Raw genomic sequence first — 42,644 nt, 5'->3', positions numbered from 1 at the left:
GGCCCCGCGCACACCGCGCGGGGCCCCTACGGGCGCTCTGCGCCCTCGCCTAGGGTGCTCGGCATGACGACGAACGCACACAGCGCGCACGGGGCCGGGGCGCCCGCGGACCGGGACGCCGAGATCGGCGTGATCGGCGGGTCGGGCTTCTACTCGTTCCTGGAGGACGTCACCGAGCTCCAGGTCGACACCCCCTACGGGCCGCCCAGCGACTCCCTGTTCCTCGGCTCGGTCGCCGGACGCCGGGTCGCCTTCCTGCCCCGGCACGGCCGCGGCCACCACCTCCCGCCGCACCGCATCAACTACCGCGCGAACCTGTGGGCGCTGCGCTCGGTCGGCGTCCGCCAAGTCCTCGGCCCGTGCGCGGTCGGCGGACTGCGCGTCGAGCACGGCCCCGGCACGCTGCTCGTACCCGACCAGCTCGTCGACCGCACCAAGGACCGCGCCCAGACTTTCTACGACGGCCTCCCGCTGCCGGACGGCTCGGTGCCGAACGTCGTGCACACCACGTTCGCCGACCCGTACTGCCCGGTGGGGCGGTCCGCGGCGGTGGCGGCGGCGCGGGGCCGGGACTGGGAGCCGGTCGACGGCGGCACCCTGGTCGTGGTGGAGGGCCCGCGCTTCTCGACCCGCGCGGAGTCGCGGATGCACGCTGCGCTCGGCTTCGCGGTGGTGGGGATGACCGGCCACCCCGAGGCGGTCCTCGCCCGCGAACTGGAGTTGTGCTACACGTCGTTGACCCTGGTCACCGACCTGGACGCCGGAGTGGAGACCGGCGAGGGGGTCTCGCACGAGGAGGTGCTCCAGGTCTTCGCGGGCAACGTCGACCGGTTGCGCGGGGTGCTCTTCGACGCGGTGGCGGCTCTGCCGGCGACCGCGGACCGGAAGTGCCTGTGCACGCGGGCGCTGGGCGGGGTCGACCCCGGCATCCGGCTGCCGTAGCCCTTCGGGGCGGGGCGGGAGGCTCGGGCGCGGGAGGCGGGTGCGGAAGGCGGCTCGGGCGCGGGAAGCGGGACGCGGCGGGCGCGGGACGCGGCGGGGCGGCGGGCACGATGGGCCGCGACGCGCTTGGCCGCAGGCGGGCGGTCACCCCGGCGGGTGAGCGAGTTGTCCACAGGCTGTGGGCCGTGCACAGCCTTCGGCGGGATCTTGCCGGGTCGGGAATCGTGTGGAGCGCGCCGGACGCACCGGCGCTCTCCCGACACCCGGAGGCAGCCGTGTCCGTGCCCGCACCCACCCTCTCGCTCCCGCACTCCTCCTTCTCCGCCCTCCCCGCCCCCTCCTTCCCCGCCCCGCGCCCGGTCCCGCCGTTCCCACCGGTGCGGGTGCGCGGCGGGCGCTTCCGGCTCGGGCGCGCCGGCCCCGTCCGGCGGTGGGTCCTCACCGCGTGCTGCGTACCCGCGGTGGCCGTCCTGCTCGGGACGGCCACCGGCGGCGGAGGGCCGGAGCCTGGCCAGGGGCACGGCTCCCCCGCGGGTGCCGCGACCGTCGCCGCCGAACGGCCGACCCGGCCCGTGGAGTTGCGGCGCACCCCGGTGCGGATCGCCGACCCGGCGGCGGTGCGGCTGCTGCGGCCCGGCGACCGGGTGGACGTGGTTGCCGCGGGAGGGTCCGGCAGCCGGCTGATCGCGGCCGGCGCCCGGGTGGCCCGGGTGCCGGAGCCCCGGGCCGGTGAGGCCGCCGAGCGCGAGGGGGCACTGGTCGTCCTCAGCGTCCCGCGGGCGACCGCGGTGCGGCTCGCGGGGGCGGGCGAGACGGCGCGGCTGGCGGTGGCGCTGTGCTGACCGTCCTGATCTCCCTCGTCCGTACCGGCGTTCGGGCCCTTCACCGCATCGGGGCAACGGATTGGACACCCGCTCCGGGGCCTGCCGTACGTTGCGGCCATGAGCGAGAAGAACACCCCGTCCCAGGACAGACCGAGCGTGCTGGACGGCTTCAAGACGTTCCTGATGCGCGGGAACGTGATCGACCTGGCCGTGGCCGTCGTGATCGGCGCCGCCTTCACCAACGTCGTCAACTCCGTGGTCAACGGCGTCATCAACCCGCTGGTGGGCGCCTTCGGCACCCAGGACCTCGACGGCTACTCGTCCTGCCTCAAGGGCCCCTGCGTCGCGGCGACGGACAGCGCACCGGCCACCGGCATCATGATCATGTGGGGCTCGGTCCTCAGCGCCGCGCTCAGCTTCCTGATCACGGCGGCGGTCGTGTACTTCCTGATGGTCCTGCCGATGGCCAGGTACCTGGCCGCGCGGGCGGCGCGCACCGCGCAGAAGGAGGCCGTCACGGAGACGCTGGAGGTCACCGAGCTGGAGGTGCTGAAGGAGATCCGCGACGTGATGGTCTCCCAGCGCGGACCGAGCGGTGCGGCCGGCTCCGCCGCGAGCGGCGGCCGCAACGGGTCCGGTGGGACGGGGTACGCCGCGCCGTAGCCCGGGCTCAGATGTGGTGGGGCGGCTTCTCGTCGAGGAAGCGGGCGAGGTCGGCCGCGCTGCCGGAGGCGGCGGGCCGCTCCCCCCAGCCCCGGTCGGTGTCGTCCGAGGACCGCCGGTCCAGCGGGTCGTCGAAGACCAGCGCGGGCCGCGGCCTGCGGGCCGCGGCGTCTGCCGGGCCGGCGGGTCCTCCGGCGGCGGATCCCGGGGCCGTCGCGCCGGGGCGGGGGTCGGGACCGGCCCCGGAGGCAGGGGCGGGCACGGGGGTGTCGCTCATGTCTCCAGGGTACGGCCGCCGCCGCGTCCACCCGCCGGCCGCCGCCGGGTGGTACGCAGGGGCCCATGACTTCTTCATCGACAACGACGAGCGGGCCGGGTCCGAGCGGCGCGCTGACGGACGTGCCGGGCCTGCGGGTCGGGCACGCCACCCGCACCGGGGACGGCTGGCTGACGGGGACGACGGTGGTCCTCGCACCGGAGGGCGGCGCGGTGGCGGCGGTGGACGTGCGCGGAGGCGGCCCGGGGACACGGGAGACCGACGCCCTGGACCCGCGGAACCTGGTCGAGCGGATCGACGCGGTCGTGCTGACGGGCGGGAGCGCGTTCGGGCTGGACGCGGCGGGCGGGGTGGTGGCCTGGCTGGAGGAGCAGGGGCGCGGCTTCCGGATCGGCCCCGGTCCCGCGCAGGTGGTGCCGGTGGTGCCGGCGGCCTGTCTCTTCGACCTGGGACGTGGCGGCGACTGGCGCGCCCGCCCGGGGGCGGCGGAGGGCCGGGCGGCGGCCGAGGACGCGGCGACGGCGGTCGGGGTGGCGCAGGGCGCGGTGGGTGCGGGCACGGGTGCGGTGGCCGGCGGGCTGAAGGGCGGGGTGGGGACGGCGAGCGTGCGGACGCCCTCCGGCGCGGTGGTGGGGGCGCTGGCGGTGGTCAACGCGGTGGGCTCGCCGGTCGATCCGGGGACGGGGGTGCTCTACGGGCGGTACGGGCGGGGCAGGCCGGAGTACCCGGCCGGGGATGTCCTGGAGGCGGCGCTGCGGGCCTGGCAGGAGGCGCGCGCGGAGACCGGCCGGCGGTCGGAGGCGGCGGCGCGGCCGCCGCTCAACACCACCCTCGTCGTGGTCGCGACCGACGCGGCCCTGACCCGGCCGCAGGCGCTGAAGCTCGCCGGGACCTCCCACGACGGGCTGGCCCGGGCGGTCCGCCCGGTGCACCTGATGCACGACGGGGACACCGTGTTCGCGCTGGCCACCGGCGAGGGGGCGACGGCGGCGGCGGAGCTCAACGAGGTGCTTGCGGCGGGTGCGGACGCGGTGCAGGACGCGGTCGTCGCGGCGATGCTCGCGGCGGAGCCGGTGGACGGCCCCGGCGGGCTCTTCCCCTCCTACCGGGAGCTGTTCGGACGGAGGTGAGCGGACCGGTTCCGACCGGAGTGGATGTGGCAGCACCGGATGTGAGGAAAGCGCACGGGAACGATGCGGGATCACGGTTCGTTTCACCGATCCCTGGACCTGTCACCGGAGCGAGGGGCTACGGTGTGCGTCCGCGGTGTGGCAGACAGCGAGGCTCGGGGAGGGCCCGTGAGCGATCCGTACGACACCCCGGTACCGGGCACGACCGGTGCGGGGGACACGCCCGAGGAGCACCTGAACCGGCTGCTCGGCCGCGCGCTGAACTCCTTCGACCTGCCCGACGAGACGGTCGCCCGGCTGGACACCGCCCTGACCTACGACGTCTCCCTGCACTCGTCGCGGCACGGCTCGGGCCTGCACCGGGAGACCTACCGGCACTCGCTGCTGCTCGGGGACGGCTCGGTGGTGACCCTGTGGGAGTTGGTGCACAACGCCTCGGCGGACGGCCGCCCGCAGTGCGAGGTGTACACCGAGGAGGAGGAGGTCCGGGTGGCGGCCTCCCGGCTGCCGCTGCCGGCCGGCGGGCTGGACGAGGTGGCGGGCGGCCTGGAGTTCGACCTGCTGGCGGTGGTCCCGCTCGGGACGGCGATGGAGGACCGGCCGCGGGAGTACCGGTCGGACGACTCCGCGGACCACGCCCGGCGGCTGCTGCGCCGGGCGGAGAACCCCGACCGTCCCGGCGAGGACGCGGCCCTGGCGCTCCGCGAGGCGGTGGCGCACGAGATCGTGCAGGCCTTCGGCCGCCCCGCCTCCTACGCCCTGTACGAGCACGCGTTCCTGCTGCGGGACGGCCGCGAGGTCAGCCTGTGGGAGGTCGAGCACACGGCGACGCCGGACGGCCGGCACATGTGCGAGGTGTACGGCAGCGAGGCCGCCGCCCATGCGGCGATGGAGCGGCGGGCCCGCGTCATGTGACGCGCGCCCCGCTCGGCAGGAGCCGTACGGGGCGCGGGGCGGCCGACCGCGGGCCGGTGCGGCGGAGGTCAGACGAGGGCGCGCTCGCCCGCCGGCCCGGGCACGACGGCCTCCTCGGCCGCCATCTCCGCACCGAGCCGGGGCTTCGCCGGCAGGGCGAACATCACCAGGAAGATCACCACGAGCACCCCGGCGACCCACCACATCGCGTGCACGAAGGCGTCGGCGTAGGCCAGGTTCATGGCCGGCGGCCGCAGGCCGTCCGCGACCTGCCCGAAGAAGACCACCGAGACGAGGCCGAGACCGAGCGCGTTGCCCATCTGCATCACGGAGTTGATGAGCCCGGACGCCGACCCGGCGTGCTCGCGCGGCACCTCGGAGAGGACCGCGTCGGTGAGCGGGGCGACGATGAGCCCCATGCCGAGGCCCATCACGGCCAGCGGGAGGGCCATCTGCCAGCTGTGGATGCCGAGCCCGTAGTGGTCGGCCTCCCAGAGGTAGACGACCACGCCGGTGGCCATGACCAGGGCGCCCGCCTGGAGCACCTTGCGACCGAAGCGCGGCACGAGGAACTGCACGGACAGGCCCGCCGCGACGGACACGGCGACGGAGAACGGGACACCGGTGAGACCGGCGCGCAGGGCGCTCCAGCCGAGCCCGATCTGCATGTAGAGCGTCCAGACCAGGAAGAAGATGCCCATCACGACGCCGAAGGTGAGCTGGACGGCGATGCCGGCCGCGAAGCTCTTCACCCGGAACAGGGACAGCTCGACCAGCGGGGAACCGTCGCGCCGGGTCTTGGCCTTCTCGTAGCGGACGAAGACCGCGAAGACGACGAGGCTGCCGGCCATCACGAGGAAGCCCCACAGCGGCCAGTCCAGCTCGCGGCCGCGGGTCAGCGGGTAGATCAGCATCAGCATCGCGGTGACCGCGAGGACCACGCCGACGAGGTCGAGCCGGAGGGCGCGGGGGGCCTTGGACTCGGAGATGAACCGCCGCCCGAGGACGACCGCGGCGACGCCGATCGGCAGGTTGATGAGGAAGATCGGCCGCCAGCCGAGGCCGAAGAGGTCCCACTCGGTGAGCAGTGCGCCGAGCAGCGGCCCGGAGACGGCCCCGAGGCCGACGATCGCGCCGAAGAGGCCGAACACCTTGCCGCGCTCCTCCGCGGGGAACGTGGCGTGCACGATGGAGAGCACCTGCGGCACCATCAGCGCGGCCATCGCGCCCTGCAGCAGCCGGGCCGCGACCAGCATCTCCGGGTTCGCGGCGAAGCCGCAGAGCGCCGAGGCGACGGTGAAGCCGGTGACACCGATGAGGAAGATCCGCTTGCGGCCGTGGATGTCTCCCAGCCGGCCACCGGTGATGAGTCCGGCGGCGAAGGCGAGCGCGTACCCGGCGGTGATCCACTGGATGGAGCTGAACGACGCGTCCAGGTCGCGGGTGATGCTGGGGATGGCGACGTTGACGATGGTCACGTCGACGAGATCCATGAACGCGGCGGTCATCACGATGGCGAGCGCGAACCACCGGCGGCCGTCGGGCGCGGACGCCCCTGCGGGGGTTTTGCTCGGAAGAGAGGTCATACGAAGAAACTAACGGGGCTCGCGGTCAGCTTCCGTCCGCATGGGGACAGGAGGCCACGGGTGTGACCCGTGTCGCACTCCGACGCGCGCGAGCCCCGCAATGCGGCGTTGCGGGGAAGGGGGCAGGCCCGCCCGTTCACGCCGCCGCGTCGAACCCCGTGTCGCGGGCGAGCTTCTTCAGTTCCAGGAGCGCGTGCTTCTCGATCTGGCGGATGCGCTCGCGGGTCAGGCCGTGCTCCTTGCCGACCTCGGTGAGGGTGCGCTCCCGGCCGTCCTCGATGCCGTAGCGCATCTTGATGATGGAGGCCGTGCGGTTGTCCAGCCGGCCGATCAGGTCGTCCAGCTCCTCGCTGCGGAGCAGGGTGAGGACGGACTGCTCGGGGGAGACCGCGGAGGAGTCCTCCAGGAGGTCACCGAACTGGGTCTCACCGGCGTCGTCCACCGGCATGTTGAGCGAGACCGGGTCGCGGGCCCAGTCCAGGACGTCGGTGACGCGCTCGGGCTTGGTGTCGAGCTCGGCGGCGATCTCCACGGGCTCCGGCTCGCGGCCGTGCTCGCGGTTGAACTCGCGCTGGACGCGGCGGATCCGGCCGAGCTCCTCCACCAGGTGGACGGGGAGCCGGATCGTGCGCGACTGGTCGGCTATGGAGCGGGTGATGGCCTGGCGGATCCACCAGGTCGCGTAGGTGGAGAACTTGAAGCCCTTGGCGTAGTCGAACTTCTCGACCGCGCGGACCAGGCCCGCGTTGCCCTCCTGGATCAGGTCGAGCAGGGGGAGGCCGCTGCGCGGGTAGCGGCGGGCGACCGCGACGACCAGGCGCAGGTTGGAGCGGATGAAGACGTCCTTGGCCCGCTCGCCGTCGGCCACCAGGGCCTCCAGCTCCTCGCGGGAGGCGCCGCCGGCGTCGCTCTCGACCGCACCGTCCAGGATCTCCTGGGCGTACACACCCGCCTCGAGGATCTGGGAGAGCTCCACTTCCTTGGCGGCGTCGAGCAGGGGAGTCCGCGCGATCTCGTCGAGGTACATGCCCACCAGGTCACGGTCGGCGATCTCCCCGCTGACGGCGCGAACACGGCTTGCCCGGTCGGTCCCGCCGGAGGCGGACGTACGACGGGCGACGGCACGGGTTGCCATGCGAGTGCTCCCTAGGTGTGAGTCGGAACGCGGTCGGCAGCGGCCGGGGACGGCTTGCCGTGGTGGACGGCACACCTACCGGGTACCGCCCGTTCGATGGATACAACGACTGGAATCCGGACAGAATTCCCCTGTTCCGGCCGTATTTTCGCGATCATGCAGTACCCTGTCCGGCCGAGCGTCGGCAAGTGAAGGAGTCCAGTGGTGTCGGAGTCATCGGAAGTGCAGGTCAGGCCGGGTATCGAGGCCGACCTCACCGCTCTCACCCACCTCTACAACCACTACATCCGTGAGACGGCGATCACCTTCGACACGACCGTCCTGACTCCCGAGCAGCGTCTCCCCTGGCTGCGCCACTACCGGGAAGACGGCCCTCACCGTCTTCTGGTTGCCCAGGATCGGGCGTCGAAACAGCTGCTCGGATATGCCACCAGCAGCCCGTTCCGGCCGAAGGCCGCGTACGCCACCTCGGTGGAGGCCACCGTCTACTGCGCACCCGACGCCGGAGGGCGCGGGATCGGCACGCTCCTGTACAAGGCGCTCTTCGAGGCGCTGGCCGACGAGGACGTGCACCGCGCGTACGCCGGGATCACCCTGCCGAACGAGGCCTCCGTCCGCCTCCACGAGCGGTTCGACTTCGTGCGGGTGGGGACGTTCCGCGAGGTCGGCCGGAAGTTCGGCGTCTACCACGACGTGGGCTGGTACGAGAAGGCGCTCGGCGCCGGGCGGGGCTGAGGCCCCCCGCACCCCCCGCACCCACCCGGCGCCCCGCAGAGCCGACCCCGCGAAGCGCCGGGCGCCCCGTAGAGCCGACCCCTGCGAAGCACCGGGCGCCCCGCCCGTCAGCCGAACTGCACCGACCGCTTGGCGAGCCCCATCCAGAACCCGTCGATCACGCTCCGCCCCGTCCCCAGCTCTCCCTCCGCCGCGCCGAGGGTGACGAACAGCGGCGCGAAGTGCTCGGTCCGGGGGTGGGCCAGCCGCCCGGCCGGGGAGACGGCCTCGAAATCGAGCAGCGCGTCGACGTCCTGGGCCGCGAGCGCCTCGCTCCCCCAGGCGTCGAACTCGGCCGACCACGCAGGCACCCCGCCCTGCCGCAGCGCGGCCAGGTTGTGGGTGAAGAACCCGCTGCCGACGATCAGCACCCCCTCGTCCCGCAGCGGGGCGAGCCTGCGGCCGATCTCCATCAGGCGCACGGGGTCGAGAGTCGGCATCGAGACCTGCAGGACGGGGATGCCGGCGTCCGGGTACATCTCCACCAGCGGTACGTACGCCCCGTGGTCGAGCCCGCGGGCGGGGACGTCCTGGACGGGGGTGCCGGGCGCGCGGAGCAGCTTGCGGACGGACTCGGCGAGCGCGGGCGCGCCGGGGGCCGGGTAGGTGACCTCGTAGTAGTGCCGGGGGAAGCCCCAGAAGTCGTACTCCAGCGGGACGCCGTCCGCCGTGGCGCCGAGTGCCAGCGGGGCCTCCTCCCAGTGGGCGGAGACGACCAGGATCGCCTTCGGCCGCGGCAGGTCCGCCGACCACGCGGCGAGCTGGCCGGTCCACAGGGCGTCGTCCGCGAGGGGCGGCGCGCCGTGCGAGAGGTAGAGGGCGGGCATGCGGTCCGACACGGCGGGCTCCCAGGACTCCGGCAACGTTATTGAACGTTGAACCTTCTGTTGCTCGCCGTCTATTCCCGCCCCGGCACGGCCGACGGCCCCCCGCGCGACCACGAGGGTCGTCGCGAGGGGCCGTCGGCCGGGAGCAGCGGCGGGTCGGGCCTCAGTGCGCCATGACCGGCACCAGCACCTCGTCCCCGTCCGCACCCGGCGCGCCCACGGCCGGGTCCATGTCGGGCTTGCCCGCGTTGATGAAGGTGAACGCGATCGCCGAGGCGACGACCAGGATGCCGACCGCCCACCAGATCGCGCTGGTGTAGCCCTCGACCATGGCCTGCGCCTGGAGCAGCTTCGGGTTCGTGGCCCCCGCGGCGTGGTCCGTCAGGTACGCGGTCGTGGCCGAGGCCGCGATCGTGTTGAGCAGCGCGGTGCCGATCGCGCCGCCGACCTGCTGCGAGGTGTTGACCATCGCGGAGGCGACACCGGCGTCACGCGGCTCGATGCCGTAGGTGGCCAGCGACATCGCCGGCATGAACGCCGTGCCCATGCCGAGGCCGAGCAGGAGCTGGGCGGGGAGGATCAGCCCGGCGTAGGAGGTGTCGGTCTCCAGCTGGGTCAGGAGCAGCATGCCGGCGGCGGCGACCAGGAAGCCGGGGCCCATGAGCGCCCGCGCGGGGACGCGGGTCATCAGGCGGGCGCCGATCTGCGTGGAGCCGGTGATCATGCCCGCGATCATCGGGAGGAAGGCGAAGCCGGTGGTGACCGGCGTGTAGCCCTTCACGACCTGGAGGTAGTAGGTCAGGAAGAGGAAGAGGCCGAACATGGAGATGATCGCGAGGCCGAGCGAGAGGTAGACGCCGCCGCGGTTGCGCTCCAGGAGCACGCGGAGCGGCAGCAGCGGGTTCTTCACCTTGGACTCGACGAACACGAACGCGGCGAGCAGCACCACCGAGGCGACGAACATGCCGATGGTGACGCCGTCGGACCAGCCGTCGGACTCGGCGCGGGTGAAGCCGTAGACCAGCGCGACCAGGCCGAGGGTGGAGAGGAAGACGCCGGGGATGTCGAGCGCGGCGCGGTTGCGCTGGCCGGCCGGCTCGTGGATGACGGAGAGCGCGCCGATGACGGCGATCACCGCGAACGGGATGTTGACGAAGAACGTCCAGCGCCAGTCGAGGTACTCGGTGAGCACGCCGCCCAGGATGAGGCCGACCGCGCCGCCACCGCCGGCGATGGCGCCGTAGATGCCGAACGCCTTGGCGCGCTCCTTGGCGTCGGTGAACATCACCGCGAGCAGCGAGAGCGCGGCGGGCGCGAGCAGGGCGCCGAAGAGGCCCTGGAGGGCGCGGGCGCCGAGCATCATGGCCTCGCCGTTGGCCGCGCCGCCGAGGGCGGAGGCGGCGGCGAAGCCGATCAGGCCGGTGACGAAGGTGCGCTTGCGGCCCCAGATGTCGGCGACGCGGCCGCCGAACAGGAGCAGGCCGCCGAAGGCGAGCGCGTAGGCCGTGATGACCCACTGGCGGTTGCCGTCGGAGATGCCGAGGTCCTGCTGGGCGGAGGGCAGGGCGATGTTCACGATGGTCGCGTCGAGGACGACCATCAGCTGGGCGAGGGCGATGAAGGCCAGGGCCTTCCAGCGCTTGGGATCGGGCAGGGCTGTCTGTGGCATGGGAGTGGCTACCTCGTGGCTCGGAAGATGCGAAAAGTCGAAGAATCGGACGAAAAATCGGGTCGGCGGGGCCGCACGGCGGCGGCCGGTGCGCACCGAGCCCGCGCGCGGGCTCAGTCGTGGCGTCGGAGGTCCTCCAGGGTGGCCGCGGAGCCCGGGAGTGCGGATCGCGCCGGGGCCTCGAGACCGTCCAGGAACAGCTGGAGGTGCCGGTGCACGAAGCGGTCGAAGTCGATGCAGCCGCTGCCGGGCAGCGGCCGGGTGAGCTGGGAGAGCGCGACCATGAGGTCGCCCACGGCCACGTCGCCGCGGAGCCGTCCGGCCGCGCGGGCGCGGGCCATCAGCTCCTCGACGGCCCGCTCCAGCTGCTCGCGCGCGGCGTGCAGCTCGGCGTGGTCGCGGTCGAAGCTGGCGGAGAGCAGCGGGCAGAGCGCGCCGATGCGCTCGTCGGCCGCCGCGTGGGTGAAGCGCCGGAGCGCCTGGAAGGGGTCCGGCTCCTCGGCCAGGGCGGCGCGCGCCGCCTCCGCGGTCCGGTCCATGACGAACAGGACGACGTGCTCGACGAGTTCATGACGGTCGGGGAAGTTGCGGTAGAGGGTGGCGTTGCCGACCCCGGCCCGGCGCGCGACCTCGTCGAGGGGCACGTCGGGGCCGAACTCGACGAACATCTCGCGGGCGGCGGCGACGATCCGCTCGCGGTTGCGCAGGGCGTCGGCGCGGGGGGCGCGCGGGGCACGGCCGCGGGGCGCGCCGGCGGGCCCCGTCGCGGTCGACGGCACCTCCGCGGTGCCGTCCGCCGGACCGCCGGTGACCTTCGTCGCCGTGTGCGCGCTCATCGCGGCTTTCCCTTCGGTGGGTCGGTGGGTCGATGCGTACGGACGGCCCGCGTCGTCGCGAACCGGTTCCTTCGATCGTTCCGCCGCCGCATCCGGGGACCCCTTCCCCGTTTCACGGCGACACGGGGTAAACGGGGAGACGGTCCCCGGATATTTCCCGCCCTTCCTGTGACCCCGGTCACACCTTCCGTCCGCGGAAATCCCACGATCGGCTCAGCCCACCGCGCGCGCCCCGGCGTGTCGTTCGAGTGTGAGCAGCATGGAGCACCCCCACTCCCCGGTCCGCAGACCGCGCCGCAGGACGGCGCTGGCGACCCTGACCGCGCTCGCCATAGGGGCCGGCGCCACCGCCTCGGCGGGCGGCCTGCACCGCCCCGGGCCGCCGGCGGGCGCCTCCGCGCGGACGGGGACGGGCCCCGACGGCTCCCTCTCGGCGGCCGAGGCCCGGCTCGCGCCCTGCCGTATCGCCGGCGCCAAAGGCGTGCAGCTGTCGGCCGGGCTGGCCACCGGCGACGAGTACGCGCGCAGCACCGGCCGGATCCGCGCCCTCACCCTGATGATCGACTTCTCCGACGCCCAGGGCGAGGACCCCGCCTCCCACCGCTACGCCGAGTTCTTCCCGCAGACCACCCAGTGGTTCACCACCAGCTCCTACGGCCGCCTCGACTACCGCCCGGAGCGTCCGATACCCGGCTGGCTGCGCATGCCCAGGCCGTTCGAGGCGTACGGCATCGAGCGCGGCTCCCCCTTCGAGCCCGGCTATCGCAAGCTGCTCAAGGACATCGCCGCGGCCGCCGACGACCGGGTCGACTTCGACCGCTACGACCTGGTCAACGTCCTGGTGACCCCCAACGCCGGCCCCTCGGCCCTGGAGACCGTCCTGTCGGTGACCTTCTCCGGCAACGGCGACGCCCCGCGCGCGGACGGCGTCCGGCTCGGGAACGTGTCGTTCGTCTACAGCCGCCAGGACGACGGCTCGGGCTCGTACCGGCAGACCGGGTTCCGGGTGCTGCCGCACGAGAACAACCACGCCTTCGGCCTGCCCGACCTCTACACCCCCGACGGCGGCGGGGCGGCCGGGCACTGGGACATCATGTCCGAGGACTGGGGGGCGAACAACGACCTGCTGGGCTGGCACAAGTGGAAGCTGGGCTGGCTCGACGACTCCCAGATCGCCTGCGCGCCCGCCCCCGGCCGCACCGAGTACCGGCTCCAGCCGCTGCACCGCCCGAAGGCGCAGCCCGGTCCGCCCACCCGGCTCGTCTTCGTCCCCCTGGACGACAGCACGGGGTACGCGGTCGAGGTCCGCACCCAGGGCGGCAACGACGAGGGCGTCTGCCGGCCGGGCGTGCTGGTCTACCGGGTCGACGCGAACGTCGACACCGGGCGCGGGCCGGTCACCGTCTCCGACGCCACGCCCGACAGCGGGGGCTGCACGCGGCTGCCGAACGTCCATCCGGAGCTGTCGGACGCGACGTACGTGGAGGGCGGGACGTTCACCGACGACGACAACGGGCTGCGGATCGAGGTGCTCGACGCGGACGGCGACGGGCAGCACACCGTGCGGGTCACCCGCCGCTGACCTGCGCGGACCCGCTCAGCCCCGGGCGAGCAGCTCCTCGCGGATGCGGCGCTTGAGGATCTTGCCGGTGGGGTTGCGCGGCAGTTCGTCGTCCCGCAGCACGACCACCGACGGGATCTTGAACGCGGCCAGGGACGCGCCCACGTGCGCGCGGAGCCCGTCCTCCCCGACCGCGGCCCCGTCCCGCAGCTGCACGACGGCCGCGACCTCCTCGCCGAGCACCGGATGGGGGACGCCGACGACCGCCGCGTCGAGCACGTCGGGGTGGTCGTGGAGCACCGACTCGACCTCGACGCAGTACACGTTCTCGCCGCCGCGCAGGACCATGTCCTTCAGCCGGTCGATCACGGAGACCCGCCCGTCGCGGACGACCGCGAGGTCGCCGGTGCGGAACCAGCCGTCGTCGGTGAAGGCGGCCTCGGTGGCCTTGTCGTCGCCCCAGTAGCCGCGGATCAACGACTGGCCGCGCAGCAGGAGTTCGCCCACCTCCTCGCCGTCCCGCGAGCCGTGCGCGTCGAGGCGGACCTCGACGGCGGGCGCGGGGCGGCCGACCGCGTCGGGGTGGGCGCGGTACTCGGCGCCGTAGACCGCGAGGACGCCGCCGCAGGTCTCGGTGAGGCCGTAGCCGTTGCGCGGCTCGATGCGCTCCCCGTGGGCGGCGGTGAGCCGGGTGACGAGGCCGGGCGGGGCGGCCGCACCGCCGATCCCGATGCCGACCAGCCCGCCGAGGTCGTCGCCCGACTCCCTTGCGGCGGACAGGAGTTGGAGCGCCGTGCTGGGAACGCCGCCGAAGTGCGTGACGCCGTGCTCGCGGATCGCGGCGAGCGCCTTGGCCGGGTCCCACTTGTGCAGCATGACGAGCACGCCGCCGCGGGACATGCAGGCGAACACCCCGGTGAAAGCGGCGACATGGAAGAACGGGAAGGTGATCAGCTGCACCGGGACCGGGCCGCCGCCGGGCGTCTCGCCCTTGTCGATCGCCTGCGCGGCGGCCACGTAGAGGGAGTTGGCGACCGCTCCGCACTGCGCGAGGTGGGTGGCGACGGCTCCCTTGGGCCGGCCGGTGGTGCCGGAGGTGTAGAGGATCGTCGCGTCGTCCTCGGGGCGGACCTCGACGGCCGGCGGGGCGGTGAGCGGGTCGGCGGGCGGGAAGTCCTCGTACCGCTCGATGTCGTCCTCGCGGTGGTGGTGGAACGTCACCACGCGCGCCGCCGTCACGTGCGCGTCCGGGCCGCCGCCCTGACTCCCCTTCTCCGCCTGCGCGTTGCGGCGCTCGACCCAGCCCCGGACCCGCGGCAGCCGCTCGCCGTCGACGAGCAGCAGGCGCGGCGTGCAGTCGTCGAGCGCGTAGGCGAACTCCGCCTCGGTCCACCAGCCGTTCAGCGGGACGGCGACCAGACCGGCCAACTGCGTGGCCCAGAAGGCGATCTGCCACTCCGGGTGGTTGCGCATGGCGATCACCGCGCGGTCGCCGGGGCGCAGCCCGTAGCCGTCGGTGAACCGGACGGCGAGCGCGGAGGCCGCGGCGAGGAACTCGCCGTAGGTGTACGTGCCGGTCTCCGCGACCAGGAAGGGGCGGTCGCGGTACGCCCACACCGTCTCGGCGAACTCGCGCAGGGTGCGGGGGCCCGAGACGTAGGTCAGCGCGCCGGTCGCCTCGTCGCGCGCGACCTCGAAGGGGGCGCCGGGGGCACTGAGGAGGGCGGTGCGGTCGCGGTCGGCGCCCGGCTGCCCGGAGCGGTCTCGATCGGGGTGGGACACGTGCGACCACGGCCTCTCTAAGCGCTTGCTCAGTCGACTCTGACCTTCCGGACGCTATGCCCGCGTTCGTACCCCCGTCAAGATCGATGCACTCACCACAGAGGCAACGAATGCGCCACCCCTTCATCCGATTCTCACCCGGTCGGGCTACGGTCGTGGCGTGACGCAGCAGACCCCGCCCGGCTGGCACCGCGACCCCGGGCACACAGGCGACGGCCCGGCCCTCGAGCGCTGGTGGGACGGCGAGCGGTGGACGGGATACACCCGCGACGCGTCCGGCGCGGCGGCGTCCGGCCCCGACGCGGCGACGACTCCCCCGGGCGCGCCGCCGGTGCCCGACGGCCCGCCGCAGGGCTTCGGCCCGGCCCCGTCGTACGCGCCGGACCCGTCCTACGGCGCCCCGTCGTACGCCCCCGGCCCCGCGTACGGCCAGGGCCCGGCTTACGGCCAAGGCGCCGCGTACGGCCAGGGCCCCGCCTACGGCTTCCCGTACCCGCCGCACGACGACGAGGCGTCGCGCCGGCGCCGGCGGCGGCAGACCGTCGCCGGCGTGGCCGTCGCGGTCGTGCTGACCGCGGCGTCCGTCGGCGGCGTGCTGCTGCTCAACAGCGGCGACGGCGGTGGCGGCGCGCGGGCCCAGGACGCCGGGCCGGGCGTCAGCCGGGGCCCGTCGGACGGGCCGCGCGCATCCGAGCCGCCCGGCGCGCCGGACTCCGCCGCGCCCACCGTGCCCGAGTCCGAGCCCGGCTTCGCCACCGACCTCGCGGCCGGTGTCAGCATCCCCGTGCTCGACGGCTGGGAGGGCAGCTCCGCGCCCGTCGGCGCGGGCGTCACCACCGGCGCGTACGACTGCCCCGGCGGCGGCGAGGGCTCCTGCGTCCGCGGCGGGGTCTTCTCCGCGCCGGCCGCGGCCTGGGACCGCAACGAGAAGACCGCCAAGGAGACCGCGCTCGCCGACATCGAGGGCAACGCCAAGGAGTCCTACGGCGCGGCCAGTTACGGCGAGATCACCTCGCACACCGAACTGTCCTCCGAGCCCGTCACCGTCGCCGGCCTGAAGGGCTACCAGGTGCGCTGGAAGGTCGTCACCGAGAAGGGCGACGACGGCTACGTCCAGTCCCTCGCCTTCCCCTCCCCCCACGACCCCGCCACCATCGTCCTCGTCCGCTCCGGCTTCGACATCGACAGCAAGGCGCCGACGCTCGCGGACATGGACCGGATCACGGCCGGCATCAAGAAGTCGAAGGAGTACGGCGGGCGCGGCTCGGGGGCCGGCAAGGACGTGTGAGCGCGGGGAGGGCGAGCACGGAGGGGTGAGCGCGGGGGCGCGCCGGCACGGGCGGGTGAGCGCCGGGGCGGGCGCGTCGAGGTGCGTCGCTGACGCGGCGGCCCCGCGTCACCACCCTCCGGCCACCGCCGTCGCCACGGCAGCGCGGTGGGTGTCCGGGACCGCCACGTCGGTGATCCGCCACCCCGACGGGCTGTGCGGGACCGGGCCCGAGCCGACGTAGTCGCGGTCGAGGCCGCGGGCGAGGCCGATGCCGAGCCCCTTGACGTAGGCCTCCTTGCGCGCCCAGACGCGGGCGAAACCGCCGGGGCGGGCGGAGTCGTCGAGCGCGGAGAGCTCCGCCGCCTCGCGGGGGTGGAGGTGCGGCGCGACGTCGCCGACCACCCGCTCCTCCGGCAGCCGCTCGACGTCGGCGCCCACCGGCAGGGAGGCGAAGGCCAGGACGGCGGTCCCGTCGCTGTGCGAGAGCGAGAAGTGCAGCGGGACGCCCTCGACCGCGGGCCGCCCGTGCGGCTCGCCGCAGCCGGGGCAGGCGAGCCGCGTCAGCGCCAACTCGGCCGGATCCGCCGCCAGATAGCGGCCGAGAAGCATCCGCAGCGCCACGTGCGCGACCGTGTACAGCTCCCGGTCCGCGTCCCGCACGAACGTGGCCGCGCGTCTGCGCTCGCCTTCGTCCAGGACGTCCACCCGGCTCGCGGCCGGGTACTCCCGCGCGCCCGCCATCCACACCTCGGGCGCCGCCCCCGGCAACGCGAGCGGCCCGTCCGGGAGTTCGACGGTGAACCGCGTCGGTGTGATCGTCATCCGGGCAGAGTACGGCGCGCGGGGTTACGGACGGCAGGGTCCGGTGTATGCGACCGGGAGCGCTTCCAGTCCCGAGACGCGGAGGAGGGAGTCGCTCGGGCGCCTCTGAGCTGGTGTGCAGCGAACCCTTCGACGAACTCATGTCACCTCTCTTGTCCTGAAGTTGAACGCGGTGTTAACTCGATTGGGAGCGATCCCAACCCCCACAGCCGCTCGTCGAGCACTGCTGCGGCTCGTTCCCCCGGAGGCCGATATGCGATTCCGCACGTCCCCGTCACCCCACCGTTCCCGCGTCCGGCACTGGCTTCTCGCCGTGTCCGCCGCGTTCGCGCTGGTGTTCACCCCGATGTTCAGCCCGGCGGCCCACGCGGCCATCGGCGGCAGCTTCACGGACAACTTCACGAGCTTCGACACAGCCCGCTGGCACAAGGCCGACGGCTGGAGCAACGGCGGCATGTTCAACGCCGGTTGGCGCGCCGACCACACCTGGTACAGCGGCGGCGTGATGGGACAGAACATCAGCAACACCGGCTGCCCGTCGGCCTGTTCGGGCAAGCCGTACGCGGCCGGCGAGCTGCGCTCCAACGACCTGTTCACCTACGGCCGCTTCGAGGCGAGACTGCAGGCGGTCAAGCGCTCCGGCGTCGTCACCGGCTTCTTCACCTACACCGGCCCGTCCGACGGCCAGGTCTGGGACGAGATCGACGTCGAGATCCTCGGCAAGAACACCACCCAGATGCAGACCAACTACTTCACCAACGGCGTCGGCGGCCACGAGACGGTCATCAACCTCGGCTTCGACGCGGCCGCCGGGTACCACGACTACGCGATCGAGTGGTGGAACGGCGGCACCATCAACTGGTTCGTCGACGGCCGCCTCGTCCACCAGGAGAACGGCTCGCGCGGGCCCCTGCCCACCCGCCCGATGCGCATCATGACCAACGTCTGGCCGGCCACCGGCGTCGACGGCTGGACCGGCCCGTTCACCTACCCCGGCACCCCGCTGACCGCGCGCTACGAGTGGGTCAAGTACACCAAGTACTGATCTCCCTCCCGCGCCGGGCCGGTGCCGATCTCCCACCCGCACCGGCCCGGCCCCGCGGCACCCCGCCGCCCCCGGGCCCCTCCACCGCCCGCTCCCCCGACCCGATCGGCTAACCTGTCACCACCGCCCACCACGGGCGGCCCGCCTCCGTAGCTCAGGGGATAGAGCACAGCTCTCCTAAAGCTGGTGTCGCAGGTTCGAATCCTGCCGGGGGCACGTCATGAGAAGGGCCGGTCCCGGAGCGCAGCTTCGGGACCGGCCCTTCGGCGCAGGGGGCTGCCGGAGGGACGGAGTGGTACGTTATCAAGTACCACTGCGGCGTTAGGGGCGAGTCATGTCGATAACCGCGAGCGAGGCGCGCAAGGGTCTGTTTCCGCTGATCAAGAAGGTGAACGACGATCACGAGGCGATCGAGATCGTCTCGAAGCACGGCAACGCGGTGCTCATGTCGGCGGAGGACTACGCCGCGCTGCGCGAGGGGTCCTACCTGCTGCGATCGCCTGCGAACGCCCGGCGCCTGCTCAAGGCGTACGAGAACGCGCTGGCGCATATCGACGTTTCGGAGCGGGAGCTGATCGACCCTGACGCACCGGACCGGGCGGCGGGTGGCGAGTGAGGCTCGCCTTCGAGGACCAGGGGTGGGACGACTACACGTCGTGGCTGAGGAACGACCGCAAGATGCTGGTTCGGATCAACCGGCTGATCGAGGACGTGAAGCGTGACCCGTTCACCGGGATCGGCAAACCCGAACCCTTGAAGTACCACCTGCCCGGGGCGTGGTCGCGGCGCATCGACGACGAGCACCGGCTCGTCTACCTGGTCACGGACCAGGAGATCGTCGTTCTCGCGGCGCGGTACCACTACTGACCCCGTCGGGCCCCGCCCGGGGTGCGGGAGGGGCCGACGGGATCAGAGGGCCGAAGGGTCAGAGGGTGCCCATGTCGGCGGAGAGCCAGTGGTCGGGGTGGATGGTGATCTTGACCTGCGGGCCGTAGGCCTCGGCGGCCTTGAGGTAGCCCTCGACCTTGTCCGCGGGGAGGTAGCGGACGACCATCGCGCGGTGCTCCTCGTCGGTCGCGTCGGTGACGGAGAGGACGGGGCCCTCGGCGGAGACGTACTTGACGGAGGGCTGGACCTCCTCGGCGACGAGGGTGAAGCGGCCGGCCGCCTGGATGGCGCGGGCCTTCGCGCTGTCCGCGCCGGTCAGCACCCAGAGGTCGCCGCCGGGCTCGTAGTCGTACCAGATCGGGACGGACAGGGGGCCGCGGTCCGGGTCGGCGCGGGTGACGGACAGGACTCCGATGTGCGGCTCGGCCAAGAACGCCTCGCGGTCCTGCGGTGACAACGCCATCTTTCCGACTCCTCGCTTCGTTGCGGTGCGGTTGAGGTGGTGCGCGTGACCTGACGGCTGTTCAACGTGCGTGCCCCGCAACGCTGTTCCCGGCCGCCCCCCGAATAGCCCGAACGGGCGGGACATCCGTCCCATGCGGCCGGGACGCCGGGCGCGCGAGGGTGGGTGCCGCGCGGGGGCTCGACGGCCCGGGGGGCCAGGTCCTCGGGGGACAGGGCCAGGGGGAGGGCCCCCGCGCGCCTCATCGGGAACGCACAAGGAGAGCAGGGGGAGCCATGTCAGCACAGGTGACGGGGGCGGCGGACGGGACCGGACGGTCGGGATCCGCGTGGGCGACGGGGGCGACGGGGGCGACGGAGTCGCCGGGCACGACGGGGACGCCCGCGGCGGGCTCCGCACACGCCCCGCACGGCGCCGGGCCCGGCGAGGCCCGGGCCGCGGTCGCGGAGGGCCGCGGCTGGGCCTGGGGAGCGATCGCCGCGGGGATCGGCGGCGTGCTGGTGTTCGCCGCAGCCGGCCCGCTGTGGCCGTACGCGGAGAGCGACCTGCGCGACAACGCGCTGATGGTCGGCAAGCTGGAGGACTCCCACATGTGGTGGGTCTACGCCGTCCAGTTCGCGTTCACGCTCGCCGCGTTCGGGGCCGTGCTGTTCGCGGCCGGACTGCGGCGGCGGCTGGAGCGGCAGTGCCCGGCGGGCAGTCTGGTGCCGGTCACCGCCTACCTCGGGCTGCTGCTCACGGGGGTGATGTCCCTGGTGGGCACGGGGATGGGGACGGAGTCGTTCTTCGCGGTGCAGCAGCGCGACAAGGCGGACCCGGACACGGTCATCACCCAGCTCGCCCAGCTCGGCACGTACGGATGGCTGTGGACGGGGCTGCTGCTCACGGCGGCGGCGCTGGTCGTGGCGGCGTTCCGGCAGGGGGCGGTGAGCCGGTGGATCGGCGTCGTCAGTGCGTTGTTCGCGGTCGTGGCGTTGATCGTGGCGCTGGCGCCGTTCCAGTACATGGCGTTGTTCGTCGGGGCGCCGTACCTGCTGGTGCTCGGGGCGGGGTTCGCGTTCGGGCGACGCGAGGCCTAGAGCGGCGGCGGCGTGGGCTTCGCGGCGGGGGCCTTGGGCGGCGGGCGACCAGGGCGCGGCGGCCTTGGGCGGCGGGCGACCATGGCTTCGCGGCTTCGCCGCGGGTACCGGCCTCCGGCCGGTGGCCTCAAACGCCGGCCGGGCTGAATGTGTTGGGCCACCGCTCGCCAGCCGAGCCGAGTACTTGGGCCACCGCTCGCCAGCCGAGCCGAGTACTTGGGCCACCGCTCGCCGGCCGAGCCGAGCGTTTCGGACCTCCCTCGCCGGCCAGGCCGAAGGTTCCGGGCCTCCGTTCGTTCCGCTCCTGACAAGACCGGCGCCCGCTGGGACCATCCCTCCGTGGGGGAAGAAGTGAAAGCCGTGAGATCGGCGCCGGTGGCGCACCGCGTCGCCGCCTGTGCCGTGCTCGCCGTGTCGTGGGGGCTCGCCGCCGCCGCGCTCGTCGCGCGGGTGCGGGTGGAGGTGCCGTGGGCGAACGCGCAGTGGTACGTCGTCGTGGACGCCGCCGACGCGGTGGTCTACGGCCTGGTGGCCGCGGTGGTGCTGCGGCGGCGGCTGCACCCGGTCGGGTGGCTGGTCGCGCTGACGGCCGTCGGGGGCGGGGCCGCGGGGCTGGCCGGGGCGCTGGCGCTGCGGTATCCGGTGGACGCCGTGCCGCCGGCGTGGACGCTGCTGCAGTCGGTGGCGTGGGTGCCGGGGACGCTCGCGCTGATGCTGGTCATCCCGTACCTGGTGACGGACGGCCACCGGCCGCGCCCGCTCGGGCGGGCCCTCGCGCTGACCGGCGGCGGGCTGGTGATCGCGGGGACGCTGGTGACCCGGCTCACCGACCCGTGGCCGTGGCCCGGCGCGCCGGAGACGTTCTCCCCGTTCGCGATCCGGGACGAGGGCTGGGCGCGGATCGTCATGCCGCTGAACACGTGGATCATGGGGGCCGCGGTGGTCCTCGGGCTCGTGGCCGCCGCGTACGCCGCGCACCGCAGGCGGCGCGACCCGCGGGCGCGCGGGCTCGGGTGGCTGGCGATCGGGACCGCGCTGCTCACGCTGACGTTCGTGCCGCTGGTGCTGTGGCCGGAGGACGGCGGCGGGCCGCACCTGGAGCTGTTCACGCCGCTGACGCACCTCGCGTCGCAGGCGTTCTTCCCCGCGGCCGTGCTGGTCGCGGTGCTGGGGCAGCGGCTGTGGGGCATCGACCTGGCGGTCAGCCGCACGCTGGTGTGGTCGCTGCTCACGGGGATGCTCGTGTCCGGGTACTTCCTGATCGTCGCCGCGCTCGGTCTCGTGCTGCCGGGCGAGGGCACGCTGTCGCGGGTGGTCGCGACGGCGGCGCCGGCCGCGCTCGTGCAGCCGCTGCGGGGCTGGCTGCAGCGGCGGGTCGACCGGCTGGTGTACGGCGAGGGCGCGACGCCCGCGCTCAGCCGGGTGGGCCGCCGGCTCAGCGCCGGCGCGGACACCCCGCGCGAGACGCTCGCGGGGATGGCGGAGAGCGTCGCCGCGTCGTTCAACCTCGGCGCGGTACGGGTCCTCGACGCGGCGGGCGGGGCCGTGGTGACGGTGGGCGCGCCCGGCCCGCGCGGGGAGCTGACCGACGTCCCGCTGGTCGTCGGCGGGGAGCCGGCCGGCGCGCTGCACGTCTGGCCGCGCCCCGGGGAGCGCCTCGACCGGCGGGCCCGCGCCGCGCTCGCGGAGGTCGCCCCGGTGGTCGCGAGCGCCGTCCACCTGGCCGCCGTCACGGAGGCGCTGCGCGAGTCGCGCGGCCGGCTCGCCGCCGCACGGGACGACGAACGGCGGCTTCTGCGACGGGAGTTGCACGATCAGATCGGCCCCGCGCTCGCCGGCATCGGCCTGGGCCTCGCCGCCGTCCGCAACCTCCCGCCGGAGGCGGCCGACCCGCTGCTCGTCCGGCTGCGGGCGGAGGTCGACGCCCGGGTGGAGGAGGTACGGGTCCTGGCGCGCGGCCTGGTGCCGCCCGTCCTCGCCGAGCTCGGACTCCTACCCGCGCTGCGGGAGTTGGTGATGCGCTACGAGGCCGACGGGCTCGCCGTCGTCGTCCGCGCGGACGGCGACCCGCCCGAGCCCGCGCCGGAGGTCGCCGGCGCGGTCTACGCGGTCGTCGCCGAGGCCGCGCGCAACGTGGCCCGGCACTCCGGCGCCCGCACCTGCGTCGTGGAGCTGCGCCGTACGGCGGACGCCGGCCTCGTCGTCACCGTCGAGGACGACGGCCGCGGCATCGACGACGCCACCGTCCGGCCCGGTGTCGGCACCACGTCCGTCCGCGAGCGCGCGGAGGGCGTCGGCGGCACGGTCGCCTGGGGGCCGGGCCGGGACGGCCGCGGCACCCGCCTGACGCTGCGCGTCCCCGACGCGGGGGCGGCGGCCGACGTCCCGGGCGGGCAGGCGGGGGCGGTCGCGCCACCGCGGACCGGCGCGCACGACGGCGCGGTGGCCGACGTCAGGGCCGGGGCGGTGGACCGTGGCGAGTGACCGCGGCCCCGACGGCGCCCGCGTCGGCCCGGACGGTGACGGCGTCACGCGGGTGCTCGTCGTCGACGACCACCCCGTCTTCCGGATGGGGATGTCCGCGCTGCTCGGCTCGCTGCCCGGGCTCGACGTCGTCGGGGAGGCGGAGACGGCCGAGGGGGCGGTGGCCGCGGCGCGCGAGCACCGGCCGGACGTGGTGCTGATGGACCTGCACCTGGGCGACCACGCCCCGTCGGGGATCGAGGCGACGCGGGAGGTGCTGCGGCACCGGCCCGGTACGGCGGTGCTGGTCGTGACGATGCTGGACGACGACGACTCGGTGTTCGCCGCGATGCGGGCGGGGGCGCGGGGCTATCTGCTGAAGGGGGCCGCGCCGGCCGAGATCGACCGGGCGGTGCGGACGGTGGCGGAGGGCGGGGTGGTCCTCGGGCCCGCCGTCGCGTCGCGCGCGATGGCGTACCTCACCGGGCTGCGCAGTCCCGGTGCGGCGCCGACGCCCCTGCCCGAGCTGACGTCACGCGAGCGGGAGCTGCTGGACCTCGTGGCGCGCGGGCTCGACAACCTGGCGATCTCCCGGCGGCTCGCCCTGAGCCCGAAGACCGTCCGCAACCACCTCTCCAACATCCTCGCGAAGCTTCAGGCGGCGAGCAGGGCGGAGGTCATCGTCCGGGCGCGGCAGGCAGGGCTCGGGGGGGCGTGACGGACGCCGCCGTCCGCCGCCGGGCCCGGCGGGCGCGCTCGCGGACCCGCAGGGCGCGGGGCGGGGACCACGCCGCGCCGATCAGGAGGAAGCCGACGCCGGCCGTCAGCGGCAGGGCGAGGAGGTGGCCGAGGCCGGTCGGGCGCATCAGGGCGGTGGTGCCGATGGCGACGGTGATGATCGCGGCGAGGGAGGCGAGGAGGGTCAGGAGGCGGAGCAGGGTGATCGTCCAGCGCATGGGGGAGGCCTCTCGGTGGGGCAGGCGGGGCGGTCCCTCCGGAGAGTGCTCCGGAATGGGGCCGGTCATGCGTGCGAGCGGTGATCGACTCGCGGGTGTGTCGCCCCCCCGGCCCCCCTTCGCGGCTCCGCCGCGGATGCACGGGCTGCGCCCGGGCGGCCTCAAGCGCCGGCCGGGCTGAAAGTTTTCGCGGCTCTGACGCGCTCAGTTGCTCGCGGCTCCGCCGCGGATGCACGGGCTGCGCCCGCGCGGCCTCAAGCGCCGGCCGGGCTGAGAGTTTTTACGGCTCGGACGCGCTCACCAGTTCACGGCTCTGCCGCGAATGCACGGGCTGCGCCCGCGCGGCCTCAAGCGCCGGCCGGGCTGAAAGTTTTTGCCCGCCTCGGCGGAGAAGGCTCAGCCCTCGGCGGGGAAGGCTCAGCCCTCGGCTGGCAATGGCCCCGCCTCGGCCGAAAGTCCCGGTCTCTCCCCGCTACCGCAACTCCTCCGGGCACCCCGTCCCCCGCGGCAGCTGGTACGGCGCGGCCAGGCGGTAGATGCCGGCGTGGGGGGCGACGAGGACGGTCCACTCGTCGCCGGTCTCGTCCTTCTCGGCCGGCATGAGGCAGCCGGAGGTGTTGACGTACTCGCCGGTGTCGTCGTCGCGTCGGGGGGCTTCGAGGCTGCGGCCGGTGGCGTCGACGAGGCCGAGCCAGGGGGTGTAGGGGACGCGGACGAGGGCGCGGCCGGGTTCGCGGAGGCGGACGGTGAGCTGGCCGTCGCCGGCGTGGTCGACGGTGGCGGGCGGGTCGGCGAGGGGGACGGGGTTGCGGACGGCGTAGAGGGTCCAGTGGGGGTCGGACCAGATCTCGCGGAGGTAGGGCTGGCCTTGGAGGAGCAGTTCGGCCTCGCGGACGCCGCCGCCGTCCTCGTCGGGGCGGCCCTCGGGGAGGACGACGTAGTGGACGGCCCAGCGGCGGAGCCAGTCGTGGTAGGTGGCGGCGTTGAGGGTGCCGTCGTAGAAGAGGGTGTGGCGCTCCATGTCCGCCTGCCGGTTCCAGCCGCGGGCGAGGTTGACGTACGGGGAGAGCGCGGAGGCGTCGCGGTGACTGCTGGGCGGGACGACCTCGACCCGCCCCCGGTCCGCGCCGGCGGACTCCAACCGGGCGATGAGCGGCGCGAGTTCGCGGTTCCACGCGGCGACGGGCCGCATCTGGACGACGTCCTCGACGGACTTGTACCCGATCCACCCGACGAACGCGGCGCAGGCGAGGAGCAGCGCGGTGGCGCGGCTGAGGAGGGGCCACGGGCGCGGCGGGAGCGCGGCGACGAGGACGGTCCCGGTGAACAGCATCGCCAGCCGGGTGATGTTGGAGCCGATCTGCGAGTCGACGGCGGCGCACACGAGGACGGCGGCGGCGTAGATCGCGGCGGTCAGGCGGACCGTGCGCCACTCGCACGGGCAGAGCAGGAAGACGGCGGCGGAGGCGAGGACGGGCAGCAGCGCCGAGACGAAGCCCATGGGCTGGGTGCCGGAGAACGGGAACAGCCAGGACGACACGACGACGACCACGACCGGAGCGAGCCCCAGCGCGAACGCGGCGGGGCGGCGGCGGGACAGGAACAGCGCGGCCGCCACCAGCCCCACGAACAGTCCCGCCACGGGGCTCGCCGCCGTCGCCAGCGCCGCGCACACCGCGGCCGCGACCGCCTTGCCGCGCCGCAGCCAGCCGTGCGGGGGGCAGAACACGCAGGCGACCGCCGCAAGACCGAACATCGTCCCCAGCGCGAACGTCACCCGCCCCGACGCGGCGTTGCACATCAGCGCGAACACGCCGGTCAGGGCGGCGGGGTAGACGTAGGGGGTCGCCCGCGTGCGGGTCAGGACGAGGGTCAGCAGGCCCGCGGCGACCGTGCCCGCCGCCATCATCGTCGTCCGCACGCCGAGCACCGACATCAGGTACGGCGAGAGGACGCTGTAGGAGACCGGGTGCATGCCGCCGTACCAGGCGAGGTTGTAGGCCGAGTCCGGGTGGCGGCCGACGAACTCCGCCCACGCGTCCTGCGCGGCGAGGTCGCCGCCGCTGGAGCTGACCGTGAACAGCCACACCAGGTGGGCGAGCGCGGCGATCGCCGTCACCACGGTGGCGGGGTGGCGGGCGCGCGCCCAGCGGCCGGGGCGCGGCCCCTCCCCCGCCCGCTGCGCGGGGATCGCGGCGGGTGCGTCGGACCGGACCTCAGCGCGCATGCTCCCCCTGTCGGACGGGTTACGGGACCCCTGCTGGAGGCTCGATTCTAGGTTGCGGCACCGACAACGCCGCGGTGCGGCTCCGCCGCAGGAGCCGACCACGGCGGGCGCGGACGGTCGCGGCGCTCGGCACCGCGGGCTGTCCCCGCCCTTCCCCGAGCTCTCGGCCCCCGCTCGCGCAGGGGGCACCCCGCTCGCCCTGCGGCACGACTGCCCGCAGCGAGGTGGGGTGACGACAGTGCCGCCGCCCGCCCCGGTCAGCGTGCCCGCGCCCTACCCCACGCGGGTCAGCTTGTCCGTGAAGCCCGGTTCCGTCAGGTCGGACTGCAGGGCGACCGGGACCGCGGTGCGGCCGGGACCCGTGCCCGCCGCGAGGGAGCCGACGACGGTGCCGGCGTCCGCGGAGTGGGGGACCGTTTCGCCGCCGTCGGTGAGGCGGAGGTCGACCTTCAGGCCGCCCCAGCCGACCGCCTTGAGGTCCTTCGTGGTGACGACGGGCGTCTGCCCGCCGAGCCCGTCGTCGACGTGGCCGACGACCGTCCCCTTCTTGACGACCGTCGCCGAGGTGACGCCCGCCTGCGCGGCCTGGATCAGCTTGTAGCTGTTGTCGAGGGACAGCTGCAGGCTCTCGTAGACGATGCCGCTGCCGGCCTGCTGGTTCATGACGACGCCGAGGATGCGGCGCGGCTTGCCGTCGACCTCGGTCTGCGCGGACCACATGAGGTTGCCGCCGGCCGGCGTGGACGAACCGGTCTTGATGCCGCTGACGCCGGGCCGCAGCAGCAGCGTGTTGTTGTTGTAGATCTTGCCGTCGATGCCCTCGACGTCGGTGTCCGGCATGTCGACGATCTTCCGGAAGACGTCGTTCTTCATCACCGCCGCGGCGAGCTTGAGCTGGTCCTCCGCGGTGCTGACGGTCTCCTTCTCCAGGCCGCTGGGGTCGGTGTACGTCGTGTTCTTCATCCCCAGGTCGTCCGCCGCGGCGTTCATCTTGGCGACGAAGGACTTGGTGTCGCCGGCGTCCCAACGGGCCAGCAGGCGGGCGACGTTGTTGCCGGAGGGGATCAGGAGCAGCTGCAGCATCTGCTGCTCGCTGAACTTCTGGCCCTCCTCCAGCTTCGCCGTCGACTCGTCGGCCGAGGCCGACTCCTTCTCGGCCTGCGCGTCGACCTCGATCGCCGGACCGGGCTCGTCGCCCTTGAGCGGGTGCTCCTTGAGGATGACGTAGGCGGTCATCACCTTCGCGACGCTCGCGATCGCCTTCGGCTCCTGCTTGCCCTCGGTGCCGAGGCTGCCGACGCCCTCCACGGAGACCGCGGACTGCCCCTGACCGGGCCACGGCAGCCGCAGGTCGTCCCCGTCGAAGGTGTACGACGCGTCGGAGGTGAGCGCGAGCTCGGGGGCCGGGAGCGGCCGGACGGCCTGCACGATCGCGAAGACGATCAGCAGCAGGACGAGCAGCGGCGTCCACACCTTGATCCGCCGCACGACGGTCCGCGTCGGCGTCTCCGGCGGCGGCGGGGTGTTCGTCAGCTCGGCGAGCAGGTCCAGCGGCGGCCGCGGGGGGACGGGCTGGGTGCGGGTGTGCTCGGCGTCGGGCACGGGGGCCTTCGCGGGCGCGGCCTCGCCCAGCGCGGCGGGGCGCTCGGGCGCGACGCTCTTCTCCGGCGCGGGCTTCTTCGGCCGCGCGGGCTCCGCCTTCCGCTCGTCCGGCCCCCGCAGCGGCACGAACGTGCTCGTCCGCTCCACGTCCGCCTCCGGCGGCGCCTTCACCGCGCGGAACACGGCCGTCCGCTGGTCCGGCTCCTCCCGCCGGTCCGCCTCCTTCCGCGCCGCCCCGACCCGGAACACCCCGGTCGGCTGATCGACCTTTACGTCTGCGTCTGCATCACCGTCGCCGTCCGCGGCGGCGTCCGCGGCCCCGCCCCGTACGCCGTCGTCGGCCGACGCCCGGTCCCGCGCGTCGGCGTCGGACGCGGCGGCCGGCAGCGCATCCTCGGGCCCGTCCTCCGGCTCGCCCCGACCATCCTCCGCGGCGGATTCCGCGGCCCCGTCCCGTACGCCGTCGTCGGCCGACGCCCGGTCCCGCGCGTCGGCGTCGGACGCGGCGGCCGGCGGCGCATCCTCGGGCCCGTCCTTAGGCTCGCCGCGACCGTCCTCCGCGGCGGCGTCCGCGGCCTTGCCCTCGGTGGCCGAATCCTTCGCCTCCGCCGCAGCGTCGGACTCGCCCTCCGCGCCCCCCGGCGCGTCCGCGGGCTGCTCGTCCACCTCGGCGACGGGCTCGCCGTCAGCGGTCGGCGGCGTGTCCTCGGGCTCGCGCGCGGCCGGGGCGGTCGGCCCGGCGTCAGCCGGGGCCGCGGTGTCCGAGGACGTCTCGCGCTCGGGCCGCTCGCCTTCATCTGCGGCTCCGGCCTTGTCGGCCGGTGCGTCCTCGTCCGTGGCGGGGGTGTCACGCTCGGCGTCGGCACCGGAGGCCGGGGCCTCGTCCGGGTCCGTCGTCGCGACCCATGCGGCGACCGCCTCGCGCAGGCGGGCGTCCTTGTCGGCGGGGGCGTCGGCGGAGGGGTCGGCGGGGGCGTCGGCGGGGACCGGAGTCTTCGCATCCGCATCGGCGGGGGGCGGGGGGAGCTCTTCGGTGGGGGCGTTGCCCGCGGCCGCGACGGGGTCGGTCTCGGCCGTCTCGGCGTCCGCGGCGACCGGGACCGGGCCGGACCCGGCCGGGTCCGCGTCGGGGGCGGAGGGCGCGGGGGCATCCTCGCGGGCCGGAGCGGCGTCGGAGGTGTCCGGGGTCGAGTCGGGGGCGTCGGGGGCGTCCGTGGGGCGCTCAGGGCCCTCCGCGGCCCCCTCAGGGGGCGCGGAGGGGGCGTCCGCACCGTCGGAGGGCTCCGCGGATCGCTCCGGCGCGGGCTCGTCGGCGCCGCGCGGCACGCGGAAGACCGCCGTCGGCTGGTCCGGCGCCGGCGCGCGCCCGCCCGGCCGCGGGACGGTGCCACCGCCGCCCTCACCCCGCACCGACAGCCGCGGATCACCCACCGACGAGGCCGTCCCCGCCGAGGACGCCTTCCGCTGCTCCGACCTGTCGGGGGTCTCGCCCGCCACCGATGCCTCCTCAATACGCCGCGCGAGCCGTCCCTGCCGGTCCGCTCGCCTGTCCGAACCATCTACCAGTGTCCTGTGTGCCCCCCTGGCAACCGTGCCAGACGAGTACGACATACCTTCCGGTTCCGGCACGAACCGGTCAGGCACTCTCGACAAGCCAATGTGAGAGGGGTCACCCTGTCACTCATCCACGCGGGGAGGCATGGATGGGCAAGAGCCGCAGAACAATTCCTGAGGAGCTTCTGCTGCTCGCCCTGGACCCGGCCACGGGTACCACGGCGCAGCCGCAGTCGCTCGACCTCGGCCTGGCAGGCGCACAGCTAGTGGAGCTGGCGCTGGCAGGACGGATAGCCCCAGACGGGGATCGTATCGCCGTGGTGATGCCACGGCCGACCGGAGATCCGACTTTGGACTCCGCGCTCGAACTGCTGCGCAGGCGCGGCAGTCCCGTGCGCGCCGTCCACTGGATAGGCGGGCCCCGACTGGGGCTCCGCCAGACGTATCTCTCGCATCTGGAGCGGTGCGGCATGGTGCATGCCGTGGCGGGCCAGATGTGCGGGGTGCTGCCGACGACGCGCTACCAGGCGACCGAGTCGGTGACCAGCAGGGAGATCAAGGCACGGCTCGACTCCGCGATCCGCACCGGCGTCCCGCCGGACCCCCGGACCGCGGCGCTCGCCGCCCTCGCCCACGCGGTGGGGCTCGGCAAGCACCTCTACCCCGGCAACGAGGGGCGCTCCTCGCGCTCCCGCCTCCGGGACCTGATCCGGCACGACCCCATGGGCGGCCTCGTGGCGCACGCCGTGATGGACGTCCAGAACGGGGTCGCCGCCCAGCCCCGCCGGGACCGGGCCGGGGCGCAGCAACCGTCGCAGGCGCAACGCCGGCCGGCGGAGACGATGGCCCGGGCCGTCGCCCACTGACGCCGCGTCACGTCGGCGTCGCAGCAAGCCCGTTCCGGGAGCCGCACGCGGCGCGCGGGGCGGCGGACCTTCCGTCCGGCCGGTACGCACCGGCCGCGGCGAAAGGTTTCGCCGCCCCGCGTGTCCGTGTCCACCGCCGAGACGGGCCTGGTGGGGAGTTTTCCAGCGCGGACCCGCACCGTAGTGGCAACCTGCTCGGAAGCAGTGACAGTCAGTCAGCGAGCAAGCGCGCACGCGGGCATCGGGCGTGCGCAAGCCGGAGGTGCACCTACCGTGGCGTCCAATGTCAATCCCACCGTCAGGCGGCGTCGTCTGGGCCAGGAGCTGCGCCGGCTGCGCGAGCTCAAGGGCATGACGGCCGAGGAGGTCGCGGAGCGCCTGCTGGTGTCCCAGTCGAAGATCAGCCGACTGGAGAACGGCCGCCGCTCGATCAGCCAGCGCGACGTGCGCGACCTGTGCGGGGTGTACGAGGTCGAGGACATCCGGATCGTCGACTCGCTGATGCAGATGGCCAAGGACAGCCGCCAGCAGGGCTGGTGGCACGCGTTCGGCGACATCCCCTACAGCGTCTACATCGGCCTGGAGACCGACGCGGCCAGCCTGCGCCTGTTCGAGTCCCAGGTCATCCCCGGCCTGCTGCAGACCCGCGCCTACGCGCAGGCGATGGTCCAGGGCGGGGCGCCGGAGTCGACGCCGGCCGAGATCGAGAAGCGGGTCCAGGTGCGGCTGCGCCGCCAGGAGCGCATCTTCGACGAGTCGCCGCTGCGGCTGTGGGCGGTCCTCGACGAGGCGGCGCTGCGGCGGGCGGTGGGCGGCGGACCGGTGATGGTCGAGCAGCTGGAGCACCTCATCGAGCTGTCCAACCTGCCGCACGTCACCGTGCAGGTCATGCCGTTCAGCATGGGCGCGCACCCCGGGGTGACCGGGCAGTACGCGATCCTGGAGTTCCCCGACACCTCCGACTCCAGCGTCGTCTACATCGAGGGCGTCACCAGCGACCTGTACCTGGAGAAGACGAACGACGTCCAGAAGTACGCGGTGATGTACGAGCACCTGCGGGCGCAGGCGCTCAACGCCGACCAGTCGCGCGGGTACATCATCGAGATCGCGAAGAGCTTCGCGCGCGGGTCGGGGCTCCAGCCGGGCTGAGCGGGGGCCTCCTCGCTGGGCCCCAAGTCCCCAACAGGAGGGCCGAATTCCGGCCACCTCGACGGTGAAGCGGGAACCGTACACCCTCGCCGCCCCCGGGCGGGAGGTACTTCTGGAATATGCCCCCAAGTCGAGTGAACGATGGGGCCCCAGTGGTGGGTCGGCGAGTAGCGTCGATCGCGCCATCAACGAATGGTGGCGCAAACGGAACTCGCGAACTCGGAGCAGAACATGGCAATTCAGCAGGGTGGCACGGACCGCTGGACGAAGTCCTCGTACTCGGCCGCGAACGGCGCCTGCGTCGAGGTGATGTCGCCGGTGCGGGACATCGCCGTGCGGGACTCCAAGGTGGTGTCGGGGCCCGCGATCTCCTTCGAGTCCGGGTCGTGGAACGCGTTCGTCACCCAGGTGGGCCGGGGTTCGTTCGACATCGGCTGATGTCGGCCCCGGCGATACCCGGTACGTCGTGCACGATCGTCCCCCCACAGCACCACAGGCACCACAGGCACCACCCACGGGCCCTCTCGACTGGTTCGCCGTCCCGGCCGAGGGGGCACGCCTGTGCCCGGACGCGGCCCGTTCCCACAGGCGCCCCGCCGCCGGCTCAGGCGCGCGGGTAGCGGGCGAGCCAGCCCGGGGCGGAGGCGGCGGGGCCGTGGAGCGCTGCGCCCTGCGTCATCTCCATGGCGAAGTCGTCCGCCAGCTCCAGGACCGTGGCCCGGCCCTCCAGCTCCACCAGCCAGCCCGGCGGCAGCGCCGTCTCGCCGTGCAGCGCGCCGAGCAGCCCCCCGCACAGCGCCCCCGTCGCGGCCGAGGGCCCGCCGTGGCTCACCGCGAGCCGCAGCCCGTGCCGTACGTCCTCGGCGACCAGCGCGCAGTACACGGCGACGGCCAGCGCCTCGTCGGCCGCGGCCCCCGGGGCGCCGCCCGCGCCGAGCGCCTCGACCCGCTCCGCCGACGGCAGCCCCTGCCGCACGGCGCCGAGCGCGCGCTGCAGGGCCTCGGTCACCGGCTCGTGGCCGGCGCGGGCCGCGAGCAGGCCGAGCGCCCGCTGCACGGCCGCGTCGAGCCCCTCGCCGCGCGCCAGCGCGTGCACGACCACGGCGTACGCGCCGGCCGCGAGGTACGCGACGGGGTGGCCGTGGGTCTGCACCGCGCCCTCCACGGCGAGCTGCATCACGAGCTGCGGCTCCCAGCCGACGAGCAGCCCGAACGGGCCCGAGCGGGTCACCGCCTCCGGGCCGCGGGCGGTCGGGTGGCGGGGGGAGTCGAGGGTGCCGACGCGTTCGTCGGCGAGCGCGCGCAGGCAGTCGCGGGAGGCGTCGCGGCGGGCGTAGAGCCACTCCTCGCGGGCCAGCCAGCCGTCGTCCTTGCGGCGCTCGTCGGGGCCCCACTCCTTCTGCGTGGCGTACCAGCGGCGGTAGGCGCGGTGCAGGTCGGTGGGCGGGTGCCAGGCGCCGGTGTCGCGGCGGACCTGGGCGCGCACCAGGCCGTCGACGGTGAACAGGGCGAGCTGGGTGGCGGCGGAGACGGCGCCGCGGCGGCCGTGCGCGGGGACGAGGTCGCCGACGCCGTCGGGGCCGTGCGCGGCCCGGATCTCCGCGAGCGAGGCGGCCGCGACGCCGGTGCCCAGCGCGTCGCCGAGCGCGGTGCCGAGCAGTGTGCCGCGCACCCTGCTCCGGAAGTCCTGCTGCTCGACGCGGCCCCACACGGCGGTTCCTGCTGCGCTCATGGCGCTGCACTGTAATCGACCGATCGGAACGCGAACGGCAGCAGGATGCTTTGCGAAGTGTCGGCCAGGTCGACGTTTTTGACCGGATCGCTCCGATCGCTCCGATCGCTCCGATCGCTCCGCTCACGCCGAAAGCCGAGGGGCGCGTCCCCCGGTGGCCCCGGCGGACGCGCCCCTCGCACCGATCAGCCGACGTCGATCTGCCCCTGCTTCGGGTGGCCGTTCACGTCGTGGTCGCCCGAGCGCTGCGCGGTGATGCCCTTGAGCATCTCGACGATGTCCACGCCCGTGGTCGAGTTGAGGAGCTCGACGCCCTGGGCGACGTTGTCGGCGACCGTGCGGGAGAGCTGGCTCGCGCCGTCGGTGGAGATGACCGTCATCTTGTCGATCGCGCTCATCGGCTCCGACGCCTTCGCGACGACGTCCGGCAGCACCTGGACGAGCATCTGCAGGACGGCCGCGTCGCCGTACTGCGCGAACGCCTCCGCCTTCTTGCGCATCGCGTCGGCCTCCGCCGCGCCCCTCGCGCCGATCGCGGCGGCCTCGGCCTCGCCCTCGATGCGGACGGCGTCGGCGAGCGCGGCGCGGTGCGCCTTCTCGCCCTCACCGGTCAGCCGGGCCCGCTGGGCGTCGGCCTCCGCCTCCTTGACCTGCGCGATCCGGCGGGCCTCCGCCTCCTGCTCGGCCTGGTAGCGGGCCGCGTCGGCCGGCTTGCGGACCTTGGTGTCGAGTTCGCGGTCGGTCAGGGCGGCCTGCCGCTCGGCGACCTTCTCCTGCTCGGTGAGGACCTCCTGCTGGCGGGCCGCCTCGGCGAGCGGGCCGGCCGCGTTGGCCTTGGCGGCGGCCGCCTCGGTCTCGACGCGGATCTCCGCCTGCTTCAGGTAGAAGGTCCGCTCGGCGATCGCGATCTCCTCGGCGGCCTTCAGGCGGGCCTGCTCCGAGGCGCGCTTGGCGATCGCCTCCGCGATGTCCGCCTCCTGGCGGGCGCGGGCGGCCTCCGGGCGGCCGAGGTCCTCCAGGTAGGAGCCCTCGGTGGTGATGTCCTGGATCTGGAACGCGTCGAGGACCAGGCCCTGGCCGCTGAGGGAGGCCTCCGCCTCCTCGGCGACCTGGCCGGCGAACGCGGCCCGGTCGCGGATGATGTCCTCCACCGACATCCGCCCGACGATCGCGCGCAGCGCGCCGGACAGCACCTCCTGGGTGAAGCCGACGATCCCGTTCTGCTGCTGCAGGAACCGCTGGGCGGCGGCCCGGATCGCGTCCTCGCTGCCGCCGACCTTGACGATCGCGACGCCCTCCAGGTTCGCCTTCACCCCGCGCAGGGTGACCGCGCCGCGGACCGAGATCGGGATGTGCCGGGAGGAGAGGTCGAGGGTGAACTTCTGCTGCACGAACGGCACGACGAACACGCCGCCGCCGACCACGACCTTCTGGCCGCTGTTGTCGGTCGACACCCGCCCCGTCTCCGGGTCGATCGACCGCTTCCCCCGCCGCCCGGTGATGATGAACGCCTCACTGGGCCCGGCGACCTTGTACCGCGTGATGACGACGAGCGCGAGCAGGACCAGGAGTACGACGACTCCGGCCACCGCGATGAGAACGGGACTCATGTGGATACCCCCATGGATGTGCGTGTGTGCGTACAGGTGTGGCGGGGTGGAGCGGGTGGTGCGGGCGTGGCACAGGGTGGGGCCGGTGGTGCGGGCGCGGCGTCGTGGGGAGCGGGGTGGTGCGCGCTCGGCGGCGGGTGGGAAGCGGCGTCGCGGCACCGGCGCCGGGTGGAGCGGGGTGCGCTCGGCGGGTGCCGGGCGGCGGGGCTACGGCGGCGGGCCCTGTGACGTCGTGCGGTGGACGGCCGTCCCGCTCAGCGTTCGACCGGGCGGACCGCGACCGAGGTCGATGACAGGGAGGCCTCGACCCAGACCTCGGCCCCCCGGGCCAGCGGGACGGTGGAGCGGGCGGCGAACTTCACCGGCGCGCCGGCGACCCGGAGCATGACCTCGCCGTAGCCCTCGACGGGGATCGGCGTCACGACCGTGCCCGAGCTGCCGATGAGGTCGCTGCCGCGGGGCGTCCCGTCCGTCTGGTCCCGCATCAGCGCCCTGCTGAACCGCAGCGCGCCCCAGCCGGCCACCACTCCCCCGCCGACGCCGACCGCCGCGGCGGGACCGGCCCCCATGCCGGTCGTGCCCAGCGCGATCGCCGCCGCGAACCCGAACATCGACGTGAACCCGGCGAGCACCGGCAGCGAGAACAGCCCCTCGAAGAGGCCCTCCAACGCGCTGACCCCGTCGAACAGCCCCTCCAGCACCCCGTCGAACACCAGCGACAACGCGAGCAGCACCAGCCCCGCGATCCCGATCCCCAGAAAAACGGCCACCGCGTCCTCCCCCCTGTCCGGCCTACCGGAACCCTCTCCCACGACCCCACCCGAACACACTGCCGGACCCCGGCAGTCTTTACACGCCCTTGACACCGGGCGCGGTTCCCGTCGGACCCGCAGGGTTTCGCGGGCGGGCCCCACCCTCCCCCCGCTCTCAGTCCAGGACCGGAAGGAGGTCCGGGAGGTGGCCGTCGGAGGCGCGGGCGGCCTCGACGCGTTCGGCGGGGACGTCGCCGTAGAGGGTGGTGCGGGGGCGGGAGGGGCGGCCGGCGGCGGTGGCGATGGACTCCAGGTCCTGGATGGACCGGTAGGAGCCGTAACGGGAGCCGGCCATACGGGAGATGGTCTCCTCCATGAGCGTGCCGCCGAGGTCGTTGGCGCCGGAGCGGAGCATCTCGGCGGCGCCCTCGGCGCCCAACTTCACCCAGCTGGTCTGGATGTTGGGGATGTGCGGGTGCAGGAGGACGCGCGCCATCGCGGTGACCGCGCGGTTGTCGCGGGTCGTCGGACCGGGGCGGGCGATGCCGGCCAGGTAGACGGGCGCGTTGGTGTGGATGAAGGGGAGGGTCACGAACTCCGTGAAGCCGCCGGTGCGTTGCTGGATCGCGGCGAGCGTGCGGAGGTGGCCGAGCCAGTGCCGCGGCTGGTCGACGTGGCCGTACATCATGGTGGAGGACGAGCGCAGCCCCACCTCGTGCGCGGTCTCGACGACCTCGATCCAGGAGGCGGCCGGCAGCTTGCCCTTGGTGAGGATCCAGCGGACCTCGTCGTCGAGGATCTCGGCGGCGGTGCCGGGGATCGAGTCGAGGCCCGCCTCCTTCGCCGCGGTCAGCCACTCGCGGATCGACAGGCCGGTGCGCGAGGCCCCGTTGACGACCTCCATGGGCGAGAACGCGTGCACGTGCATGCCGGGCACGCGCTCCTTCACCGCGCGGGCGATGTCGAAGTACGCGGTGCCGGGCAGGTCGGGGTGGATGCCGCCCTGCATGCACACCTCGACCGCGCCGACGTCCCACGCCTGCGCGGCCCGGTCGGCGACCTGGTCGAGGGAGAGGGTGTAGGCGTCGGCGTCGGTGCGGCGCTGGGCGAACGCGCAGAAGCGGCAGCCGGTGTAGCAGACGTTGGTGAAGTTGATGTTGCGGGTGACGACGTACGTGACCTCGTCGCCGTTGACCGTCCTGCGGATGTCGTCGGCGATCCGGCAGAGCGCGTCGAGGGCGGGGCCGTCGGCGTGCAGGAGGGCGAGGGCCTCGTCGTCGGTGAGCTTCGTCGGGTCGTCGGCGGCCTGACGCAGCGCGGCGCGGACGTCGGTGTCGATGCGCTGGGGGACCATTCCGGGCGCGGCGGCCTCCTTGAGCTCCGCCCAGTCGCCGTAGACCGCGTCGAAGTCGTCGCGGCGGTCGCCGGTGCGGCCCTCGGTGTCGATCGTGCGGTGCAGGTCGGTGCGGCCCGTCGCGGTGAACGCCTCGTCGGGCTCCTGCCAGGGCAGGCCGACGGGGGCCGCGTCCTCGCGGGCGAGGCCCGTCTCGGCGTCGGCGAGCGCGCGGACGTGCGGGAGCAGGCGCGGGTCGAGCCACGGCTCGCCCCGGGCGATGAACTCCGGGTAGATCGTGAGGCGTTCGCGCAAGCAGAAGCCCGACTCGGCGGTACGGGCGCGGAGTTCGTCGATGTGCGGCCAGGGGCGCTCGGGGTTGACGTGGTCGGGGGTCAGCGGGGAGACGCCACCCCAGTCGTCGATGCCGGCGTCCACGATCAGCGCGTACTCGGCGTCGACGAGGTTCGGCGGGGCCTGGATACGGGCGTCGGGGCCGAGCAGCAGCCGGGTCACGGCGATCGTCGCGGCGAGCTCCTCCAGCTCCGCGTCGGGCATCCCGCGCATCGCCGTGTCCGGCTTGGCGCGGAAGTTCTGGACGATGACCTCCTGGATGCCGTGGTAGGCGCGGGAGACCTTCCGGAGCGCGAAGACGGACTCGGCGCGCTCCTCGTAGGTCTCGCCGATGCCGATGAGCAGGCCGGAGGTGAAGGGGACGTTGGAGCGGCCCGCGTCCTCCAGAACGCGCAGGCGGACGGCGGGCTCCTTGTCCGGGGAGCCGTGGTGGGGGCCGCCGGGCTCGCTCCACAGGCGGGTCGCGGTCGTCTCCAGCATCATCCCCATGCTGGGGGCGACGGGCTTGAGCCGCTGGAGGTCCTGCCAGGTCATCACGCCGGGGTTGAGGTGCGGGAGGAGGCCGGTCTCCTCCAGGACCCGGATCGCCATCGCGCGGACGTAGGCGAGGGTGTCGTCGTAGCCCTCCGCCTCCAGCCACTCGTGCGCCTCGGGCCAGCGGTCCTCGGGGCGGTCGCCGAGGGTGAACAGGGCCTCCTTGCAGCCCGCGGCCGCGCCCTTGCGGGCGATGTCCAGGACCTCGTCCGGGGAGAGGAACATGCCGTGGCCCGCGCGGCGGAGCTTGCCGGGGACGGTGACGAAGGTGCAGTAGTGGCACCTGTCCCGGCAGAGGCGGGTCAGGGGGATGAAGACCTTCTTGGAGAACGTGATGACGCCCGGCCGGCCCGCGGCCTCCAGGCCGGCGTCCCGCACCCGGGCCGCCGCGGCGGACAGGGCGGTGAGGTCCTCGCCGCGGGCCTGCAGCAGGACCGTCGCCTCGGTGGCGTCGAGGGCGACGCCGTCCCTCGCCCTGCGCAGGGCGCGGCGCATCGCGTTGGCCGTGGGCATCGTCACGTCAGTCATGCGCCCGAGCATATGTTCCGTACCCCGGCCCCCCGTCAGGACTCCGTCCCGCCCCCCGGACCGCGACTCCGCGACAGCCCCGGGCGGCGGCGAGGAGTCTCGCGGCTCCCGGGCGCAGGTGCGCGCGGCGGTCGCGGCCGTCACGTGGCGGCGGGCGCGGGGGCCTGAGCGGCCGGCAGCGGGGCCTCGCGGCTCCGCCACGGGTACCCGCCTCCGGCCGGCGGCCTCGGACGCCGGCCGGGCCGAGAGTTCTCGGCGGGTCGGGTCGTCCTGCCGCGCTCAGTCCTCGACCACCAGGGACGGGGTCTCCTTGGTGAGGACCTCGCCGCGGAAGAACGCCGGGCTGAGGCGGGACATCACCGTCATCAGGACCGCGCCCAGCAGCAGCAGGCCGACGCCGATGACGAAGACGGAGCCGACGCCGAGGACGGAGGAGCCGCTGCCGTAGGCGGGGTCCCACATGTCGTAGAGGGTCTTGGCGAAGACCGCGGTGAGCAGGACGCCGCCGACGCCGGGGCACAGCGCCTTGAAGAGGAAGTCGCGCGACGAGCGGGTGAGCTCGTGCCGGAAGTACCAGACGCAGGCGAACGCGGTGAGCGCGTAGTAGAAGCAGATCATGAGCCCGAGGGCGTAGATCGTGTCGACGAGGACGTTCTCGCTGAGGAGCGTCATGACGGTGTAGAAGACGCCGGTGGCGACGCCGGCCCAGACGGTGGCCCGGCCCGGGGTCTTGAACCGCGGGTGGACGCGGGCGAAGGAGGCGGGCAGCGCCTCGTAGGTGGACATGGCTAGGACGGTGCGGGCGACGGGGATGAACGTCGTCTGCAGGCTGGCCGCCGCGGAGGCGAGGACGGCGACGAACAGCAGGACGCCGAGGCCGGGGCCCATGACGGGGCCGGCGAGTTCGGCGAAGACGTTGGAGGAGGTCTCGGGGTTCGCGAGGCCGAGCCCGGTGTCGCCGGAGCCCACGAGCATCTGCGCGGCGACGGCGGTGGCCAGGTACGCGCCGACGAGGACGACCATGGAGATGAGCGCGGCCCGCCCGGGGGTCCGGTCGCTGCCGACGGTCTCCTCGTTCGCGGTGAGGCAGGTGTCCCAGCCCCAGTACATGAAGATCGAGAGCGAGAGGCCCGCGGTGAACGCGGCGAAGGACTGGACGGCGAACGGGTTCATCCACGACCAGGAGAAGGAGGCGGAGGTCGGGAAGTCGACCGAGCCGGCCTTCGCGAAGGCCATCACGACGAAGACGGCGAGCACGGCGAGCTGCAGGCCGACCAGCGCGTACTGCACGCCCTTGGTCGCGGTCATCCCGCGGTAGCTGATCGCGGTGGCGGCGGCGATGAACACCAGGCAGGTCACGATGTGGACCGGTTTGCTGTCGTCCAGCGCGGCGACCGCGTCGCTGCCGGTGACCTCGCCCGCGAGGAGCCAGAAGAAGGAGGTGGCGACACCGGCCAGGTTGGAGAGGACGATGATCGTCGCGATGACGAGCCCCCACCCGCACATCCAGCCCACCCGCGGGCCGAACGCCTTGACCGTCCAGGTGAAGGACGTGCCGCAGTCGGGCATCACCCGGTTCAGCTCGCGGTAGGCGAACGCCACCAGGAGCATCGGGAGGAAGCCGGCGAGGAAGACGGCGGGCATCTGCAGCCCGACCTCGCCGGCGGTGGAGCCGAGGGTGGAGGTCAGGCAGTAGACGGGGGCGACCGTCGAGATGCCGATGACCGCGCTGCCGAGCAGCCCGACGGATCCGCCGCCGAGGCCCTTGCCCTGCACACCGCCGTCCTGGGCGGCTCCCGCGGAGCCGCCCCGTACCGTGTCTCCGGCCTTGGGCCGCGCATCGAGCTGGGTCATGGAGCGGACGCTATGTGATGCGGTTTCCACATCCGGAGGAGCGCACTCCGTTTGGGGAGGTGCGCACACGACCGGAGGGGCCGTTCATTGTGCGACATGAACGGGGCATGAACATTACTTGCCAAGGCCCGAACCCGGATTCGCTTGGCAATCCATGCCTGGCGGCAAGGCGCCCTGGATGCGAAAACCGCAGCGGTGTCCGTTATGCGGCATTCCAAATTTGTCCGCGGCGGATTCCGGTTGCTGACGCCACCCGCTCCGCAGGGCACACTGGCGTCCTCACGTGGGCGAACCGGCGGTCACGGCCCGGCAGGAGGCGACCGGATGAATGCCACCCCCCACTTCCGCGTCCTCGGACCCGTGCGCGCCGACGCCGGTGGCGTCACCCTACCCGCCGGGTCGCCGCAGCAGCGGGCGCTGCTCGCCGCGCTGCTGCTCAGGCCGGGGCGCACGGCGACGGCGGCGGAGCTGATCGACGCGCTGTGGGGCGACGCGCCCCCGTCGCAGGCGCTGGCGGCGATCCGGACGTACGCCTCCCGGCTGCGCAAGGCGGTGGGCGCGCAGGTGCTGGTCGGCGAGTCGGGCGGGTACACCGTGCGCCTACCCGGGCCGGCCGCGGAGCACCTCGACCTGGCCGAGGCCGAGGAGTGGTGGGCGCAGGCCGAGCGGGCGCGGGAGGTCGGCGACCGGTGCGGGGCGCGGGTCCTGGTCAACCGGGCGCTCGCCCTGTGGGAGGGCGAGCCGCTGGCCGGGGTGCCGGGCCCCTACGCGACCGCGCACCGGGCCCGGTTGGAGGAGTGGCGGCTGCAACTCCTCGAAGCGCGCCTCGACATGGACCTCGACGTCGGCTGCCACGCCGACACCGTCGCGGAGTTGACCGGGCTCATAGCCGACCACCCGCTGCGGGAGCGCCTGCGCGAGCTGCAGATGCTCGCGCTGTACCGCAGCGGGCGGCAGGGCGAGGCGCTCGCCGTCTACGCCGACACCCGCCGCCTGCTCGCCGACGAGCTCGGCGTCGAGCCCGGCCCCGCGCTCGCCGCGCTCCAGACCCGGATCCTCCGCGGCGACCCCGCCCTGAGCGACCGCCCCTCCGGCGAGGAGCTGGAACGCGCCCGCGCGGCGGCGGAGGCCTGCGGCACGGTCCTCCCGGCGGTGGCGGAAGGCGAGGACGGATCGGCGGCCCCTACGGATGCGGGCCGGGAGGCCGCGCCCGCCGCGGCGGCAGCGGGGAGCCCCGGCGCGACGTCCGCGACCGTGTCCGCCGGGTGCGAGCCCGCGCACGCGCGTCCGGCCGATCCCGACGACGGCCTTCGGCAACGCCGGGAGACGACCTGGCCGACGCCGGCCCAGCTCCCGCCCCGTACGGCTCACTTCACCGGCCGCCGGGCGCTCGCCGCCGCACTCGGGCGGGTGCTGGCGGGCGGGGGCGGGGACGGCGCGGACGCCCAGACGCCCGTCGTCGCGCTCACCGGCATCGGCGGCGTCGGCAAGACCGCGCTCGCCGTGCACCTCGCGCACGCGGTCCGCGCGCACTTCCCCGACGGGCAGCTGTACGCGGACCTGACCGGCGGCGAACCGTCGTGGCGGGCTCCCGACCCGGCCTGGGACGCGGCGGCCCGGTACGGCGCCGAACCGCTGCCCACCGGGAGCCGCCCGGTCCCGGCCGGCCGGGCGGCGCGCGGCGCCCCGCCCGCGGCCCCCGTCCATCCCGCGCACGTCCTCGGCGCGTTCCTGCGCGCACTCGGCGTACCCCCCGACGCCGTACCGGGTCCGCTCGCCGAGCGGACCGCGCTGCTGCGGTCCGCGCTCGCCGGGCGGCGGGTGCTGCTCGTGCTCGACGGCGTCCAGGACGCGGACCAGGTCCTTCCGCTGCTGCCGGGCGCGGCAGGCTGCGCGGTGGTCGTCACCGGGCGGGCGCGGCTGCCGGAGCTCGGGGCGGCGTACCCGGTCGACCTGGACGTGCTCTCGCCGGAGGAGTCGCTGCGGCTGTTCACCCGGATCGTCGGTGAGGAGCGGGTGCGCAGCGAGCGGCAGGCGGCGCTGGACACCGTCGCCGCCTGCGGGTTCCTGCCGCTCGCGCTGCGGATCGCCGGCGCCCGGCTCGCCGCCCGGCCGACCTGGGCCGTCTCCGTGCTCGCCGCGAAGCTCGCCGACGAGGACCGGCGGCTCGACGAGCTGAGCACCGGAGGCCTCTCGGTGCGGGCCGCGTTCGACCTGGGCCGGGCGCGGCTGTCGCCCGCGCAGGAGCGCGCCTTCCGGACGCTGTCGCGCGTCGGCCGCGACATCACCGTCACCGCCGCGTCCGCGGCGCTCGGGCTGCCGGCCGACGCGGCCGAGTCCCTCCTGGAGTCGCTCGTCGACCTCTCGCTCCTGGAGTCCGCCGCGCCCGGCCGCTACCGCTACCACCCGCTCGTCCGGCTCTACGCGCGTGCACCCGCCGACCACGGCGTTCATCGGACGTTTATGCCGGGCTGTCATGCTCAGCCCAGCGAACCACCGGCCGGGGGGCGGAGGGTTCGCGACGGGGGAGACCTGTCCGGCCACACCGCACGGGGGAGCGGCCGGACGGAATCCGTCTCGGGGCGCGGGGGGTAGGCGTCCCGGGGGTCGACGGCCGCGGTGGCTGAGGAGGGGAGCCACCG

General features: G+C 74.4%; 34 protein-coding genes, 1 tRNA gene and 1 pseudogene. 19 read left to right on the top strand and 17 right to left on the bottom strand.

The window, feature by feature from the left end; all coding sequences use genetic code 11:
* Nucleotides 1-63 precede the first annotated feature (63 nt).
* The 3 genes from ACFWEG_RS12955 to mscL all read left to right on the top strand — a co-directional run bounded on the left by ACFWEG_RS12955 (nt 64) and on the right by mscL (nt 2,429).
* Nucleotides 64-942, top strand: coding sequence for an S-methyl-5'-thioadenosine phosphorylase (locus ACFWEG_RS12955; protein WP_387213196.1), 879 nt, complete (start codon nt 64-66; stop codon nt 940-942).
* Between the two features lie 275 nt (nt 943-1,217).
* A complete protein-coding gene (locus tag ACFWEG_RS12950) occupies nt 1,218-1,784 on the top strand; it encodes a hypothetical protein (protein ID WP_387213193.1) in 567 nt (188 codons plus the stop codon).
* Nucleotides 1,785-1,883: 99 nt separating this feature from the next.
* Nucleotides 1,884-2,429: a large conductance mechanosensitive channel protein MscL gene (gene mscL / locus ACFWEG_RS12945; RefSeq protein WP_387213190.1), complete on the top strand. Its 546-nt coding sequence runs from the start codon at nt 1,884-1,886 to the stop codon at nt 2,427-2,429.
* A gap of 7 nt (nt 2,430-2,436) precedes the next feature.
* Here the strand turns inward: mscL and ACFWEG_RS12940 are convergent, their stop codons facing one another.
* A complete protein-coding gene (locus ACFWEG_RS12940; RefSeq protein ID WP_387213187.1) occupies nt 2,437-2,706 on the bottom strand; it encodes a hypothetical protein in 270 nt (89 codons plus the stop codon).
* A 65-nt stretch (nt 2,707-2,771) separates the two neighbouring features.
* Between ACFWEG_RS12940 and ACFWEG_RS12935 the strand changes: the two genes are divergently transcribed.
* Together ACFWEG_RS12935 and ACFWEG_RS12930 are read left to right on the top strand one after the other, a co-directional pair.
* Nucleotides 2,772-3,836, top strand: a complete 1,065-nt coding sequence (locus ACFWEG_RS12935) for a P1 family peptidase (RefSeq protein WP_387213184.1) — start codon at nt 2,772-2,774, stop codon at nt 3,834-3,836.
* Nucleotides 3,837-4,004: 168 nt separating this feature from the next.
* Complete coding sequence (locus tag ACFWEG_RS12930) at nt 4,005-4,751, top strand: DUF6227 family protein (RefSeq protein WP_387213181.1); 747 nt, start codon at nt 4,005-4,007, stop codon at nt 4,749-4,751.
* A gap of 68 nt (nt 4,752-4,819) precedes the next feature.
* On the opposite strand, the gene ACFWEG_RS12925 is transcribed toward ACFWEG_RS12930, so the two are convergent.
* Nucleotides 4,820-6,337, bottom strand: a complete 1,518-nt coding sequence (locus ACFWEG_RS12925) for an MFS transporter (RefSeq protein WP_387213178.1) — start codon at nt 6,335-6,337, stop codon at nt 4,820-4,822.
* A gap of 136 nt (nt 6,338-6,473) precedes the next feature.
* The gene (locus ACFWEG_RS12920) at nt 6,474-7,472 is read right to left on the bottom strand and encodes an RNA polymerase sigma factor RpoD/SigA (RefSeq protein ID WP_387213175.1); all 999 of its coding nucleotides are present in this window, start codon (nt 7,470-7,472) and stop codon (nt 6,474-6,476) included.
* A 201-nt stretch (nt 7,473-7,673) separates the two neighbouring features.
* On the opposite strand from ACFWEG_RS12920, the gene ACFWEG_RS12915 reads away from it, so the two are divergent.
* Complete coding sequence (locus ACFWEG_RS12915) at nt 7,674-8,207, top strand: GNAT family N-acetyltransferase (RefSeq protein ID WP_387213172.1); 534 nt, start codon at nt 7,674-7,676, stop codon at nt 8,205-8,207.
* Nucleotides 8,208-8,314: 107 nt separating this feature from the next.
* On the opposite strand, the gene ACFWEG_RS12910 is transcribed toward ACFWEG_RS12915, so the two are convergent.
* The 3 genes from ACFWEG_RS12910 to ACFWEG_RS12900 form a co-directional block, all read right to left on the bottom strand.
* On the bottom strand, nt 8,315-9,073 hold the full coding sequence (locus ACFWEG_RS12910) for a dioxygenase (RefSeq protein ID WP_387213199.1): 759 nt from the start codon (nt 9,071-9,073) through the stop codon (nt 8,315-8,317).
* 163 nt (nt 9,074-9,236) lie between these two features.
* Nucleotides 9,237-10,742, bottom strand: coding sequence for an MFS transporter (locus ACFWEG_RS12905; protein ID WP_387213169.1), 1,506 nt, complete (start codon nt 10,740-10,742; stop codon nt 9,237-9,239).
* Between the two features lie 113 nt (nt 10,743-10,855).
* Complete coding sequence (locus ACFWEG_RS12900; RefSeq protein WP_387213166.1) at nt 10,856-11,578, bottom strand: TetR/AcrR family transcriptional regulator; 723 nt, start codon at nt 11,576-11,578, stop codon at nt 10,856-10,858.
* Between the two features lie 259 nt (nt 11,579-11,837).
* Between ACFWEG_RS12900 and ACFWEG_RS12895 the strand changes: the two genes are divergently transcribed.
* Nucleotides 11,838-13,160 (top strand): M6 family metalloprotease domain-containing protein, encoded by a 1,323-nt coding sequence (locus ACFWEG_RS12895; protein ID WP_387213163.1) that lies wholly within the window; start codon nt 11,838-11,840, stop codon nt 13,158-13,160.
* A gap of 15 nt (nt 13,161-13,175) precedes the next feature.
* Here ACFWEG_RS12895 and ACFWEG_RS12890 read toward each other — a convergent pair whose 3' ends face one another.
* Nucleotides 13,176-14,921 carry a class I adenylate-forming enzyme family protein gene (locus ACFWEG_RS12890; protein ID WP_387213160.1) on the bottom strand — a complete coding sequence of 582 codons (1,746 nt, stop codon included), beginning with the start codon at nt 14,919-14,921 and terminating at the stop codon, nt 13,176-13,178.
* 160 nt (nt 14,922-15,081) lie between these two features.
* Between ACFWEG_RS12890 and ACFWEG_RS12885 the strand changes: the two genes are divergently transcribed.
* On the top strand, nt 15,082-16,209 hold the full coding sequence (locus ACFWEG_RS12885; RefSeq protein WP_387213157.1) for a DUF2510 domain-containing protein: 1,128 nt from the start codon (nt 15,082-15,084) through the stop codon (nt 16,207-16,209).
* A gap of 108 nt (nt 16,210-16,317) precedes the next feature.
* Here the strand turns inward: ACFWEG_RS12885 and ACFWEG_RS12880 are convergent, their stop codons facing one another.
* Nucleotides 16,318-17,013, bottom strand: coding sequence for a 4'-phosphopantetheinyl transferase family protein (locus ACFWEG_RS12880; RefSeq protein ID WP_387213154.1), 696 nt, complete (start codon nt 17,011-17,013; stop codon nt 16,318-16,320).
* Nucleotides 17,014-17,266: 253 nt separating this feature from the next.
* Here ACFWEG_RS12880 and ACFWEG_RS12875 point away from each other — a divergent pair, with 253 nt between their 5' ends.
* The 4 genes from ACFWEG_RS12875 (at nt 17,267) to ACFWEG_RS12860 (ending at nt 18,925) form a co-directional block, all read left to right on the top strand.
* Nucleotides 17,267-18,058, top strand: coding sequence for a glycoside hydrolase family 16 protein (locus ACFWEG_RS12875; RefSeq protein ID WP_387213151.1), 792 nt, complete (start codon nt 17,267-17,269; stop codon nt 18,056-18,058).
* 143 nt (nt 18,059-18,201) lie between these two features.
* A tRNA-Arg gene (locus ACFWEG_RS12870) sits at nt 18,202-18,274 on the top strand.
* A gap of 118 nt (nt 18,275-18,392) precedes the next feature.
* Nucleotides 18,393-18,674, top strand: coding sequence for a type II toxin-antitoxin system Phd/YefM family antitoxin (locus tag ACFWEG_RS12865; protein ID WP_387213148.1), 282 nt, complete (start codon nt 18,393-18,395; stop codon nt 18,672-18,674).
* Nucleotides 18,671-18,925, top strand: a complete 255-nt coding sequence (locus ACFWEG_RS12860) for a Txe/YoeB family addiction module toxin (RefSeq protein WP_387213145.1) — start codon at nt 18,671-18,673, stop codon at nt 18,923-18,925. Before ACFWEG_RS12865 ends, ACFWEG_RS12860 begins: the two co-directional genes overlap by 4 nt.
* A 58-nt stretch (nt 18,926-18,983) precedes the next feature.
* Here ACFWEG_RS12860 and ACFWEG_RS12855 read toward each other — a convergent pair whose 3' ends face one another.
* Nucleotides 18,984-19,409: a pyridoxamine 5'-phosphate oxidase family protein gene (locus ACFWEG_RS12855; protein WP_387213142.1), complete on the bottom strand. Its 426-nt coding sequence runs from the start codon at nt 19,407-19,409 to the stop codon at nt 18,984-18,986.
* A gap of 275 nt (nt 19,410-19,684) precedes the next feature.
* Between ACFWEG_RS12855 and ACFWEG_RS12850 the strand changes: the two genes are divergently transcribed.
* The 3 genes from ACFWEG_RS12850 to ACFWEG_RS12840 all read left to right on the top strand — a co-directional run bounded on the left by ACFWEG_RS12850 (nt 19,685) and on the right by ACFWEG_RS12840 (nt 23,669).
* Complete coding sequence (locus ACFWEG_RS12850; RefSeq protein WP_387213139.1) at nt 19,685-20,488, top strand: hypothetical protein; 804 nt, start codon at nt 19,685-19,687, stop codon at nt 20,486-20,488.
* 360 nt (nt 20,489-20,848) lie between these two features.
* Entirely contained in the window at nt 20,849-22,972 is a 2,124-nt protein-coding gene (locus tag ACFWEG_RS12845) for a sensor histidine kinase (protein ID WP_387213136.1), read from the top strand.
* A complete protein-coding gene (locus ACFWEG_RS12840) occupies nt 22,962-23,669 on the top strand; it encodes a response regulator (RefSeq protein WP_387213133.1) in 708 nt (235 codons plus the stop codon). The genes ACFWEG_RS12845 and ACFWEG_RS12840 overlap by 11 nt, the downstream gene beginning before the upstream one ends.
* Here ACFWEG_RS12840 and ACFWEG_RS12835 read toward each other — a convergent pair.
* From ACFWEG_RS12835 to ACFWEG_RS12825, 3 genes are all read right to left on the bottom strand, one after another.
* Nucleotides 23,629-23,907 (bottom strand): hypothetical protein, encoded by a 279-nt coding sequence (locus ACFWEG_RS12835; protein WP_387213130.1) that lies wholly within the window; start codon nt 23,905-23,907, stop codon nt 23,629-23,631. The two genes, ACFWEG_RS12840 and ACFWEG_RS12835, sit on opposite strands and share 41 nt — an antisense overlap.
* Before the next feature lie 472 nt (nt 23,908-24,379).
* Nucleotides 24,380-26,134 (bottom strand): MFS transporter, encoded by a 1,755-nt coding sequence (locus ACFWEG_RS12830; protein WP_387213127.1) that lies wholly within the window; start codon nt 26,132-26,134, stop codon nt 24,380-24,382.
* Between the two features lie 273 nt (nt 26,135-26,407).
* The gene (locus ACFWEG_RS12825) at nt 26,408-29,233 is read right to left on the bottom strand and encodes a D-alanyl-D-alanine carboxypeptidase (RefSeq protein WP_387213124.1); all 2,826 of its coding nucleotides are present in this window, start codon (nt 29,231-29,233) and stop codon (nt 26,408-26,410) included.
* Between the two features lie 206 nt (nt 29,234-29,439).
* Here ACFWEG_RS12825 and ACFWEG_RS12820 point away from each other — a divergent pair, with 206 nt between their 5' ends.
* From ACFWEG_RS12820 to ACFWEG_RS12810, 3 genes are all read left to right on the top strand, one after another.
* Nucleotides 29,440-30,156 (top strand): GPP34 family phosphoprotein, encoded by a 717-nt coding sequence (locus ACFWEG_RS12820; protein WP_387213121.1) that lies wholly within the window; start codon nt 29,440-29,442, stop codon nt 30,154-30,156.
* 273 nt (nt 30,157-30,429) lie between these two features.
* On the top strand, nt 30,430-31,305 hold the full coding sequence (locus ACFWEG_RS12815) for a helix-turn-helix domain-containing protein (RefSeq protein WP_387213118.1): 876 nt from the start codon (nt 30,430-30,432) through the stop codon (nt 31,303-31,305).
* Between the two features lie 231 nt (nt 31,306-31,536).
* Complete coding sequence (locus ACFWEG_RS12810; RefSeq protein WP_387213115.1) at nt 31,537-31,743, top strand: DUF397 domain-containing protein; 207 nt, start codon at nt 31,537-31,539, stop codon at nt 31,741-31,743.
* Nucleotides 31,744-31,909: 166 nt separating this feature from the next.
* Here ACFWEG_RS12810 and ACFWEG_RS12805 read toward each other — a convergent pair whose 3' ends face one another.
* The 5 genes from ACFWEG_RS12805 to ACFWEG_RS12785 all read right to left on the bottom strand — a co-directional run bounded on the left by ACFWEG_RS12805 (nt 31,910) and on the right by ACFWEG_RS12785 (nt 40,002).
* On the bottom strand, nt 31,910-33,037 hold the full coding sequence (locus tag ACFWEG_RS12805; RefSeq protein ID WP_387213112.1) for an ADP-ribosylglycohydrolase family protein: 1,128 nt from the start codon (nt 33,035-33,037) through the stop codon (nt 31,910-31,912).
* Nucleotides 33,038-33,222: 185 nt separating this feature from the next.
* The gene (locus ACFWEG_RS12800; protein ID WP_387213109.1) at nt 33,223-34,647 is read right to left on the bottom strand and encodes a flotillin family protein; all 1,425 of its coding nucleotides are present in this window, start codon (nt 34,645-34,647) and stop codon (nt 33,223-33,225) included.
* Between the two features lie 254 nt (nt 34,648-34,901).
* Nucleotides 34,902-35,417: a hypothetical protein gene (locus tag ACFWEG_RS12795; RefSeq protein WP_387213106.1), complete on the bottom strand. Its 516-nt coding sequence runs from the start codon at nt 35,415-35,417 to the stop codon at nt 34,902-34,904.
* 157 nt (nt 35,418-35,574) lie between these two features.
* The gene (locus ACFWEG_RS12790) at nt 35,575-38,148 is read right to left on the bottom strand and encodes a bifunctional FO biosynthesis protein CofGH (protein WP_387213103.1); all 2,574 of its coding nucleotides are present in this window, start codon (nt 38,146-38,148) and stop codon (nt 35,575-35,577) included.
* A 279-nt stretch (nt 38,149-38,427) separates the two neighbouring features.
* Nucleotides 38,428-40,002, bottom strand: coding sequence for an APC family permease (locus ACFWEG_RS12785; RefSeq protein ID WP_387213100.1), 1,575 nt, complete (start codon nt 40,000-40,002; stop codon nt 38,428-38,430).
* Between the two features lie 324 nt (nt 40,003-40,326).
* Here ACFWEG_RS12785 and ACFWEG_RS12780 point away from each other — a divergent pair.
* Nucleotides 40,327-42,180 (top strand): annotated as a pseudogene (locus tag ACFWEG_RS12780) (BTAD domain-containing putative transcriptional regulator); the annotation flags it as partial.
* Nucleotides 42,181-42,644: the final 464 nt, after the last annotated feature.

The sequence above is a fragment of the Streptomyces sp. NPDC060194 genome (assembly GCF_042728285.1).
Lineage (GTDB): Bacteria > Actinomycetota > Actinomycetes > Streptomycetales > Streptomycetaceae > Streptomyces.
This window is presented reverse-complemented; position numbering and strand designations above follow the sequence as displayed.

Excerpts from the sequence above, each read along its gene's own strand:
- ACFWEG_RS12805 (WP_387213112.1), bottom strand. The coding sequence starts at position 33,037 with ATGAGCGCAGCAGGAACCGCCGTGTGGGGCCGCGTCGAGCAGCAGGAC.
- ACFWEG_RS12855 (WP_387213142.1), bottom strand. The coding sequence starts at position 19,409 with ATGGCGTTGTCACCGCAGGACCGCGAGGCGTTCTTGGCCGAGCCGCAC.
- ACFWEG_RS12830 (WP_387213127.1), bottom strand. The coding sequence starts at position 26,134 with ATGCGCGCTGAGGTCCGGTCCGACGCACCCGCCGCGATCCCCGCGCAG.
- ACFWEG_RS12880 (WP_387213154.1), bottom strand. The coding sequence starts at position 17,013 with ATGACGATCACACCGACGCGGTTCACCGTCGAACTCCCGGACGGGCCG.
- ACFWEG_RS12920 (WP_387213175.1), bottom strand. The coding sequence starts at position 7,472 with ATGGCAACCCGTGCCGTCGCCCGTCGTACGTCCGCCTCCGGCGGGACC.
- ACFWEG_RS12910 (WP_387213199.1), bottom strand. The coding sequence starts at position 9,073 with ATGCCCGCCCTCTACCTCTCGCACGGCGCGCCGCCCCTCGCGGACGAC.
- ACFWEG_RS12820 (WP_387213121.1), top strand. The coding sequence starts at position 29,440 with ATGGGCAAGAGCCGCAGAACAATTCCTGAGGAGCTTCTGCTGCTCGCC.
- mscL (WP_387213190.1), top strand. The coding sequence starts at position 1,884 with ATGAGCGAGAAGAACACCCCGTCCCAGGACAGACCGAGCGTGCTGGAC.
- ACFWEG_RS12785 (WP_387213100.1), bottom strand. The coding sequence starts at position 40,002 with ATGACCCAGCTCGATGCGCGGCCCAAGGCCGGAGACACGGTACGGGGC.
- ACFWEG_RS12800 (WP_387213109.1), bottom strand. The coding sequence starts at position 34,647 with ATGAGTCCCGTTCTCATCGCGGTGGCCGGAGTCGTCGTACTCCTGGTC.
- ACFWEG_RS12810 (WP_387213115.1), top strand. The coding sequence starts at position 31,537 with ATGGCAATTCAGCAGGGTGGCACGGACCGCTGGACGAAGTCCTCGTAC.
- ACFWEG_RS12875 (WP_387213151.1), top strand. The coding sequence starts at position 17,267 with ATGCGATTCCGCACGTCCCCGTCACCCCACCGTTCCCGCGTCCGGCAC.
- ACFWEG_RS12940 (WP_387213187.1), bottom strand. The coding sequence starts at position 2,706 with ATGAGCGACACCCCCGTGCCCGCCCCTGCCTCCGGGGCCGGTCCCGAC.
- ACFWEG_RS12935 (WP_387213184.1), top strand. The coding sequence starts at position 2,772 with ATGACTTCTTCATCGACAACGACGAGCGGGCCGGGTCCGAGCGGCGCG.
- ACFWEG_RS12865 (WP_387213148.1), top strand. The coding sequence starts at position 18,393 with ATGTCGATAACCGCGAGCGAGGCGCGCAAGGGTCTGTTTCCGCTGATC.
- ACFWEG_RS12850 (WP_387213139.1), top strand. The coding sequence starts at position 19,685 with ATGTCAGCACAGGTGACGGGGGCGGCGGACGGGACCGGACGGTCGGGA.
- ACFWEG_RS12905 (WP_387213169.1), bottom strand. The coding sequence starts at position 10,742 with ATGCCACAGACAGCCCTGCCCGATCCCAAGCGCTGGAAGGCCCTGGCC.
- ACFWEG_RS12835 (WP_387213130.1), bottom strand. The coding sequence starts at position 23,907 with ATGCGCTGGACGATCACCCTGCTCCGCCTCCTGACCCTCCTCGCCTCC.
- ACFWEG_RS12925 (WP_387213178.1), bottom strand. The coding sequence starts at position 6,337 with ATGACCTCTCTTCCGAGCAAAACCCCCGCAGGGGCGTCCGCGCCCGAC.
- ACFWEG_RS12790 (WP_387213103.1), bottom strand. The coding sequence starts at position 38,148 with ATGACTGACGTGACGATGCCCACGGCCAACGCGATGCGCCGCGCCCTG.
- ACFWEG_RS12900 (WP_387213166.1), bottom strand. The coding sequence starts at position 11,578 with ATGAGCGCGCACACGGCGACGAAGGTCACCGGCGGTCCGGCGGACGGC.
- ACFWEG_RS12895 (WP_387213163.1), top strand. The coding sequence starts at position 11,838 with ATGGAGCACCCCCACTCCCCGGTCCGCAGACCGCGCCGCAGGACGGCG.
- ACFWEG_RS12955 (WP_387213196.1), top strand. The coding sequence starts at position 64 with ATGACGACGAACGCACACAGCGCGCACGGGGCCGGGGCGCCCGCGGAC.